The sequence below is a fragment of the Bacillus sp. FSL K6-6540 genome (assembly GCF_038007545.1).
Window position 1 is genome coordinate 6,371,539 of record NZ_JBBOXH010000001.1, and the last position, 57,671, is coordinate 6,429,209.

Sequence of the window (57,671 nt, forward strand, 5' to 3'; positions counted from 1 at the left end):
CCGGGGACTTTAAATTTGATTTTACGCCGGAGGACAAGCCTGCCAATCTGCACAAAATTCTGCATATCGGCGGACGGGGCGTCCTGGCCCTGATGGCCGACAGCACCAATAGCGAACGCGACGGCTTTACCCCTTCGGAGCGCACCGTCGGCGATTCCATTCTGCGCCTGTTCCAGGAGTGTCCCGGGCGGATCCTGTTTGCGACCTTTGCATCCAACGTTCATCGTCTGCAGCAGGTGGTCGAAGCCGCCATTCGAACCGGCCGCAAAATCGCCATCGTCGGCCGCAGCATGGAAAAGGTGTTTGTGATCGGCCAGGAGCTTGGTTATATTCGCGTGCCGGACGGCATGATGATTGACGTCAAAGCCGTTAACCGCTATCGCGACGACCAGGTGCTGATTATTTGCACGGGCAGTCAGGGCGAACCTAATGCGGCGCTGACGCGCATCGCTTCGGGTGCCCATCGTTCGATCCAGATTCATCCGGAGGACACCGTCATTTTCTCGTCATCGCCGATTCCCGGAAACACCCAGAACGTTAACCGCAGCATCGATCTCTTAATGCGGGCCGGGGCCGAAGTTAAATACGGCTCCATTCTCGATATCCACACCTCGGGCCACGGCTGCCGCGAAGATTTGAAGCTCATGATCAGCAGCTTGCGTCCCAAATACTTTGTGCCGATTCACGGAGAATACCGGATGATGCTCAATCACCGTCATCTTGCCGTGCAGGTCGGGGTTCCCGACAGCAACGTCTACTTGATGAACATCGGCAACACGCTGTCCCTTTTCCGCAATTATGCGCGCAAAGGCCGGAACATCCCTTCGGGTGACGTCTATATTAACAATGGTGAACTGCGCACCCATGAGAAGGAGCTGCTTGAGGAACGCGTTCAGCTCGCTCACGATGGCGTGGTGATCGTCGCGATTACCATCAACCGGGAAACGCGCAAGCTGCTCTCCGGACCGGAGCTGATTACCCGCGGGTTCGTGTATATGCAGGACTCCAAGCCGCTTCTGCGCCGGGCCGAAGCGATGCTCCGCAAACAGCTGAACAAAGCCGGCGAACAGCGGGAATACAATCGTGCTGCCTGGGAGCAGATGACCAACAACACGCTCAACCGCTATTTCAAGCGGGAGCTTGGCAGAAGCCCGTACATTATGCCTTCCATCATGGAGGTATAATGCTTCGATCTCGCTGACGCTTGACGCTGTACACTAAAATAAGGGTGGATCCAAAGTCATTGAACCTTGGGATCCACCCTTTTTTGTCATATTAGAAAGCATGAATTTCGAAGCCTATCACCCTTCCTGTAAATCAACATAAAGCACGGGCCTGCTTTAGTCTGCAAGCTCCAGGCCTTTCGTTTCCTTGCCAAGCACCAGTACCCCCAGCGCCCCGATCAGGATGGTTACGAAAAACATCACGAAAATGATTTCGATGCGGGTCCCATTCTGCTTCAGCACCCCGACGAGCAGCGGCGCGATCACGCCGCCGATCCGACCGAACGATGTGGCAAGCCCGACCCCCGTTGAACGAACCTTCGTCGGATAAAGCTCCGGACTGTACGCATACAAGCCTCCCCATGCTCCCAGATTGAAGAAGGACAAGGATATGCCTGCGGCGAGCAGCGAGCCTTCCGTATTGGCGTAGCCAAACCAAATTGCGCTCAGCGCCGTAAGCACCAAATAAGTAACCAACACGAACTTACGTCCGAACTTCTCGATAAAATACGCCGCCGTGAAATACCCCGGCAATTGGGCAAGCGTCATAATCAGCACGTACTGGAAGCTTCGAACCAAGCTGAATCCTTTATCGACCATGACGGTGGGAAGCCACAGGAACATCCCGTAATATGAAAATACGACCGTAAACCACAATATCCACAGCATAATGCTCGTACGCCGATGTTCGACCGACCAGACCGAGGCCACACGCTGCCCGAAGGTCAGCTTCCGGACGGCCTTGGCCTTCTGCTCGATATACCTTGGCGAATCCTCGATGGCTCGCCGCAGGTAGAGAGCATAGAACGCGGGCAAAGCCCCGATGACAAAGGCTGTCCGCCAGCCGTAATCCGGAATGACGAAGTAAGCAATAAGCGCGGATAGTATCCAGCCTGCCGCCCAAAAGCTTTCCAGCAGCACCACCGCTCTTCCCCGTTCATGAACGGGCATGCTTTCGGATACCAGCGTTGAAGCTACCGGAAGCTCTCCGCCAAGTCCGAATCCGGCGATAAAGCGCATCAAGCACAGCATGACAAAACCGGTAGCCAGAGCGGAAAGCCCGCTCGCTATCGAGAATATGAGCAGTGTCCACAGCAGAATATTTTTCCGTCCATATTTATCCGCCAGAAATCCGGCCATGGCCGCGCCGAATACCATTCCGATCGATGTGGTGCTTGTCAGAATGCCGACCTGCTGCGAGCTTAGCGACCATTCCGCTGCCAATGCCGCAACAACAAACGAAATCATGCCGACATCCATCGCATCAAACATCCAGCTGGCACCCGCGCTGAACAGCAGCTTGCGCCGTTTGGGCTCTTTTAACAATTCCATGTTGCCCATATTAACCGCCCCCTCTCCTATATCTTTCTATAATGTAGAGCGAACCATACGTCCGGTCAAGCTAGATTATGCTTAGCGGCAACATGACCGTTATGGTCGTTCCCTCCTGAAGCTTGCTGGTCACATACACCTGCCCCCTGTGATCCTCGATCATTTTTTTGCTGATCATGAACCCTAAGCCGTTGCCCTTCTCCTTCGTTGTGAAGAACGGTTCCCCGAGACGGGAAAGGATCGATTCCGGGATTCCGCATCCGTTATCCGTGAAATGAATGGCCACGGTATGGTCGTCGCCTCTCTCCAGCCGTATGGTCAACTTGCCGCCGTCCGGCATCGATTCCACCGCATTTTTTATAAAGTTGATGAAGACCTGCTTCAGATGGTTCACGTCACCGTCCACATTGGCCTCTTGCTCTCCAAAGTCGGTTATGATCTCTACGTTATGTATAATCGCCTGCGTATTTAATAACGTAATCACTTGTTCCAGCAGCTGCCGGATATCGGCACGCTCGAATTTCACGCTTTGCGGCTTCGCCAAGAACAGAAGCTCACTGACGATCAGTTCGATCCTTTCAATCTCCGAAGAGATAATATCGAAATATTCATCCTTCCGTCCGGCGCCGGAGCGAATCAGCTGCACGAACCCTTTGATGGACGTCATCGGGTTTCGGATTTCATGGGCGATTCCTGCGGCAAGCTGCCCGGCCATGGACAGCTTGTCGGACTGGATCAGCCGCTTCTCTTCCTGATCGGCCGCTCTCTTCATGTCGGTGATATCCGTCAAATGCGCTACATAGCCCAGCGCCCTTCCCTCTCTGCTGCGGGCTGTGCTAAGCCTGCACGATACCCACCTGATATCTCCCTGTTTATGTATCAATCTCTTTTCCATTTGCAAGGAAGAGATCCGGCCCGTTTTAAATTTTTCCATCATTTCCCTGTCCTTATTTACGTCCTCCGGATAAACCCAATCGTTATAGGGATGATGCAGACATTCGTCCTCCTCATATCCGAGCATCGTGCAAGCGGCCGGATTGATTCGGATAATGCTCCCCTCTGAATCGATGAATACCGTTCCTATCGGCGCAACTTCTATCGCCTGAACCATAAAATCATAGCTGAGACATTCACTATTCATCATCGTTTGGAGATCCTCCTGTCTTTCATTGTTCAAATCGGTTTTACCTAATTTCTAGATATGGGATTGCTTCTCCTTTAGCCTATATGGAATATAAATAAAACAATCCAAAGGATAATTCGGACATGAAGCGAATATATTGGATATGAGGTTTCTAATATTTGGTGTCTATCCCAGCGCTATTCTAGTGAAATTGAGAGAAAATGGTTTTTTTTGACTTGAACGCCATGGCTTTTTCGTTTATTGTGAAAGAAAGCAAGTCATTTACAATTGCTAGTCGTTAGGATCGTTAACAAAGGAGTTTGCGAGTATGTACACGGAACAAGATATTTGGATTGTGCTTACAGGCACGGGCACCTGGTTCAGCAGAATGATCCAATATTTCACGAAGGCCCCACTTAACCATGCATCCATAGCGTTTGATTCCGAGTTACGCGAAGTGTACAGCTTTGGGCGAAAGAAGGCGAACAATCCGTTTGACGGCGGTTTGGTTCGCGAGAACCTGCGTGACCCTTTCTTCTACACTTCGGAGTGCGCGGTATATCGCTTCCGCGTCAGTAATGAAGACTATCAGCGCATGCACAATCTTGTCAAAGAGATGATGCGTGATCAGGACCGCTACAAATATAATCTGCTAGGGCTGCTGGGTATATTGTTTCGGATTCATATCGATCGTGATGATGCTTTTTTCTGCTCCCACTTTGTCGCGACGGTGCTGGAGCAAGCAGGCCTGCGGCCTGTGAACAAGCCTTGTCATCTTGTAACGCCGGAAGATTTCTCCCACTCCCCCCAGTTGAATGAAGTCTATCGCGGGCCTCTCCACGGTTATCTTGCTCAAGATATGCCAGCCCCGTTGTCCCCGTCGCCGACGTTTGTTCCTGTGACCACGAAAGGCCGAGGCAAGTTCTTCAGAATCGGAAAAACGGGTTAATACCGAAAATATTTAGCTATGATATAAATATGTTTCTCTGATACCTTGGAAAAAAGCAGCCGGGCTCGCACCCGGCTGCTTTTTTTAAATAAGTTTTTTGGGGTCCCCGCAAAGTATTTGGAATAAGCATCGAAGCATAGGCTCCACTTTGTGGGGTTATTTTATATGTTCCTCGCGGGGGTTAACCCCCGGCGTCATTCTCTAGCGTTAGGCCGATGGAGTCTGATCCGACGCCTGCTCCAGAACCGCCTTCTCCACCACGACAGGACCGGATTCAGCCAGCTTTTGCTGCTCCATTTTCTTGCGCTTGCGTTTGCGGTTGAAGTACACGCCGATCAACAGAAGCGGAACGGCGATCAGCGCAATATATAACGATACATCCTTAACCATGCCCTCCGCGGCGTTACCGTACAGATAGAACAGGGTACCCACCACATAAAACTTGGTAGCCCGGCCAAGCGCGGCATATGCCAACAGTCTCCATAGCGGGAATTTCAAACATCCCGACAGAATCGTAAACACTTTAAAGGGAACCGGCGTAAAGGAGCCGATCAGTATGGCGGCTTCGCCGTTTTTTTGAAACATGTTCGTTGCAGCGTCAATCCACTCTTTTTTCAGTATCTTGTATAATACCGACTTCCCAAGCAGCTTTCCGATCAAATAGCCCAGCGGCGTCCCCAGCAAGCATCCGATAAAACCATACGTTGCAAGCCACAGTGCATTCTGCGGATGCATGATGCTAAGCGAAACCTGCAGAAAAAAGGCGGGAACCGGAAAAATGACAGCATCCGCAAACGAATGAATAAACAATCCCCATGGACCAAACTTCATCAAAAAATCCAAAATGTCCTGAAACATGTCTCAACCCCTAAACATTTTCTTCCTGTTTCTATCAGACCCTTTATAAAGTATAGCACATAATTATACTGGAAAGGACCTAAGCCGCTTGATCCCTGCCGAAAAAACGCGCAGAACGAAGCATGCCTTTGCACCTATATACTATATGCAGCAGGTTCGACTAACAACAAAAAAACCTTTCTTCCAGGAAGAAAGGTTTTCGGTCGCTCCTCGCAAGCCGAATTTCAAACATGAATAAGCTTGCAAAGAAATGCATCTTGTTTAATTTGCAGATAAACTGCGGTGTGCGGAATGCCTTGTCGGACCTACGAATTCATTCAGCGGGAAGCCGTTCGAAATCGCCTGGGTAATGAAGGCTTTCGCTTGCTGTACCGACTCGCGAACGCTCAAGCCCTTGGCAAGATTGGCCGTGATGGAAGCGGATGACGTGCAGCCCGCACCGTGGGTGTACTTGGTAACGATGGCGTCGGCCTCGAACCATTCGAAGCTGTTTCCGTCATAGAGCAGATCCATGGCTTTACCTTCGCGGATTTTGCCTCTGTCTTTAATCAGCACGTTCTTTGCGCCGCGCTCGTGAATGATGGCGGCAGCCTCCTGCATTTGATCCAGGGACGTGATCGGACCGGATTTGGCCAGCTGAGACGCCTCGAACAGATTTGGCGTTACCAAATCGGCGCGCGGGAGAAGGAATTCCAGCATCGCTTCCGTATTCTCGGGCTGCAGCACTTCATCCGTGCCTTTGCAGACCATCACCGGATCGATGACGATCCGTTTCAGATCATAGCGGTCGATATACTGGGAAACGAGCTCGATGATCTCTACGGATCCAAGCATGCCGGTCTTCATGGCATCGATGCCGATGCCCTCGAGCACGGTTTTCAGCTGCGTTTCAACGATATCCAATGCTACCGGGAAAACCTGGTGATCCCATGTTTTTGGTTCCATGCAGACAATCGTGGTCAATGCGGTCATTCCGTATACGTCAAATTCCTGAAAGGTTTTCAGATCGGCCTGGATGCCAGCGCCGCCGCTTGTATCCGAGCCGGCTACGGTTAGTGCTTTTCGTATTGTCATGTTCCATGTTCCCTTCGCTTGTAAAATGATTACTCTATTATAAGAAAAACTGGGATTGACGTCTATTCGCAGATGTCGAATCCTTCTTTAGCGGTTGTTTTTCTTGCGAGATCAAGGCGATTGAGCTTCGGCGCTTTTTCTTCCTGATCTCTAAAGAAAAACTGGGATTGACGTCTATTCACAGATGTCGAATCCTTCTTTAGCGGTTGTTTTTCTTGCGAGATCAAGTCGATTGAGCTTCGATGCCTTCTCTTCCTGATCTCTAAAGAAAAACTGGGATTGACGTCTATTCGTAGATGTCGAAATTTGCTTGATCACGCATCACTCCGCCTGCGGATTGTTCTTCCGATCGCTGTTGCCCCCAAATTTCCTTTGAACCACGATATCTATCGTTGGAATTCGGGGGCAAAGGCGACCACTACCGTTTCTACAGAACAATTCCGCCTGCTTCGTTGGAGTTTATCTTTATAATCCTTAAAGACAAATTCAATTTAACGTGATTCGCTGATGTTGAACTCTGCTTGATAACGCATCACTCCGCCTGCGGATTGTTACTATGATCGCTGTTGCCCCCAGATTCCTTTGAACCACGATATCTATCGTTGGAATTCGGGGCAAAGGCGAACGCTTCTCTTCTACAGAACAATTTCGCCTGCTTCGTTGGAGTTTATCTTTTATATACCTTAAAGACAAATTCAGTTTAGCGTGATTCGCTGATGTTGAATTTTGCTTGATATAGCATCACTCCGCCTGCGGATTATTCTTCCGATCGCTGTTGCCCCCAGATTCCTTTGAACCACGATATCAATCGTTGGAATCCGGGGGCAAAGGCGACCACTTCCGTTTCTACTGAACAATTCCGCCTGCTTCGTTGGAGTTTATCTTTATAACCCTTAAAGACAAATTCAATTTAGCGTGATTCGTTGATGTTGAATTTTGCATGGTCACGCATCACTTCGCCTGCGGATTGTTCTTCCGATCGCTGTTGCCCCCAGATTCCTTTGAACGACAATATCAATCATTGGAATCCGGGGGCAAAGGCGAACGCTTCGCTTCTACAGAATAATTCCGCCTGCTTCGTCGGAGTCCTTTGTCTAGGCTCACACTATGGAGTCACCACTTATTGTTCCGTCAGGATCACCGGGCCATCCTTCGTGATGGCGAGCGTGTGCTCATACTGCGCGGACCATTTCCCGTCCACGGTTCTGGCGGTCCATCCGTCCGAATCGATCTTGCATTGATATGTTCCCAGGTTCAGCATCGGTTCGATGGTGATGACCATGCCCTCTTTAAGCCGAGTCCCGCGGTTGGGTGGCCCGTAATGCGGAACCTGCGGCTCCTCATGCATATTTTCGCCGATGGCGTGCCCCACGAAGTGACGGACAACCGATAAATTCTGCGCTTCCGCATAGGATTGAATCGCATGGGAAATATCGCCGATCCGGTTGCCGATCACCGCTTGCTCAATTCCGAGGTACAGAGCTTTCTTCGTCACGTCCAGCAGATGCTGCGCTTCCTCGGAGACGTTTCCGACCGGATAGGACCAAGCCGAGTCGGCGAGCCAGCCATCATACTTCACCACCATATCAATGGTAACGATATCCCCGTCCTTCAGCGGCTCATGGCTCGGGAAACCATGGCAGATCACGTCGTTGACCGACGCGCAGGTCGCAAAAGGATAACCATGATATCCCTTCTGCTCCGGCGTCGCGCCGCGCTCCGCCAGGAACCGTTCGACAAACTGATCAATCTCCAGCGTCGTTACGCCCGGCTTGATCATGTTGGCGATCTGACGATGGCATTCGGCGAGAATATCGCCGGCTTTATTCATCTTGGCGATTTGTTCTTGTGTTTTGAGGATTATCAATCCTGCTCACTCCTTTTCATGGCTGTTATCTCCTACTCAAATCAAAAAGCCTTAGCTGACCGAAGGAGCTTCAGGACAGGCATCTGCGCCCTCCTCACTCCCCGGCCAATAAGGCTGATTCACAATCACAAGGTGTATCTGTTTTCTTGTCTTGGTTCCAAAAAAAGAAAAGCTGATAGCGCCCCACATGATCTTATTCTACTCTTAAGCCAAGGTAACCTCAATGATTTCCGTTAGGAATTTCTGCCTTTTGGTCAAATGCGGACAGGTACGGATGCCGCGGCATAACCGTTTTGCATTCTCGGAGGCATCTTTAACTCGGCGGTAACCCAGAAAGTCATATGACTCTCAATGACCATGAACAAAATCAGGGCGGGCAGCATTTTATCCAATTTTAAGCTTCATTTATTCAATGACAATCGTTTCTCCTCATATCTATATATTAAAGGTTGCGCAGAAACGATAATTTTACACGCGAGATCACGATTCCTTTCTTTTTCTATGTTCATTATATCAAAAGGGGCCGTTGCTTTAGCTTTCCACTTGTTTCCGTTCCTTCTGGGTCATATCGCTCTTCTCCTTGGATAAGAACCAGCCGAGGACCGCGATCAGGATCAATACGCCCCAGAATATGAGCTTCCAGCCGGCGCTCTTGGGAAACGTCTTCTCTAATACCGCGATATCCGGGTGCGCGAGCGTATAGACGGCCAGCTTGATTCCTACCCATCCCACGATCAGGAATGCAGCCGTTTCCAAGCCGGGCCTTCTTACGAGCAGCCTGCCGAAATACGATGCCGCGAACCGCATGATCACCAAGCCGATAATTCCGCCTGCCAGGATAACCAGGAATTGTCCGCCGTCCATGCCTCCGATATTCGGAAGGCCGGTTTCGGGCAGCGTCAAGGCGAGGGCTACGGCAGCCAAAATCGCATCGACCGCAAACGCAATATCCGCAAGCTCTACCTTTAACACGGTAACCCAGAATTTTTCTTGCTTCATTTCCGCTTCCTTCAGATGTTTCTTCTTCTTCACAAAGAACTGCTTCACCATATGATTGATACTGATATACAGCAGGTAGAAGGCTCCAATCGCCTGTACGTACCAGACATCCGCCAGAAAAGAGATAATGAAGAGGGATGCGAAACGGAACACAAACGCACCGGCCAATCCGTAAAATAACGCCTTCTTCCTCTTGTCCTCCGGCAAATGCTTAACCATGATGGACATCACCAGGGCATTATCGGCTGCGAGAATCCCCTCGAGTCCAATCAACACCAGCAGCACCCACCCATATTCGAGCAACAGTCCCATTTCCAAACGCAATCTCTCCTTCATGTATAGGATGATCCGATTTACGTTTCAAAGGCGTATAAAACAAAAAACCTTTATCCCGAAAATCGGCGATAAAGGTATCTACCCAGAAATAGGCTGTAGGAATAAGCACCTTTACCGAATCGGCAAAGGTCTCGCAAACAACTTTCGTTGCCAACAAAGCCGGAGACACGTTCGTGTCACGAATTGACGACTTTGCTGCGACTGCTACTCCCCTTTACTTGAATACATGAATTATAGCATGGCCGTTTACCACCGCCAATAGACTTTCAAAAATTTTACATTCACTTTACACTTCTTTTTTTCTTCCTCCAAAAATAGAGCCATAGTCCAGCTGCCATCAGCACTGCGACAACCCCCCACAGGAAAGGCCACTGCATAAATGTCTGATCTGCAGCCTCACCTTCACTTGGAAGCATTCCCTCAGCAAGCGTATCAGACCCCGTTTCGCCCGGTGGAGGCGCAGCTTTCGGAGGATATCCGGCCCCTAGCTCGGATAGCTCCTTGCCGGCGGCGGTGAGCGGCTTCGTTCCGTCACAAAGCCCTGTTGTCAGCCGGCCCGACTCTGCGGACGCGAACACCAGATATTCGCTGCCTACGGCAAACTGGTCATAACCGCAGCTGGCCGATGACATGGCCGTGGTAAGCTCCGTTACGGGGTTCAGCTCGCCTTTCCATATTTCCGTTACCTCTAACGTAACATGAACCGGATCAGCCGAGGACATGACCTGCTTCCGCGGCGGGCCCGCGATCTGAGTCACCTTGCCTGCGAATATCGCTGCGCTCCGTTCCAGGCTTTCCGCAACCTCAGGCGGTCCGGCACATGAGCAAGCAAATACGTCGGATGGTTGTATCGTATACAGGCTGACGAGCAAGAGCAAACAGCTAAGCATGATCATAACCTTGGATTTTCTCATCATGGGTCACCTCAATCCTTAGACGGCCCTTCCCTCTAAAATGTTCCAGCTCTATCCATAAATGCGCCGATCCACTCCAAAAATGAGGGAGGGATAACGGCGCATTTCGGCTGCCGATCTAAGGAAGCACCCCCGCAAGAAGCTGCCAACGTCATGAACTACTTGCTGGCGATGATCAGGTAGTGACGATCCGTGGGATACCGGATTCCGTCAACCTGCAGCCCTGCTTGCTCCAACATAGCCTTTAGCACCTGCGGGTCAACCCGGTTCGGCCTCGGAACCCGCTTCTCGGACGGGTCTTCCTGCCATTCCAGACACAAGCAGCGCCCGCCTGGCCGTAACACTCTTGCGATTTGGGAGATCGACTCCTCCAGCTGGTCGGTGATGTGAAGGATCAAGGAGGCGATGACTCGATCCACGGTTTCATCCTGGAAGGGAAGCTGTTCCAACACGCCTTCCAGCACCTTCACATTCGTGATTCCTTGTTCCTGTGCACGCCCGCGCATCATGTCGAGCATGGCTGGCTCGGTATCCAGCGCGTAAACGGTGCCTGTCGTTAATGAGGCTGCCGGTATGGAAAAATAGCCGGTGCCCGCCCCGATATCCAGCACATTCACCTCGCCATTCACCTGAAGCATCTTAAGCAGCGAAGAAGCCGGCAGCTCTTTTTTCCTTTCCGGACTTTCCAATCGCTCGATGAGTGACGGATCAAAACTCTCTTTCATGTTATCGCTCTCCTCCTCGATGAATCGCATTTCATGGCATGTTGCAATATGTATTTGTATCAAATGTGAAAAGGAATTCTCCCTGTGGGTCTACCATACCTTTGATTGGGAACGATGTAAACCGGTTCGTTGGTCTATAACGATTACCGCCGATCCCCTTCCGCTTGGCATGCCTTAGACAGCCTCTTGATTCTACGCGAACTGTACGAAAGAACCATGCAAGAGATTGGAATAGGATCTGCGGCCATAATAAGGAGTTGAACCAGAAAAGGGCATTTCCCTGATCATGATGACCATGAAATGCCCCGATTGTTCGTTACTCGCCCTTATCCTCAATCCATACCTGCCCTGCCAGAAAATCGGCAAGATGAACGGCCTCGATGCCGCGTTGTTTCCCGGCACGCTCGATGCCCCACTTCATCTGCAGCAGGCAGCCCGGATTCGAGGTCACGATTACCTCGGCCTCTGTTGCCTCCACATGCTCCATCTTATGATCGAGCAGCGTTGTCGACATTTCCGTCTGGGTCAGATTGTAAATGCCTGCAGACCCGCAGCATACCTCTGCCCCCTGAAGCTCGCACATGTCTACGCCCGGAAGCTGCTGCATCAGCTGGCGAGGCTCTCCTTGCACCCGCATGACGTTGCGCAGATGGCAAGAATCCTGGTAGGTGACTTTGACGGTCTTATTCGCGCTTTCCGCTTGAATCGGCGTAAGCGGCCGTCCCGGGCTGCTCAGCAGCTCCGAGATGTCCTTTACCTGTTCTGCGAAACGAACGGCCGCTTGCTGAAGCCGCTCATCCTGTTCGGCATGCATCAGATGATCGTATTCCTTCAGCAGGGCGCCGCAGCCCCCCGCATTGCTTGCAATGTAATCCACGTTCGCTTCCCCAAAAGCCCATATATTCTGGCCGGCCAGCTGTTTGGCATCGTCCATTTCACCGGCATGGGCATGCAGCGCACCGCAGCATACCTGCTCCTCCGGAATGACAATCTCGAACCCGGCCTGGCGCAGCAGCCGCACGGTGTTCACGTTCGTAGAAGCAAACATGACATCCATAATGCAGCCCCGGAACATGCCGACCCGGCCGACCTTGGCCCCGGACGCGGGGATCACCATAAGCTTGGAACCGCTCCCTGTCGTCTCGCGGCGGTAGGGTAAGCCGGCCTTGCCCCACAGTTCTTCCAGACCATCGCCCGTTACGTCAGGCAGCGCCTTTTCCAGCTGCTGAAGATGGTCGGGAAGCAGCTTCATGGCCCCGGAGTTGCGCGCAAACTTCTGCAGCCCGGATTTCTGATAGAACGAGAGCGTCTTGCCGATCAGCTTCAGTCTTCCGCGATGCGGGAAAATCCCTTGCAGGAACGTCTTGCGGACGACTCGTACCGGCAGCGAATAAGGCTTCTCCGCCGCAATGGCCGCCCGGGTCTGCTCGATCAATTGGCCGTATTTCACGTCGGACGGACATGCCGGCTCGCATGCCCTGCACCCCAGACAGAGATCCATTTGGCTCCGAAAGCTCTCATCCGGTTCCATCAAACCATCGACAACCGCTTTCATGAGGGCGATCCGCCCGCGTGGGGAGGCAGCCTCGAGCCCAGTTTCGATGAATGTCGGACATGCGGTCTGACAGAACCCGCAGCGCATACAGTTCGTCAATTGATCCTCGTCCAGCGTCAGCTTCAGCGATTGTGCAAGCTTCTCATGGGTTGAATTCATGCGCGATCGCCTCCTCTCACGATGTTTCGATCTTCCGATCCTGATCCTGATCCTGATCCGAAGCTGAGTCCCGCCCAGCTTGCTCCGTCCGCTCCTGGAATACGATGCGCTTTCGGGTTTCCGCAAACAGCTTTCCCGGATTCATGATCTGGTGCGGGTCGATTGCATCCTTGATGGATTTCATCATCCGGATGCCGGCTTCCCCCACCTTCCATTCCAGGTAAGGCGCCTTCACGATACCGACGCCATGCTCGCCGGTAATCGTGCCGCCCATGGCAATCGCCGCCTCAAAGATTTCGGCGAATGCCTCTTCCACGCGATGAATCTCTTCCGGGTCGCGGGCATCCGTCATCGCGGTCGGATGCAGATTGCCGTCCCCGGCATGGCCAAACGTGCAGATCTGCACATCGTATTTCTGGGCAATGCGCTGAACTTCAAGCACCATGTCCGCAATCTTCGAACGCGGAACCGTTGCGTCCTCCAAGATCGTGGTCGGCCGCAGACGGGACAGCGCAGCGAGCGCGCTCCGTCTCGCCTCCATCACCTTCGCCCCTTCTTCCGGGGTCTTGGCGATATTCAACTGCACCGCGCCGGAAGCAAGACATATCTCCTCCAGCTTCTTCAGATCCCGCTCCACATCCTCCACGCTGCCGTCCTGCTCGATCGCCAGCATCGCTTTGGCGTGAACCGGGAGCCCGATTTTGGCAAAATCCTCAACCACCTGAAGAGTCGGCTGATCCATGAACTCCAAGGTGCACGGGAATATATGATTGGCTATAATGTTGGATACCGTTCGAGCCGCCGCTTGAAGGTCATCATATACAGCGACCATGGCCTTTCTGTATGAAGGCTTCGGAATTAACTTCACCGTGGCTTCCGTCAGTATGGCTAACGTTCCGCCCGATCCCACCAATAATCGGGTCAAATCATACCCGGCGGCATCCTTCACCAGCTTGCCGCCCGTGCGCAGGATACTGCCGTCCGGCAATACGGCCTCCAGGCCGAGTACGTAATCCTTGGTCGTTCCATACTTCAATCCGCGCAGCCCGCCGGCTCCCAAGGCAATATTGCCGCCCATCGTGCAGATGATCATGCTGCTCGGATCCGGAGGATAGAACAGCCCCGTCCGCTCGACCGCCAGATGAAACTGCTTTGTATTCAGACCCGTCTGGAAGGTCGCGGTTAGATTATCCGCATCGATCTCCAGCAGCTTGTTCATACGGGTCATAACCACGATCAGACCGCCCTGAAGCGGGATGGTGCCGCCGCACAGATTGCTGCCCGCTCCCCGCGTAATAACGGGTATCCGGTGCTTCGAGCAAATTTTGACGATGTCGGAGACCTCCTGCGTGCTTCCAGGAAAGATAACTCCGTCCGGCATCGCTTGATACAGCGGCGTAGCATCATAACTGTATGAGACGAGACTTTCCGGATCATCCTTGAACCACTTCCCGCCAACCACGGCGGCCAGCTGCTCGCGAATGACAGATTCCAGCATGTTGTTTCTCCCCCTCCCCTTTACGGGTTTTACTACTAAGATAATCCCTTTACTTACCGCCAAATCGCTGCCTAACATTATCTATGTGCCATCGCCTGTTACTTCCGTTTGCTGCCTTTAATGAATGGTTTATGGCAGTGCCAGCTTCCCCATAACGGTCGGCTTGCGCGCACCGGTTGCCACTGGCAAATGGTTAGGAACGCCGAGCATGAAATCATTGCCCAGCAGCGCAAAAATCACGGCTTCCTTGGCATCGTCATCGAAGCCCAGCGCCTTGGAGGTCATGACCTTCTGCTCCGGCAGCAGCTCCCCTAACATCGAGAGCAGCGTCTTGTTATGGGCCCCTCCACCGGTTACGATCACCTCATCCATTCTGTGGTGAGGAAACACATAGTTCGCGTAGCTATCGGCAATGGAATGCGCCGTAAACGCCGTGGCGGTGGCCATCACGTCCTCATCCGAGAGGCGCCTGAGCCTGGCTTGCTCCAGAAAAGAAACCGCATAGTTGTGACCGAACAGCTCCCTGCCCGTTGATTTCGGCGGCTCTGCTTGAAAATAGGGATGCGCCATCATCTCCCTTAATAAGACCTGATCCGGGTTCCCCCGAGCAGCCCATGTGCCGCCCTCATCATAGGATAATCGCCCTTCGGTCAGCATATGGGCCACCGCATCCATGATCATATTGCCGGGTCCGGTATCAAAGGCCAGCACATCCGAAGGATCCGCCCCTGCGGGCAGCGCCGTACAATTGCCGATCCCGCCGATGTTCTGCAACAGCCTCCCCCGCTCCGGATGCCGAAACAGGATCAAGTCTCCGTAAGGCGCAAACGGCGCCCCTTGGCCCCCAACCGCCATATCCGCAGGCCGGAAGTCTCCTACCGTAAGTTTGCCGGTGCGCTTGGCGATAACGGAAATATCGCCGATCTGCAAAGTCGAAGCGACGGAATACGGATCCCCTTGCTCCGGTACGGGCTGATGCCAAATCGTTTGTCCATGGGAGCTTACCAAATCCACTTCATCTATGCGCATGCCGGCATCGGCAACCGCTTCCAGGACTGCGGCTCCGAACTGATACCCCAAGTATGCATTCATGCTGCAGACAGCAGCGCTGTTCGAATTCTCCTCACTGCACAAATCGCGCAGCCGCTGACGGAGCTCCGGTTCGTAAGGCTTGCTATAGTAATGCAGCAGCTCAACCGATGCCTCGAAGCCGCTTCCCTGTATGCGGACGATGGCCGCATCAATGCCGTCCAGCGAAGTACCGGACATCAGGCCGACCACAATGGCCGGCCTGCCCTCCTTCCATGGCGAGAACATCATATTTTACGCCTCCCCGTACAGCAGATACGGAGCCCGCATCGTTCTCCACTGCTCCGCGTCCTTGCCCCACTCCGCAACCAGACGCTGGAGTCCGGCTTCTTCGTGGATGTGCCGGCGGACATCCTCGCTTCCCGTCAGCAAATCAATGAAGTACCGGCTTCGTCCTTCCGGCGGGCTAAGCCACTGGAACTGATCCGGGTACATCCGGCTGACAAGATGCAGCAGCACAAGCCCTGTGCGCACAGCCTCTACTTCTGCCGGATGGGTCACAAACAGCATGACCCCGCCGCAGCCTTCGCCCTGATGCTTCGAGAAGGTAGGGGTCATATACATGGAATGGGCATGGACGCCGGGCAGTCCGTATGCGTTGAACGCCTGGGCCAGCTCCTCCCCGTTGACCCATGGAGCGCCGATCCATTCAAACGGCCGGGTCGTCCCCCGACCTTCCGAAAGATTGGTCCCTTCGAAGAAACAGGTCCCGCTGTACAGCCGCACCGTATCCATCGTGGGAATGTTCGGCGAAGGCAGCACCCACGGCAAGCCCGTGTCGGTATATTCCATGCCGCGCGTCCAGCCTTCCAGCCCAATGACATCCAGATCGCAGCCGGTTCCCCGCATGTCATTGGCCATGCGCGCGAATTCGCCGATGGTCATCCCGGTGTTAATCGGAATGTGCCATCCGCCCACCATGGATTCATATCCCGGCTTAAGGAAACCTCCTTCGCAGCGCTCGCCGCCCAGCGGATTCGGTCGATCCAGGACAAGCAGGCTCTTGCCATGTTCGGCGCATGCCTCCATAACATACAGCAGCGTCGTCATATACGTATAAAAGCGCACGCCAAGATCTTGAATGTCGAAGATGACCGTGTCCACGTTCTTCAGCATGTCAGCATCCGGCTTGCGCCGCGAACCGTACAGACTGTACACCGGCACGCCGAATACCGGATCCACTTCGTCATCCACGTGCTTGCCTGCCTGCAGCTGGCCGCGCAGCCCGTGCTCACAGGCGAACAAAGCCGTCAGTCCCGACTCTGGCAAGCCTGCAACCACCTCGATAGATGAACGAAAATCCGACGTGAGCCCCGTCGGATTCGTAATGACGCCAAGGCGACGACCCGTGATTTTCTCGTGCTTGATACCCGGCAGCACATCAATGCCGCTTCGCACATTGACTTTTATCATATGCTCACACCTCTCGCTTCGGAGGCTACCACACCGTCTTCCGCCGGCTTGGCCTCTTCCGGATTCAGTACATTATACGTAACCTTATGCTGGTATATGGCCCACATGCCGTTAAATAAGAATCCAAAGCCAACAACCGTGACGAGCAGCGGAATGGCGACGCAGAAGGCTTGGAAGCACGCGCCCAGCGTATAGGCCGGAAACTTCAAGAACAGCTTGACGCTGTGCGCCATGGCCTTGAAGATCCCCATCCCTTCCTGAAGGACAAGCTGAAAGGTGTAGAATTGGGAGATGAGCGCCATGATGACAAAATAGGTTTGGAACACGCCGATCGCAAGATAGCCGATCCCTTCTTTTCCCCCGTAATACCACCAGGTGGACCATAGGATCAATGTCATCACGACGAAGAAGAAACCCATCACGACGGCGGGGCCAAGCCCTTTCAGCGCACCTTGAAACACGTCCTTCAGTCTGGACCTGCCCCGCTCCGTCTTGCGGTGATAGGCATAACAAACACCATAGAAGAGCGGCATATACAGAACCGGCAGCAGCACCAGCGCTGCCCACAGCGGAACGAACATGACCACCGTCACGAGCACCAGTGAGGTAATCATGCTGTACAAGGCCACCGCCGTAATCTCACGGTAAATCTCAACCCCGGTCTTCTTTAACACATCATTCAGCTTGCGCATAGCTTTCCTCTCCTCTTCGTCGTTGTTTACCAATCGATACGCTGCTCCGTCTCAGGATCGAAGAAATGCACTTTATCGAAATTGAAAATGAAGGTTTTGTCCATGCCCGGATAACCCGTCGTTTCCGGATGAACCTTCGCGGTCACGGTCCGGTTGCCTACGCGGAAGTACACCAGATTCTCCGAGCCGAGATGTTCAACGACCTGAACCTTGGTGGAATATTTGTAATCCAGATTGGTTGTGCCTGGCATATCCTCGCCGGTAATATGCTCGGGGCGAATCCCCAGAATCAGATGCCTGTTGTCGTATTTGCTTAGGGCACCTGCCATCGAATCCGGAATGGTGAATGTCCCGCCTTCCATCCGGAGAACATTTCCTTCCTTCTGCACGTCGATGAAGTTCATTGGCGGGGATCCGATAAAGCCGGCTACGAACATATTCTGCGGATTCGCATACAGCTCGGTCGGTGAGGCGATCTGCTGGATAATGCCGTTATTCATTACAACGATACGCTCACCGAGGGTCATCGCTTCAACCTGATCATGCGTGACGTATACGATGGTAGCTTCCAGGCGCTTGTGCAGCTCGGACAGCTCTACCCGCATTTGCACGCGAAGTTTCGCATCCAGGTTCGACAGCGGCTCGTCAAACAGGAACACCTGCGGGTCGCGCACGATCGCCCGCCCTACCGCAACACGCTGACGCTGTCCGCCGGACAGCTCGCGCGGCTTCCGGTCGATCATCGACTCCAGGCCGAGTATGGAGGCTGCCTGCGATACCTTTTGCTCGATGTAAGCCTTGGGCTTCTTCAGGTTCTTCAAACCGAAGGAGAGGTTCTCGCGGATCGTCATATGCGGATACAGCGCATAATCCTGGAACACCATGGCGATGTCGCGGTCTTTCGGATGCAGATTGTTGACCACCCGGTCGCCGATGATGATGTCGCCGGACGTTTGACGTTCAAGCCCCGCAATCATGCGCAGCGAGGTGGTTTTGCCGCAGCCGGACGGACCGACGAATACCACGAACTCTTTATCATTGATCACAAAGTCCGACCCCGCTACAGCGGTAAACGTCCCTTTGTTGTCGTCTACAAATTCTTTTCGTATATTTCGGAATTCTACGCGTGCCATAACTTTGCCTCCTTCTAGCCTTTAACGGCTCCAATGGTGATGCCTTGCAGGAAATAGCGCTGAAGCGAGAAGAACAGGATCATCATCGGCAGTGCCGCGACGGTTGCTCCAGCCATAAGTGCGCCGAAATCGGTCGTGTCCGCATAGACAAAGGAAGCAAGACCGACCTGAATCGTCCTCATTTCCGTCGAGTTGGTCACGAGGAAGGGCCAGAAGAAATCATTCCATGATGCAACGAACGTGAATATCGCAAGCACGGCAAGACCCGGCTTCGCCATCGGAAGAATGACCTTCCAGAAGATGCCGAATTCGCCGCAAGCGTCGATGCGCGCCGCATGTATCAAAGAGGTAGGCAGCGATGACATGTACTGCTTCATCAAGAAAATGTTGCCCACGCTTACGATTCCGGGAAGAAGAATCGCCGTGTATGTATTCCCGAGATCAAATACGTCGATCATCAAAATGTAAAGCGGAATCAGCGTCACCTGCGCCGGGATCATCATCGTGCTGAGCAAAATCCAGAATACCGCTTTGTTCCCCGGAAACTTCAGCTTCGCAAAAGCATACCCTGCGAGCGAAGCCAGGAATACGTTGGTCACCGTTAGGATGGATGAGATCAATAAGGAGTTAAAGAGCCACCTCATGACGTCGGTTTTGCCAAAAAAACGCTCGTACGGGGCTACGGAGAATACCTCCGGTATCATTTTCGGGATAAACGATGCCGCTGACTTGGTGTCCTGTACAGAGCCGATCAGCATCCAGTACATCGGAATGATCGTCAGAACGCTCCATACCACCAGGATGACCGAGGCCACAATCAGCATGATCACTTTTGATCTTGATTTCATAGGTGCACCCCCTTAGCTTCAAAAATAGGCCTTAGTACTCCACGTCGGACGAGAAGTATTTGAATTGAATGATGGAAATGACAATAATCAAGGCAGCCAGGACAAAAGATTGCGCCGCCGCAAGTCCGAATTCATAGAAATTGAACGCCGTGCTGTAAATCAGATAGGCGATGGTTGTCGTCGCGAAGTTCGGTCCGCCCTGCGTCATCAGGTACACCGAGATAAACACCTGGAAAGACGTAATGACGCCCGTCACCAGCAGGTACAGGGTGGTTGGTTTCATCAGCGGCCACGTAATGCGCCAGAATTTGGACCAACCGCTGGCATGGTCGATGTCCGCGGCTTCATAGAGCGATTTCGGAATCCCGCCCATGGCGGCCAAATAGAGAATAATGCCCGCGCCATGCGAACCGAGCCAGTTCATCAGAATGAGCGAAAAGAGCGCCGTGTTCGATTTGCCGAGCCATATGACCGGATCGAATCCGAACAAACCGATGAAACGGTTCAGCAGCCCGGCTTGGGTCGGATCGTAGATCGCGAGCCATACCACCGAAATGGTGACCCCGGAGGCAACGGCCGGCAAATACATCGTAGCCTTGAAGAAGGTCTGCCATTTATTTTTCATCTGAAAAATAAAAAAGGATAATGCATACGTAATGACAATGTTGACCGGAACGGTACCGATCGTGAAGATGACCGTATTCCTCATGGATTTCCAGAACACTTCATCCTGTACCATCCGTGTGTAGTTGTCTGCTCCAATCCATTCGGAGCCCATCACGCTGTATTCCTGAAAACTCATCAGAAAAGCGGAGGCGACAGGGTAGAGCGTGAATATCAAAAACAACAGTACGGGAGCCAGAATGAATAAATACGCCCATCCATATTCTCGTATGTACCCCTTCATGGGGGGACGTGATGGCCGGGCTTGCGCCGGGGCAGTCTGCATTTGATTTCCTCCTTTGCGCACAGGTGAAGTATTTTCATGAAGCCTTATTGAGCCTGGAGCAATTGGTTTAAAAAGGGAGTGCCCCGATCGTTCCTGCTAAGGACAACGGGACACCCCCTTATAACTTCAATTACTGTCCTAAAATTTGTTTGCCTTTGTCCTTGAAGTCTTGTGCGATCTGCTCCGGCGTCTTCTCGCCCGAGAACAGCGCTTGAATGTTCGGCTTCACCACTTGCTCCTTGAATTTCTTCTGGTTGCCTGAAGCATCCGCATCGAGATTCAAAGTCACCGGAATTTCCTTGAAGTTCGCGAAAATTTCCGCTGCTTTAATAGTAGATTCCGTACCGAGCCCTTTGCCTTCATAAAACTCCGCTTGGGATTTACGAACGAAAGGCAGCACCAGTTCATTCGCGGAATTACCGGCTTTCGCGCCGCTCAGTCCTTCCATGATCAGGAACGTGTTCTTTGCATGCTCTTCGCCTTTATCCTTCTTCTGTTTGAATGCTACGTAGCCTTCGCCAAACATGGAGGTCTTGCGCTCAGCCCCGTCATTATGCGGAACCGGCAGCAGGACGAAGTCGATTTTCGCGCCTTGGACCGTACCGCTGTCAATATCCTTCGCGCGGTTCTGCAGCATCACGTCATAGTAAGGGATCGCCTTGGACACGATCGCGGCTTCCTCGGCATAGAACAGGTCCATCCGTTTCGCCGGCGTAATCGCGGCAGTCTCGGCAGGCAGATGTCCGGCTTTCATAAGATCGGACACGAACGTCATCGTATCCAGGATCCGCTCGTCATTCCATTGGAATTCGCCTTTGTCGTTCAGAACGTCAGGCATGCCGTTGCTGCGCGTCAGCATTTCCATGAAGTCCAGGGAAGTACCGTCCGTCACCAGCGCATACTGCGTATTGCCGTTCGGAAGTTTCTTGGTCAGCTTCTCGGCAGCAGCCTTGAACTCGGTCCAAGTCCAGCCGTTCTCTTGAATAGCCTTCCAGTCGATGCCTGCTTCTTCGAGAATCTTCTTGTTGCCGCCCCAAGCCCAGAGGGATTGGTACAGCGGGAGACCATACTGCTTGCCCTGGATTTGGCCCAGCTCAAGCGTTCCCGGCAGGTAGTCGTTCTTGATTTCATCCGTAATATAAGGGGTCAGTTCCAGTGCCAGGCCCGTATCCACATAAGCTCCATCCACCGCGTGGAAGTATAGGTCAGGCGGGTTGCCGGCATTCAAGGCGACGTCGAACTTCTTCGGGCCTTCCGCCCAGGAGAGCACTTCGGTTTGTACGGTAATATGCGGATATTTCTCCTTCAAATCCGCCACATGCTCTTTCAATTCATCTTCGTATTTACCATGTACCGGATAAGTCCAGACAACGACCGTGTCCTGCTTCGGCGCAGCTTCGCCGTTTCCTTCCGAAGCCGTCCCGCTTCCGCCTTCCGGTGCCTTCGCTCCGCCGGAACCGCCGCAGGCCGCGGTAAACACGAGCATCAAAGAAGCCAACAATGTAAGCCAACCTTTTTTCTTCATGTACTACTCCCCTTATCATTTATATATTTGTGGTTTCGCTATGAACTACAACCGCTTGATCGCTCGCCGGCTTTCATCCAGGTATTTCACTGAATTCTCGTAATTCCGGCTGGCGACGCCAAGATATAAAATATCGATAAGATTAAGCTGCGTAATACGAGAGGACATCGCGCCACTGCGAATCTCGTTCTCCGTCGAGGAGGTGTACAAAGGGATGTCGACCGATCGGCTCAAGGTAGAATCGCCATACTTGGTAATGCCAATCGTCTTGCATCCCTTCTCCTTGGCAATGGCTGCTGCGCGGATCACCTCGTCCGTTTCACCGGAATAGGAAATGCATACGGCCGCATCATCCGGAGTCAGCAGCACCGCCGAGGTGAGCTGAACATGAGGGTCCGGAAAAGATATGCATACCTTATTGATCCGCAAAAATTTCTGTTGGGCATCCATCCCGATCAGATTGGAAGCCCCTACCCCAAACATGAAAATGCGCTTCGACTGATCGAGGGCCAGAACGGCCTCTTCCACCATCCCTTCCTCCATAATCTTCATCGTATCCCGAATCGATTGAATGTTATTGTTCGAGACGTTCTGTATAATTGCAGAAATACTGTCATTGGGCCGGATATCCTGATATCCGGTGGCTAATGGCTCCTGCAAGTCTCCGGCTACCTTCAGCTTCAGATCCTGATAGCCTTTGAATCCCATCGTTTTGCACAGGCGCACAATGGCTGCCTGACTGGAGCCGCTTCGGACAGCAAGATCCGCCACCGACATTTGTATCATCTCTGCCGGCTCCTGCAAAATGAAGGCTGCAACCTTGCGCTCGGACGGATTTAATGAATCATACACCTCGCGCAATCGAACCAATCCGCCGTTCATTTCTTGCCCCCCTTTTCAAATCATCCTCTGATGGTCACTACTATGTAATATTACTTTACACATCTTGAATGAAAGCATGACTGGTATCGCTTTCACTATCAGTGGATTGAGTTTATTATAAATTGTATGAAATTATATTTCAATACATAATTCATTATTTAAAATTTTATTTTACAACACCTGGTTTTTCTCCTATACTGGATATAGAAAGCGAAGTGGTTCAATATGGAAATTTTTATCGGTGTCGATGGCGGCGGCACGAAGACCGAAGCAACCGCTATCAATAGCGCTGGAGCAGTGTTGTCCCGTTTTACCGGAGGTTCCACCAATCCTTACATTGTAACATTCGATAAAGCGATGGAGGAACTCCGAACCGTGTTGGATGAGCTCCTGTCCCCCCTTTTTAATAAGTCGTTTTTATTAACATCAATATGTCTTGGTATGTCAGGTATAAGTTCGGTTGAGGAGCGGCAACGCGTACAATCTCACCTGCGTTCCTACTTCCGGCAGCGGCAGCTCTCGTTGCGTATTTACATGCGTTCGGAAGCCGAAATTTCATTGATGGCGGTACTGGGGCGTCAGCATGGAATACTCGCAATCTCAGGAACAGGCTCCAATACCTACGGCATCACCCAATCGGGAGACATCCACCGCGTCGGTGGTTGGGGACATCTTCTCGGAGATGAAGGCAGCGGTTATCAGATCGGACTTCAGACTCTGAAATCCGTGATCAAGAGCCATGAAGGCATAACGCCCACCACCCTCATGAGCAGCCTGATCGTTGCAGCCTACCCGATCCGGCATATTACCGACCTCAAATCTTACATTTACCAGCCCGCTATAACGAAACAGGATATCGCCTCCTTCGCCCGCTGCTGCATCGAGGCAGCCGACGCCGGCGATGAAACGGCACTACGCATTATCAGGCAGCAGGCCGAAGAGCTGGCCGATACCACTTGCGCGCTCATTCGACAGAACGCCGAATTCGCCGAGAGCGAGCTTGTGGGAATCGGCTCGATTTTCAAGCATTCACGATGGTTCCGGGAGACGTACACCAGCCTTATGCTTACACGTTACCCCCTGCTCCGTTTCCCTGAAGGAAACCGTGAGCGAACGCCCGCGCAGGGCGGGGCCCTGTTGGCCTGCAAGCTATTTACTGACGGCGTCTCTGACTTGCTGTAGCTTCCACACATCAGTGCCCGTCCATATTCCAAGGCAAAAAAGGAGACCTGTCTCATGACGAATATTCTAAGTCAATTGACAACCGAACAGCCTCATGAAAATACCCAGAACATTGATCAGTTGAGCTCGGAACAAATCATGATCCTCATCAACAATGAGGATAGCCTGATCACCGATGCGATTCGCGAACTCATTCCTCTGATAGCCAGGGCAGCCGATCACGTCGTCGAAGCTTTCCAGAAGGGCGGCAGATTGTTTTACATCGGTGCGGGGACCAGCGGTCGCATCGGGATTCTGGACGCATCCGAGTGCCCGCCTACCTATGGAACGGACCCGTCCATGGTGCAGGGGTTGATTGCCGGCGGCTTCAAGGCCGTCAAAGAGGCCATCGAAGGCGCTGAGGATAGCGAAGAGCTTGGCGAGCAGGATATCAATGAAAACGGTATCAACGAGAAGGACGTCGTTCTTGGCATCGCTGCAAGCGGACGCACGCCGTATGTCCTTGGCGCCATGAGACGCGCCAAGGAAAGAGGGGCCGTTGTTATCGGTCTGTGCAACAATTACGAATCGCCGATGCATCAGTATGCCGAATTCGTGATCGAGGCCGTCGTGGGTCCCGAGGTCATCATGGGCTCCACGCGCATGAAGGCCGGCACCTCTCAGAAGCTGATTCTGAACATGCTGACGACAACCGCCATGATTCGGATCGGCAAGGTGTACAAAAACCTGATGGTTGACCTCAACCCGTCGAACAATAAGCTGGTCCATCGCGCCAAGCGCATCATCACCCTGGCAACGGGAGCATCGGAGGAGGCCGTGGAGAAGGCCTACCATGAAGCCGGCGCCCATGTCAAAACCGCGATCGTAATGCTGCTTGCCAACGTCAGTGCAGCGGAAGCCTCCAAGCTTCTTGACGGTACCAGCGGGTTTGTGCGCAGCGCAATCGATATGAAAACAACGAAATAACATAACGTGTGTTTATGTACGAACTATGGCACCCGTCGTGAAATGTTAAACGGGATATCCCAGGTCCGGTCGATCTGGAGGATATCCCGTTTATTTGTTTGCCAGCCTTGGACCCTTATGTTTGGACAGACGTCATCTTATTGATGGGCCGACGGGCTTCATCGTTCATGGATGCCCGATCTGCCCCATCGGATCGTTCGGCTTCAGCCCCTCGTAAAACCTGGACTTCTTGTAAAAAACCGTGGATTCATCACTCCTTGCCCGATGCCCAGCCGACCTGTTGTTCGCTCCATTCCCACAGGCGCGCAGCCAGCTTCGGATCCCTTGCCTTCTCGGTCGTTTTGGCCGGTTTGCATTTGACGTAATATTCCCCTGTTACATGCTCCACTTCAGGGCTTGATGCCAAATAAATCGCTGTCCGGGCTCCTTCGAGCGGGGTTAAGAAGAACGGACGAAGCAGCTTGTGGACGGCTTTGCCGAAGCCTGTATCCCGGTTTACGCCGATGCTGGTGCTAACGGCGCCGGGATGAAGCGCATTAACCGTTATCCTTGTCGGCTGCAGCCTGCGTGCCAGCTCTTTGGTGAATAAGATGTTAGCCAGTTTGGACTGCGCGTAACCCTTGGCCACATTGAATCCCTTCCCAAGATTCGGATCATCGAAGTGGATGCTGCCCACCTTGTGCGCTCCGGAGGAAACGTTTACGACCCTCCCCTGCCTGGCACGCTGAAGGGGCTCCAGCAACTCGTTCGTTAGCAAAAAATGCCCCAGATGGTTGACTCCGATCATCGCTTCGAATCCGTCCTTCGTCAGTTCCCGCTGAATGGAGACCACGCCGGCGTTATTCACCAGAACGTCAAGCTGCTCGTATTTGGCCTTATATTCGGAAGCAAATGCCCTAATGCTGTCAAAAGACCCCAAATCCAGCGACATCAGCTCGATGTTCGAGCTGCCGCTCTCCTGCTGCGCCTGCCGAAGAGCCGCTTCGCCCCTGGCTTGACTACGGCATGCCATAATCACATGCGCTCCGCCTTTTGCCAGCTCCGACGTCGTTGCCAGGCCCATGCCGGAGTTGGCTCCTGTTACGATGACGATCTTTCCTGTCATGTCATTCATCCCGCTGACCTCCTGTTCGTATCCTTCTACCATTGTAATAAAAAAAACGTCTATCGACGTACTTTCTCAGAAGACAGACCGCATTTAGCGGGAGTTTTTCTTGCGAGATAAGGATGGTAAGCCTCTGAAGTTTATACTTTCTTATCTCTAAAAAAAAGTCCCGCCACCAACATCGATCTGGAGACGAGACTTCAATTACGTACTGAAGAAAGCTTATGCCAGGCTTATACGCCTCAAGCACCGCCGTTCATGGCGAGTATGATCGCAGCCAGTCCGAAGCACAGGTTCAGCAGGCACAGGAATACCAGCGTCTGCTTCTGGTTGAGCCCTGTAGCCAGCAAACGATAATGGGCCTGGGAAGCATCGGCCTGATAGATCGGCTTGGATTGAAGCATTCTGCGGATGACCACGATGATATTATCGAAGATCGGCACGCCCAGCGCAAAGATGGGAACGAACAAGGACGCCAGGGTTGCACCCTTAAACGCGCCGTCCAGAGCAATGATCCCAAGGATGAACCCGAGGAAGGTAGCGCCGGCATCCCCCATGAACACTCTGGCCGGCGGCTTGTTGTACCTTAAATATCCCAGCGCGGCTCCTACGAGTATGACGGCGAGCAAGGCGGATTCGCCTCGGCCCATCGTAATCGCGACAACAAACAGCGTACCTCCGGATATGGCGGATAGCCCTCCTGCCAGACCATCGATGCCGTCCGAGAAGTTAATAACCGTCGTAACGCCGAAGATCCACAGAATCGTTAAGATCAGCTGCAGCCATTCCGGCAAGTTAATATAGTGACCCGTAAACGGATTGTTGAATCCTTCGAACGCGATGCCGTAGCTGTATACAACGACGGCTGCGCTGACCTGTACAATGAGCTTCGGCAGCGAAGCCAGCTCCTTGCCCTGGGACTTATACCAATCGTCCACGAGGCCGATCCCAAGAATCAACGCGCTACCGATAAAGATACCTACCACTTCCCTTGAGATGGTACCTGTAAGCGCAAAATAAGTGATGAAAAATCCGATGAATATGGCGACTCCCGCCGTCAGCGGTATCGGCTCGCGGTGTATTTTCCGCTCGCTGTCCGGCCTTGGCTTGTCCACAAAATCAATCTTGATCGCAAGTTTGCGAAATGGCGGAATCAATACCAACACCAGCACCATGGATATGACAAACGCTGCAAAATAGAGCATGGTTTCCTCCCAATGAATGATGAATAATGGAGAACATTGCAATCTAAGTATATGACTTATAGCGAATCCTATCAACCTATCAAAAAGAAAAAGACCGCCGCATCCGTAGAATTTCTACTTAGCAGCAGCCCTTTTCGGACTCATCGGTTAAGACTCCTTCTTCACCGCAAGCCCAATGATCATAACGATAAGTGCCAGCAAAGCAATCAACTGATCGATGGTCATGGCCAAAAGCCTCCTTGAATGGCAGGATGGCTCTTGCCGGACTACGCATCTCCCTCTCCCGTTAAATGCCTTACGTTTTCCCCATTACCATCCTATGAGGGTTCATCCCCCGTTTATGACGATGACCGCCAAAAAACCTGCCCCGTTCAGATAACTTTCGAGGGCAGGTTTGCATATCGCGCAGGCACGGGGGAAGAGGCAGCGCACGAAGTACGAGGCACTCAATCCAAACAGCGTGCGAGGCACTCATGCCAAACAGCGTCAGGTTATGGCTCGCTTCGGATCGGCATTCACCTTATTCCGTCACGATGTCATAGATCAATACAGGCGCATCCGCATGATCAGCGATTCGAATGCTTTCATACAGCTTCTGCTTCACGTCGTCCACGTTCTCGCGGTTGGCATGGATCGTGACAAGGGAATCGCCCTTCTTCACGGTATCGCCGACCTTCTTGTTCAGCATCAGGCCTACCGCCAAATCAATTTCGGATTCCTTCGTCACGCGGCCGGCCCCGAGCAGCATCGCCGCCGTACCGATCTCATCCGCTACCAACTCGGAGACAACGCCGTCCTGCTGTGCGGGAAGCTCAATGAGATACTGTGCCTTCGGCAGACGGTCCGGATGATCCACCACGGACGGATCTCCGCCCTGGTTCTGGATGAATTCCTTGAACTTCTCCAGTGCCTTGCCGTTGCGGATAACCTCTCTGAGCTTTTCTTCGGCATCTTCAAGCGAATCTGCCTTCTGAGCGAGGTAAACCATCTGTCTGCCCAGCGCCAGGCACAGCTCTTCCAGATCCTTCGGACCCTCGCCGCGAAGCGCATCGATCGCTTCCTGCACTTCCAGCGAGTTGCCGATCGCGGCCCCAAGCGGTTGGCTCATATCGGAAATGACCGCCATCGTTTTTCGGCCGACGTTGTTGCCGATGCTGACCATGGCGTGTGCCAGTTCCTTGGCATCCTCCACCGTTTTCATGAACGCGCCTGCGCCGGTTTTAACGTCCAGCACAATCGCATCCGAGCCGGCGGCAATCTTCTTGCTCATGATCGAGCTTGCAATCAGCGGAATGGAATTGACGGTGGCCGTCACATCCCGGAGCGCGTACAGTTTTTTGTCCGCCGGCGTGAGGTTCCCGGTTTGGCCGATGACGGCGATTTTATGTTGATTCACAAGGTTCACAAATTCGTCTTTGCTGATCTCCACATGGAAGCCTTCGATGGATTCCAGCTTGTCGATCGTTCCTCCGGTATGGCCGAGGCCGCGTCCTGACATCTTCGCTACCGGAATATCCAGAGCCGCTACGAGCGGAGCCAGCACCAGCGTCGTCGTGTCGCCTACGCCCCCGGTGGAATGCTTATCGACCTTGATTCCCTCAATTGCGGACAGATCAATCGTTTCGCCGGAGTTTACCATCGCCATCGTCAAGTCCGCCCGCTCCCGGTCGGACATGTCCTGGAAATAAATCGCCATGTTCATGGCGCTCACCTGATAGTCGGGAATATCTCCCTTGGTATATCCGTCGATAAAGAAATTGATCTCTTCTGTTGTCAGTTCCTTGCCGTCGCGTTTCTTCGCAATTAAATCAACCATTCTCATCGTACATTCTCCTCACTGTTTGCGATGATTGTATTCCTTCCACGGGAATCACTACAAATACGGACTGTTCTTCCGATCGCCGCTGCCCCCAGATTCCTTGATTATTGGAATCCACGGGCAAAGGTGACGGGGTCGCTTCTCCAAAACAATTCCGCCTTCTGCGCTCAGGGCAGTTTCCTTACAATGAAATCGCCGTATCCAGCGCGACTTCCACCATCTCGTTAAACGTCGTTTGGCGCTCCTCGGAAGAAGTCTCTTCCCCTGTCAGCAAGTGGTCGCTTACGGTCAGGATCGTCAGGGCATTTACGCCGAATCGTGCGGCAATCGTGTAGAGGGCCGTTGTCTCCATCTCCACGCCCAGCACGCCGTGCTGCATCAGCTTCTCAACCACCGACTTGTCTTCACGGTAGAATACATCGGACGTGAACACGTTACCGACATGCATCTGTAGCCCCTTCTCCTTGCCTCGCTCATACGCGCCGAGCAGCAGCGGGAAGCTGGCAATCGGGGAGAAATCATAACCGTTAAAGTGGTGACGGTTCATGCCTGAATCCGAGCAAGCCGCCTGGGCCAGAATGACGTCGCGCACCCGGACGTGCTCCTGCATCGCGCCGCAGGTTCCGACGCGGAACAGGTTTTTGACGCCATATTCCCGAATGAGTTCATTGACATAGATCCCGATGGAAGGCACGCCCATGCCCGATCCCTGAACGGAAATGCGTTTTCCTTTATAGGTTCCCGTAAATCCAAGCATCCCCCGCACTTCGTTGTAGCAGGTCACGTCCTCCAAATACGTCTCGGCAATGAATTTAGCCCGCAGCGGGTCGCCTGGCAGAAGAATCGACTCCGCGATATCTCCCGGTTTCGCTCCAATATGTGTACTCATGTCCCATTCCTCCACTTGTTCGATTATTTCAAGTCATTCAAAAAGCTGGTTCCGTGCTCCGGCAGCTTCACGCCGAAGTTGTCGGCAACCGTGGCGCCGATGTCGGCAAAGGTCTTGCGAAGCGGCAGTTCCTTGCCTTCCGCAAAGCGAGGGGAATATACAAGCAGCGGCACGTATTCTCGCGTATGGTCCGTGCCCTTGTAAGTAGGATCATTCCCGTGGTCTGCCGTGATGATCAGGAGATCGTTCTCCGTCATTCTTTCGAACACCTCGGGGAGGCGCCGATCGTAATCCTCCAACGCTTGGCCGTATCCTTTCGGATCGCGACGGTGTCCGTACACGGCATCGAAATCCACGAGGTTAAGGAAGCTCAGACCCTTGAAGGATTCACCCAGGGTTTGCACCATTTTATCCATGCCGTCCATATTCGATACGGTTCTGACAGCCTTCGTAATGCCTTCGCCATCATAAATATCGGAGATTTTCCCGAGGGCGATGACGTCAAGACCAGCATCTTTCATCTCGTTCATCGTCGTACGTCCGAAAGGCTTCAAGGCATAGTCATGCCGATTCGCCGTACGCTTGAAGCTCCCTGCCTCGCCAATAAAAGGACGGGCAATGATCCGGCCGAGCATATAAGGATCTTCCAGCGTAATTTCGCGGCAGAACTCGCAGATTTCGTACAGCTCCTTGAGAGGAACCACATCTTCATGAGCAGCGATTTGAAGCACGGAATCGGCAGAGGTATAGATGATCAAGGCCCCAGTTTTTACATGCTCTTCGCCAAGCTCTTCGATAATCTCCGTTCCGCTGGCCGGCTTGTTGCCGATGACCTTCCGTCCGGTTTTCTCTTCGATGCGCTGAATCAGCTCGTCCGGGAACCCGTCCGGGAATACGCGAAATGGCGTATCGATATACAAGCCCATGATTTCCCAATGGCCTGTCATGGTGTCTTTGCCATTCGAAGCTTCCTGCATTTTCGTATAGTAAGCCCGAGGTTGATCCGTTGCAGGGACGCCCTCGATCTCCCGGATGTTGGACAGCCCGAGCGCTGCCATGTTCGGCATGTTCAGCCCGCCGCATTCGCGGGCGATATGCCCCAGCGTGTCGGAGCCAATATCGTCGAAGTCAGCTGCATCCGGTGCTTCCCCGATGCCAACGGAGTCCAATACGATCAAGTGAATTCGGTCAAAACGTTCCATATTCATTGCTCCCCCTCATATATGAGTTTTTAAATCAAACTATCCATAAGGCTCGCTTGTAGTAGCTCGTTTCCAGCCAGGCTTACAGGAACAGTCCAGTAATCGTAGCCGACAGCACGCTCACCAGCGTCGCCCCGTACAGCAGCTTTAGGCCGAAGCGGGCAACCACGTTCCCCTGCTTCTCGTTCAGGCCTTTGACCGCGCCGGCAATGATGCCGATCGAGGAGAAGTTGGCGAAGGACACCAGGAATACCGATACGATACCTACGGTTCGTTCGGACATATTCGTGAAGTTGGCCAGATCAAGCATCGCGACGAACTCATTCGATACCAGCTTGGTAGCCATGATGCTGCCTGCATCCACCGCCTCTTTCCAAGGCACGCCCATCACAAAAGCGAATGGAGCAAAGATGTAACCTAACAGCTCCTGGAAGGTGATTCCGAAAATCATATCAAAAATGCCGTTGATCATTGCGATCAAAGCAACGAAGCCGAGGAGCATCGCCGCAACGGTAATCGCGACCTTGAAACCATCCATGATGTATTCGCCCAGCATTTCGAAGAAGGATTGCTTCTCTTCCTCCTGCACCTCCAGAATATCCTCTTCCTTCTCCACCTTGTAGGGATTGACGATGGAAGCAATGATAAATCCGCCAAACAGGTTCAATACAAGCGCGGTCACCACATACCGCGGCTCGATCATGGTCATGTATGCGCCGACGATCGACATCGATACCGTGGACATCGCGGAAGCGCAGAGCGTATACATGCGGTGCTTCGGAATTAAGGCGATCTGTTTTTTGACCGAGATAAACACCTCGGATTGCCCCAGGATCGCGGAAGCTACCGCATTGTAAGACTCCAGCTTACCCATGCCGTTGACTTTACTCAAGACGAGGCCGATATATCTTACGATAAACGGCAGTACCTTAATATATTGAAGTATACCAATCAACGCGGAAATAAACACGATTGGCAGCAGGACATTCAAGAAGAACGGACCTGCACCTTCATTGGCAATGCCGCCAAATACAAACTCGATTCCGGCTCCGGCATAGCCAAGCAGCGCTTCAAACGTGCTGGCTATCCCTTTAACAAGATACTCGCCGATGCTTGTGTTCAGCAGAACGAATCCAAGGATCAGCTGCAGCACAATCATGACGGCCAGCGGGCGATAACGAATGTTGCGTTTATCATTGCTGATAAGGAACGCAAGACCGAATACGACCAGCAAACCTAGTATGGCGATTAGAAATTTCATCGTCGATGTTCCCCCATAGGTGAATTTTTTTGATAGATGGCATGGCTACCGAATCATTGAAAACCTTATACTCCAATAAACGATTTAGTAGGAAGAGCTGGATTGGCCGCCCTCCATAATTTTCACGCCGGAGCTGGCTCCGATACGCGTTGCGCCCGCTTCAATCATGCGATCCATGTCTTCCTTGCTGCGCACGCCGCCGGAAGCCTTAACGCCCGTGTTCTCACCGACCGTCTTGCGCATCAAGGCGACATCCTCCGGAGTAGCTCCGCCCGTGGAGAATCCTGTGGAGGTTTTGACAAAATCGGCTCCGGCTTTCACGGACAGCTGGCACGCACGCACCTTTTCTTCTTCTGTCAGAAGGCTTGTCTCAATGATGACCTTGACCAGGGCTTTGCCCTTGGCTGCATCCACGACAGCCTGAATATCTTGCTGCACCAGCTCATCGTTCCGGTCTTTCAGCGCCCCGATGTTGATGACCATATCAACCTCCGTAGCCCCGTTAGCGATGGCATCCTTCGCTTCAAAAGCTTTTACGGCCGTCGTGTTAGCTCCCAGCGGGAAGCCGATAACGGTGCATACTTTGACGCTCGTGCCCGCAAGCTGCTCAGCACAGTAGGTTACCCAAGTCGGGTTCACGCAAACCGAAGCAAATCCGTACTTTTTGGCCTCATCCGTAATTTTCGTGATCTCGGCCTGGGTTGCATCCGCCTTCAACAGCGTGTGGTCGATCATTCCTGCTATATTCATCTGGTTAAAACACTCCTTATATTGTTTTTATGCAATCTTGTAAAAGCGCTATCATAACGCTCAATCCTTTAGACGGGACCATCATATCACAGCCTTGAACATATGTAAAACACATATTGAAAATATGTTCATTCCGATTTATGGCAATGATATTTATCATTGTTCGCTGAAGGACTATTCATCATTCAGGAATAATCTAACAATTCAGACCGTTTACTATGCTCTATACCCTGTCAGCGTAAACATAAACAGAGAATCGGCCTCCCATGCGGCTTGGGGAAGCCGATTTCCAATACGCAAAAAAACACCCCGTCCAGACAGAGGAAGCTGATTGCCGCTTCGACCTTCCGGAACGAGGTGCCGTAAAACTGCACAATATGTTGGACATTTCATGGAAGCAAGGCTTGCGCCGTAAACTGGTCCGTTACCAGGATGTTTGCATACTTGCCGATCAGCGCAGCTCGGATGGCCTCCACCTTGCGCTGCCCGCCTGCCACGAGAATCGATTTCTCCTTGTGGCGCAAATCGTCCAAATCGATGCCCACCGTACGATTGTTGATATCCTCGCTGCACACCCTGCCCTCCGCATCGAAAAACCGGGAGCAAATATCTCCCGCGCCGATCCGCTGGAGCAGCTTCTGTTCTTCCTTGCTCAGATAACCGAGCCGGAACAGCAGCGCGTCTTCATGAACGGTACCTACCGTAAACATGGCGATATTGGCTTGTTTGCCTAATTGGATGATCCGCTGGATATGCCGGTCCCTCTCCACCATTTCCTTCAGCTCCGTGGTGTCGAAGATGACCGGCAGCGGCAAATATCTCGCCATCGTGTGGTAAGCCTCGGCGAACAGATTGACGATCTCGGCGGCATACGTGTTCACATGCGAATGGCTGACGCCGCCCTTCAACTGCACGACCTCGACGCCCCGAACGGGCTTCTGCTGCAGCTGAAGCGCCACGGCATGCATGGTCGTTCCCCAGGTAACGCCGATGATATCCGCATCCTGGACCGTTTCCTGCAGGTAATCGGCTGCCTTTTTGCTGATATGCTTCTGGATTTCGCGGTATTCGTTGACGGGAGAATAACTCACCAGCACGTGTTCCAAACCGTAAGCCTTCTTCACCCTTTCGGCCAAAGCGCCCAGGTCCTCGAGAGGGTCCACGATGCTGATCTGCACATACCCCTGCTCCTTGGCGTGCTGAAGAAGCCTGGAGACCGTAGGGCGGGAAACGCCGAGTCTCGTGGCGATATCCTGCTGGCTGTAATCCGACATATAGTACAATCTTGCCGCCTCAATGCTGAGGCGCTGTTTATCCTGATCCATGATCCAACCCACTTTTATTATGTCGTAATCGAATTGGGTCCATTATACATCGTTATGCTGCGGATTTCGATAGCCGCATTAATTCCATGAATGTCAGCGTGCTTATGGACAGAACCATTAAACATCGGTTGATTTTGCGGGATGCCGCTCCTCTTGATCGATGGGTTTCTTTTTTTCAAGGAGAACGAGCAATGCTGGCAGCAAAAAGCCGCGAATGATAAACGTATCCATAAGAATGCCCACCGCCACGATAAATCCGAATACGAACAGCACCTCGACCGGCTGCGTCATTAAAACCGCAAAGGTAGCAGCAAGAATAATACCGGCGGATGAAATGACTCCGCCTGTGCTCGCAACCGAAATTTCTACCGCTTTGGCAAGCGGGTATTTCCTGCGCTCTTCCAGAAATCTGGAGATCAGAATGATGTTATAATCGATGCCTAGTGCGACCAGGAATACAAAGGAATAGATCGGAACCCGGTTGCTGATGGAGTCGATACCGAACAGCATCTGCGTAAGAAACATCCCTAGACCAAGTGCTGCCAGAAAGGACACCAGAATCGTCCCGACCATGTAAAGGGGGATACGGACCGATTGGGTCATCACGATAAGGAGAATCAGAATCATGATCGTCTCAAGGATCACAATGACCACCAGATCCCGGTTATTGACCAAGCGATCATCCACTTGGGATGCCGTTTCCCCGGCAAAGTACAGCTTGCCCTCCATCCCGCTTTGCTTAACCAACTCCTCCGCGCGGTCACGAATATCGCTCAACGCATCCATCGAGCGGGTATCGTAAGGACTCTCGTCGAACGTAAGGCTGTACCGCACAGCGTCACCAGAATCCGTCATTCCGTTCATCCGAATGTTTGCGACAAGCGGTTGCCCCTCCAGAATAGCCATCAGTTCCCGGATGTCGTCCTCTTTCATTGGACCTGCAGATTCGAACAATACCGTGGTAGGAGCTAAATCGCCTTTATCGAACCCACTCTCCAACGCCTCATAGCCTACTCTCGATGACATGTCCTCTGGAAAGGATTTGATGTTGTCAAAGGAGTAGTTCAAATTGAATAGATTGCTAATCGATAATAGTAAAATGATGCCCACAAGAATAACGGATTGTAAAGGTCTCTTGACTACCAAGCGACCGATACTACCCCAGGCGGAGCTTTGCGCTACTGTCGGATCGCCAACTTTCGGAATTTTTGGCCAGAATGATCTTCTTCCGAACAAGGTAAACAACGCAGGAATCAGTGTCACGGACGCCAGCATGATAACAACCATAGCCGTCCCGAAAATCGGAGCGAAATTCCGATATTCTCCGTAGTTCGCGAAAAAGAGGATCAGCATGGCAGCCAGCACGGTACCGCCCGAGAAAAATACGGGCATGCCGGCTTCTCTCATCGCTGACTTCATCGCTTCATATTTGTTGTCGCACCGTTTCAGTTCCTCCCTGAACCGGGAAAACACAAACAGCGAATAATCGATGACGGCCGCGAACAACAGTATCATCATAATGGACAAAGATTGATTGTTTAGGAGAAGCCCCGCTTTCCCCAATAGCCCAAGCGATTGGTTGACCACTTCATAAACAAAAGCGACGGCCAGCAGCGGAATGAAGGCCAGCAAGGGCGAGCGGTAAATCACGATCAGGAGGACCAGCACCAGTCCCACCGTTGAAAGAAGGAGAACCACATCCGCTCTTGAGAACAGATCCAGCGAATCAGCCGAGATTCCGGCAGGTCCCGTAACGTACACAGCCAGCCCCGAGCTGTGCTCAACCTCATCCTTGATCTGGTTAAGGATATCCCTAAGCTCCTTGGATTCCAAAGAAGAGACAAACTGCATAGGGATAGCTACTGTCTTCCTATCCTTCGAGTAAAGGCTTTCCCATGCCTGCGGCGGCAGTTTATCCAGCGGAACAGACTCTTGTATGGCCTCTTGATGGTTATGCTCGATCCCTTCCATCATCTTTTGGATTTCTGCTTGATCAATCTCTCCTTGTTTAGATTGAAAGACGAATACGGCCGGCATGCTGTCTTCGTCCGGGAAATATTCACCAAGTTTATCTTTGGCAATTACAGACGGCATGTCTTTAGGAAGCGAGTCTATTCGAGTGACCTCGTATTCTTTGGCGCCTGGAGCAAGGGCACCCAGCAGCATTGCGGCAGCAAACCAAATGATCAGGGTAACCCACATCCCTTGTCTTGTCGCCACGCGGTCGGTTAGCCAGTTTAACCATGACTTCACGGGTAATCTTCCTCCTTCACATCAATCTGAGGGCCGTAATCAGAACGACCCCGAGGGCGAGTACAGCCGAACTGATAATCGTTGTCCGATAATACCCAAGTAACGAAGACTTTTTGTCAACATTAACGGCTTTAGATATTTTGCGGCTCAACACGCTGAGGACGATAATGCTGAGCAGCACAATCATCGAACCTGCCATCTCCATCAAAGACAAGTAGAACGGAAGATTGCCCCTTTCAAATTGACTGATCATGTAAGATCCGCTGAGTACAATCATAATGGAGCTGGGAAGAATGACCCGGTTAACGATTTTGCGGATTTGATCGCCCGTTCGAAGTGCGTCCCCCTTCTTGATCATGCCTGTCAACAGTAAACCAAAGCTAAAAAAAGCCCCTATCCACAAAATAATTCCTGCAATGTGGATAAAATAAGAAAGCTCATACATTAGGAAACCCTCACTTTCATCGAGTAGTGGTATTTAGCTGCAAGTGACACATGTGTCACTTTGGAGATAGAATTGCTTCTATTCCCGCGTTGAAGACAATGACTCCAATATGACATAAGTGTCACTTTTATGAGCGTCATGGAAATCATGCTTCCTTGTGTCACATGGACAGTATCCCGCAAAGTGACACAAGTGTCAATTAATTATTTTTGTAGATTCCGTGACAAATCATCAGCTGAATAGCATCCAACCACTCTGTTTTGGGGAGGCCCTCATGATTGGGGATATTGATCGTTTGGAATATCATCCCCAGGACCAACTGATCCGGAAGCCCGGGATTCAGCAGATCTTCGTCCCGCCCCTGCTTAATAAAACCCTGAAATCGTCCATACATCTCCATATGGAGTTTCTCCAGCAGTTCTTTATTCGATCTGACCTTATCGCCCGCTTCGGCCGGTATCTGTTGATTCATACCAAGTATCTGGTGGATGTTGCTATGTTTATGGATGATGTTCAGCAGTTCCCTTAGTTGCTTCTCAAAGCCCTCAGATTTCTCAAAATCCCCCAGATCCTTCAAAAATCGACGCATTTCATATACCATATAGTCCATAATAAATTCTTCTTTATTCTCGTAGTATTTATAAATCGTTCCCCTGGCTACCTTCAACCGGTCCGCCAGCATGCCGAACGTGAACCCTTCATATCCATGCCGCAGCAGCAGGTCCTTCCCCGTTTGAAACAATAACTGCGTTGAAAATTTCCGTTCCCGTGCCATCTGCTCACCTCTTACGAATAAACGACTCTTTAGCTAAGGATAGCTAAAGAGCCCGTAAGGTGCAACCACCATCTGTTGCGACAGGTCCTAACACGTCAAATCGCGAAGAAAGCACGATTCCTTCCGGCAACTTGATGTTAACTCAGGTATCGGGCTCGATCGCCAAATAAGCGCTGACCAAATTTGCACGCAAATAAAAAACGAAGCAGCCGTCAGGACACGCTGCTTCGTTATGAAGGTAAACTTCCCACGAATTCATCAAAAGCTTAGAGCCTATACCGGCTGTACGTATTCGAGCGGAGATACCCGGCCATAGGACGCCTTCGCACCTTGAATCGGTGCCGCCCAAGCCACGGCATTGGCAATCACCTGCTGAATTTCAGGCTGGTGATAGGTAGGGAACGCTTCATGACCCGGTCTGAAATAGAAGAGCTTGCCGCGTCCGCGCTTGTAGCAGCAGCCGCTGCGGAACACCTCGCCGCCTTCGAACCAGGAGACAAACACCAGCTCATCCGGCGCCGGAATCTCAAAACGCTCCCCGTACATTTCCTCCTGCGGAATCTCGATATACTCACCGAGCCCGCTGACGATCGGATGGCCGGGATCGATGACCCACAACCGTTCCTTCTCGCCGTCGTCGCGCCATTTCAGCGCGCCGGTATTCGTGCCGAGAAGGCGCTGGAAAATCTTCGAGCCGTGGCCGGAATGCAGCACGATGATCCCCATGCCGTCCAATACGCGCTGGCGCACTTTTTCCACGATATCATCCCGTACTTCACTATGCGCCACATGCCCCCACCAGATCAGAACGTCCGTTGAAGCGAGCACGTCGTCCGTCAACCCGTGTTCCGGATCATCCAGCACGGCGGTGCGTACGACGAACTGTGCATCCTTTCCCAGAAAATCGGCAATCGTCCGGTGAATGCCTTCAGGGTAAATCTTAGCGATCTGTTCATTATGTCTTTCGTGCCGGTATTCGTTCCATACCGTTACATTGATATTAGCCAAGGATGGCGGCCTCCTTTAAATTGAAATCCAAAGACCTCTTATACATTCATCCCAAGTATAGGCTGTGTTACAATGAACGGGAATGTGTGAAAGTTACTCTTTTTGTACAAAAACGACTTCGCGTTTTTTAAGGAGAGAGGGTGGAACTCGTGCTATCGATGAACGCTGACTATGTGCCTAGAATCAAACTGATGGGCTTCGTCTCCTATAAGAACCCCTGGATTCATTTCAAACGGAACACCCACGAGCATATTCTGTATTTCGTGAAGAGCGGCGAGCTTCATATGCGGGAGAACGGCGAATCCCATGTGCTCCGAAAAGGCGACATGCTGGTGCTTGAGCCGCATCTGGACCATGAGGGAACCCAGAAGCATCCCTGCGACTACTACTATATTCATTTTGAGCATCCCGATATTCGGCAGGCGCCCGAACGTCCCTTGTCCCTGCTGGCCAAGCAGTGGATCATGAGCGAGAATCAGCCGGCAGGCAAGGATGACGGCAGGCCGCTGTACTTTCCGAAGACCTGCACGTTAACCCAGAGAAAAAGTCTTCATCACATGTACCATGCCCTCAGTGAAATGCTGCAGCTTTACAGAAGAAAGCACTTTAACCGCAGTTTGACCGCGCTCAAATTCATGGAAATGCTGATCGAGCTGTCCCGCGAAAGCCTGTTCGATGAACTGGAGAAGAACAGCCCGCAAACCAAGTCCTATATGAAAGTGCATGCGCTGCTCGACTACATCCACGAACATTATGCCGAGAAAATCATCAGCTCGGATATCGAACAGCGCTTCGAATGCAACTATGACTATATCAATCGGGTGTTTGCCAAGCTCACGGGCCATACGATCATGCGATACGTGAATCAGGTCCGGATCAATCATGCCAAAGAGTTAATCGAGGCCACCCATCTCAGCTTCGGGGAGATCGGATATCTGACAGGCCTGGATGATCCCTTTTATTTCAGCAAGGTATTCAAAAAATACGTCGGCATGTCGCCGAACCAATACTATAAGCAGGTTCGCGACAAGGAATAAGGCGGGGGACCGGGGGCCAGCGTCCGGCAGCATGGTTGGCGTATCGTGGATAAGTCATAGCGAACGTTCCGGCGCCCCTCCTTCCTTGGGGATAACCCGCCGCCTCCCGCGATTTAACGGCGAGTTATCCTTGCACTTCTCCACATTTGTTCACAAACGCTGGATAACTCCCCTGGAATCAGGGAGCAAAATGCAGCTTGCGCTGAATGAATGGGGATGATGTTCATAACTCTGTGTATAAACGAAATTATGACTAGGTTATGCACAGTTATGCTGACTCCATCCGCTTTTATAGAATGCAATTATCCACATCCGGGGATTTGGATTTTTTCGCATATTTCATGACAGGATGATTCTTTATTTGCGCCCGTAGTCTGCCTTAATCTCTCCCCAGCTCTTCGTTTGCCATTTCAGCACCTTGTTCTCGTATGTATTGGTTCGAAGCCAGTGCTCGGCCCGGTCCACCAGATCCCATATCTCTTTGGTTGACGCGTCGCGCGGCAGCGTGGAGACCACCTTCTTCTGCTTCAGCCATTTGAGCGCATTCATGGAATCGCTGTACACCGTTTTGGTGCTGCCGATTTTCTTCAAATAAGCCAGCGCATGGACGATCGCCAGGAACTCGCCGAGATTGTTCGTTCCCTTCTGGATCGGCCCGCACGAGAACAGAATATCCCCCGTCTGCGTATCCACGCCTTTATATTCCACCGGTCCCGGGTTTCCCCGCGTTCCCACATCCACGGAGATGCTGTCATAATCAATCTCCCCCGGATCCTCGGCCGCGGAGCTGCTGCGCTTAAAGCTCTTGCTCTTGGAGCCCGAGCTGCTAGATCCGCTTCCGGACTGCCCCCAGTAATTTTTATACCCTGCCGCATAGGCCTGTTCCGCTTCGCTTCGGGATTCGAACGCCTTGAATTTCGCACCTGTAAATTGGTTCACCTGCTGCTGGCATTCGCCCCAGCTTGTATAAATTCCGGGTACTTTGCCTACCCAGACTACGTAATATTTTTGCTTTGCCATCATAAACCTCCATCCTGAACTAACCTCTCTAGCGTACTATATCACATCCTCCGAAACCAACAAAAAAAGCGCCATCGTCTCCGATCCGCTTTCGATGTTTGACCTTATTCAATTGTTCCTGTTTCGTCGGCTTCACTCTCACATGCTGTGACAGCGCGCCATAATCCTCGTTGGTCTTTCTCATCGAGACGGCTGACCATATGCCGGCGCGTTCCGCTTTGCGGAGCGCTTTTTGCGTTTTGGTACGGGCCATGAGGCTCACACTCCTTCTATTATAGAACTCGCTTATATTGTACGGCAAAATCGAACGGAATGGAACCGGAGCCGCCGGGACTCCGCCACCCATTTGATCCCCGTTTATTCCCATCCCTCAAACGTGAGGATTTTATCCCGGTATTGTACGTCCACTCCCTCATGCGTCCGGTATTTCAGTGCATCCAGCTTCGCTTCGGCGTCCATCTCCGTCTCATCGCTGCCGATTGTGACCTTATCCTGTTCTACGGCGGTGATGACCCAGGAACCCTCCGTTTTATCCAGGGAATACCTGCGGTTCATTTGAGTCAGCGTTTTTCCTTTCAGTTCCCTGGATTCCGATGCATATACAAACACCTCCCCACTTTGATCACTCTCATAAGGGCCCGAAATGCGAATCGAGGCCTTCTCTTCGTTCATTCCCAAAGACTTGACCAGCCCCCGCATATGCTCCTTATGCTTCTCGTACTCTTCGGCGGACATCTCCATCATGTCGCTTGCACGATATTCCTTCTCGTTATATCCGAAAATAATCCGGTCGCTCATAGCCTGCATGTAAGACTCACTGACAATCCCGCCCACCTCGGCCAAATATTCCGGATAATCCATTTGAAAATGCAGCAGCTTATATTCCGCCGTCTCCAGCTTCTCGACCTGGTTCACGATCTGCTCCCGTTCGTTCTCCGAAAAGCCCGAGCCGCCGCAAGCGGACATTCCCGCAACCGATAATACGATCAACCCTAATAATAGTAGCCTTTTCATGTTCCGGCCCATCCGTAAATCCTCTCCCTCCTGTAAACCTATGATATAATACGGAATCATTGGAGAATAGATCCAATTATGATAGGAGAGTGTACCGATGAAACTGGAGCGGCTCATATCCATGATTTACATGCTGCTGAACAATGAGATTCTGTCCGCGTCAGCCTTGGCAGAGAAATATAACGTGTCCCAGCGAACCATCTACCGCGACATCGATGCCATCTGCGCCGCCGGCATTCCGGTCGTATCCTATCAAGGGGTCAACGGCGGATACGGCATTATGGAGCAATACAAGATGGATAAAAGCCTGCTCGGTTCCTACGATGTCAGCGCCCTGATCACCATCCTGCACAGCATGTCTACGGTGTTCGAGGATGAACGGGCCCTGGATACGATTCAGCGCCTGCAGACCATTGACCGTTCCGCCAACTCCGCTTCGCAGGGATTGTCCATGGATATCGGGAGCTGGCGGTCGTATAACGAAATCCTTCGTCTTCTTCGCCGGGCCATTACGGACAGGCATGTGATCTCCTTTCAATACATAAGCGCCAAGAATGAACGCATTTATCGAAAAGTCGAGCCCCTGCGACTTATGTATAAATTCGGATCCTGGTACTTGTACGGCTTCTGCAGAACGAGGAACGATTACCGCGAATTCCGGATCTCGAGAATGTCGGAGCTGTCCCCCTCCGCCGAGCCCTTTATGCGCCAGCATTCCGAGGAGCACACGCACGGACCTCAGCTTCAAGAGCAACATCCATATGGGCGGAGCGAACGGCATAACTGGGAATCATCGCCCGATGCCGTAGAAGTCGTGCTGCACGTGTCCCCCGGGGCCCTGGCCAAAGCGATGGATCAATTCTATGACGTACAGCGGGAATTTCATGAAGACGGCTCGCTCCGTCTCACGTTCAAGGTCAATGATCCGGATTCCTGGTGGTTCTGGTCTACCCTGCTGAGCTTTGGCGAGGAGATCGAGATTGTGGAGCCGGCCGACTTAAGGATCCGCATGCAAGCCAAATTAGAAAAAATGCTGCAAGTGTACGCAAAAGTATGACAGTCCGCTGTCATACTTTTTTATTTACAATGTTCCCAAGAAGGAAGATAACACGAAGCCAAAGGGGACGATCTTAATGAACTATCCTGTAAAAATGTATGAATACCATGTATGGGCCAACCAGGCCATATTCAACCGTCTGCTGGAACTTCCGGGCGAATTGTACAATCGGACCATCACGAGTATCTTTCCGACCGTATCGGAAGCGTTGATTCATATCTACACGGTGGATCTCGGCTGGATGAACATTTTATCCGGGAAGGACATGAGCTCTGCATTGGCTGAGGCCTACCAGCTTCGGGAAGAGCTTGAAGCGATTTCGCTGGAAGACCTGAACCTGCGGTTTATCGAATTGTCGGATCGATACGCTGCGTTTCTCCGCCAGCAGCCTGACCTGGAGCGGATGATCCGATTGGATAATCCTTATGCCGGCATCCGTGATACCCGCCTGTCCGAGATCATGCTGCATGTCGTGAACCACGGCACTTACCATCGTGGAAATATTGCCGCCATGCTGCGCCAGCTCGGAAGCTCCTCCGCGATGACCGATTACGCTTTTTTTTGGTACCAGAATGAACCGGAGCCCGTCTTCGCCTAATGGCGCTCAGAACAGCCGCGGAAGTCCAGGATCTCTGAAATTCCATGCCGGTATCTGCCCGACAAAAACCAAAAAGCCTGCTTCAGGAACCCGGTTCCGAAGCAGGCTTTCTATCCTACATTCCGTATATACGCTTGTTACAATTTGCGACCTTCCGTCAATCGTACCCAGAAGCCGCCTTTGAAGCTTTTCGGTTCATGGGAGATAATGAACGCTTGCGGCGACATTTTGGAAAGTGACTCCATCAGCCGCCGCTCATTCTTCCGTTTCACGAGCACTTGAAGCACCAGCCGCTTGCCATCCTTGCCGTCCGCTTCCCAAGCGGTCACGCCGTATCCCTTCTCCCGCAGGTTCATGGCCAGGTTCGTCTCAACGGAATTGACGATCACCTGCACCACGATGTATCCGAGTGCCAGATACTCCTCAATTCGGCTGCCGGCATACACGCCCAGGCCAAAGCCCAGGCAGTAGGCCGCCATATTAAAGGGATTGTCCAGATTTTGCAGGACGAGATTGAGGCCGAGCAAGTACACGAATACCTCCAGCATGGCCAGAAGGGAAGCTATCCCTCTCCTCCCTTTGATCATCAGGATCAGCCGCAGCGAAAAAATCGAGACATAGACCACATTGATGCCGATGATGGAGCCGATCAGCGACAGCGAGATCATAGAGAATCACGGGTGGCGATATACTCCGGTCTTGGCTTCTGGCCCGAATACGGCTGCTTGACCTTGTTCTCCACGCTGTTATAGACCATGAATATATTGCTGCGCGGCATCGGGGTGATGTTGCTGTTCGAGCCGTGCATAATGTTGCAGTCAAAAATCACGATCGAACCCGCCTTGCCGACCGGCGTGTCGATCCCGCCCTCCTTCACCATCCGCGTCAGGCTGTCATGATCCGGAACGCCGTACTCCTGCTTGCGCAGGGAATCCTTGAAATGATCCTCCGGCGTTTGGCCGATGCAGGCGACGAATTCCTTATGCGATCCGGGCACCACCATAAGCGGCCCGTTATAAGGATAGTTATCCTCCAGGGCAATGGAACAGCTTAGCGCTCTCATGCGCGGCATGCCGTCCTCGACATGCCACGTTTCGAAATCGGAGTGCCAGTAGAACTCCTTGCCCGTAAAGCCCGGCTTGTAATTAATCCGGGATTGATGGATATACGTCTCGCTTCCCAAGAGGTATTCCATGATCGCCAGGAGTCTAGGATGCCGGGAGAGCTGCTTGAATACTTCATGGCTCTCATGCACCGCAAATACCGACCGCACTTCGTCTCCGCCGGGCTCCCGGATCACTTCATCTTTCTCCGATTCCCGTGCCGTTATTTGCAGCCTGCGAGCTTCTTCCTGATATCGCGAAAGCTCCTCCCGATCAAAGAAGCCTTCCAGAAATAAATATCCGTTGCGCTCGTAAAAATCGGACTGCTCCTGTGTTAGCGGCGCATCCGGCGTCCACTCCGAATGTACGACCGGATCCTGCCTTTTTAAGATCCGGGGTTCCGCATGCACTCTGGAAGGGTAAACGTCCATTTCTTTTTCCTGAAGGGCCGACGCATGATTTTTACTCATCGCATATCATCTCCTTAATCCGTAATGGGGGCAAGCAGCGGGTAGGTTCCTTCCTCATCGTGAACTTCCGCGCCGGTTAGCGGCGGATTGAATACGCAGACCATCCGCATCTGCGAACGGGCTCTCAAATAATGCTTCTCGTGTCCGTCCAGCGCATACATCATGCCAGGGGTGATGGGATAGGTCTCGCCGCCGACAACCTCGATTTCTCCCTCCCCCTCAATGCAGTACACGGCCTCGACGTGGTTTTTGTACCAGATCAGCGTTTCTGTTCCGGCCTTGATCAGGGTATCATTAAGAGAGAAGCCCATGCCGTCTTTGGTCAACAGAAGCCTTCTCGAATTCCATGTCGTTGTATCGATGTCGTCTTTCGTATCCACGATTTCTTCCAAATGTTTAACGATCATGACAACCTCTCCTCTGCAGCTAATTGTTTCATGCTGTTCTCAAAAATCCCCAATCCCTCTGCCAGCGTGTTCATTTCAATGGTCAGGGGCGGCATCAGCTTGGCAACTTCGCTATGCGGTCCTGACGTTTCCATAATCAGTCCTTGTTCAAAGGCGATTTCGGATAGCCTTCCTGCGTGCTCCGGCTTAACAAAGGCTACCCCCTGGATCATGCCCCTGCCGCGGATTTCGCCCTTAAGCCGGGGATAATCCCTCACGACGTCTTCGAGCGATTGGCGAATCCGATGTTCGCGAATGCCGATATCGAGCTGAAAATCCTCCGTCTTCCAATAACTCAGCGCTTCGGCAGCGGCAACGAATCCGAGATTGTTGCCCCGGAAGGTGCCGTTATGCTCTCCCGGCTCCCAGATGTCGATCTCCGGCTTGATCAGCGTGATGGCCATCGGCAAGCCGAAGCCGCCGATCGATTTCGAGAGACACACGATGTCCGGCTCGATGCCCGCATCATCGAAGCTGAAGAACGAACCGGTTCTGCCGCAGCCCATCTGGATATCGTCCAGAATGAGCAGCATCCCCTTATCCTTGCAGATGCGCGCCAGCTTCTGCAGCCATTGGCGGCTGGCGGCGTTCAATCCGCCTTCCCCCTGAACCGCCTCGACGATGACCGCTGCCGGCAGCGGAATGCCGCTTCCCGGATCATCCAGAAGCTTCTCCATATATGCCATCGTATCCACGTCGCTGCCAAAGTAACCGTCATACGGCATAAATACCGAGTGGCTCAGATCCACGCCGGCGCCCTGGCGCTTGAAGGCATTGCCGGTCACCGCCAGCGATCCCAGCGACATGCCGTGAAAGGCATTCGTAAAGCACAGAACGGTGCTGCGCCCCGTCACTTTTCTGGCGATTTTGAGCGCGGCCTCCACGGCATTGGTGCCGGTCGGTCCGGGAAACATCACCTTGTGATCCCACCCGCGAGGCTTCAGGATAATCTCCTGAAAGCGGGTCAGAAACGTTTCCTTCGCTCCCGTAGCCATGTCCAGGCTGTGCGTAACGCCGTCCTGCAGGATGTAGTCGACCAGCTTTTCGCGAATCCTCTCATTGTTGTGCCCGTAATTCAAGGCGCCGGCGCCGGCAAAAAAATCAATGTATTCATTGCCCTGCGTATCCCACAGCTTGGCATTCCGGGCTTTGTCAAAGACCGTCTGAAAGCTCCGGCAATAACTTCTCACTTCCGATTCCAGCTTGTTAAACACGGTAAGCTTCGGTTTCTCCATGACTTGGTTGTCCATAGTTCCCTCCATTTGTTTAAATGTCATTGAAAAAGGGGCCAATCACGAATAACGGCTCATCTTCATGTGTCGTACCATCCGGAAACATCTCTGCTCCATAACCCACCGTTACGGTGCTCGGAATGGATTTCTCCTCGGCATAACCGAGAAACAGTCGGCGTGATGCCATATTGCTGGGCGATACCGTCGTTTCGATGAAACGGACGCCATGACAGGCCTTCTGGTTCATGAGGCCGGTAAGCATCGCCTTCGCGATCCCCTGCCTCCGGTGCGAGCTTGCAACCGCCACCTGCCATACAAAGAGCGTCTCCGGATTGCGCGGAGAACGGAAAGCGGAGATAAAACCGACGATGTCTCCTTCATGCTCCGCGATCATGCAGGTATCGTTGAAGTAATCCCCTAACAGCATGTAGCAATAAGGCGAGTTCAGATCAAGCGATCCGGTATCGCGTATGAGCGCCCATACCCGGGTTCCGTCCCGCGCCTCCGGTCTTCGGTAAACCACTTCGGTTCCGGTATCCACAGCCATCTACATAAACACCTCTTTCCAGCACTAATTTCCGTTCGAGCGGAACCGCTGCAGAAAGCTCTGCAGCCGCTCGCTCTTCGGATGATCGAATATTTCCTCGGGTGTTCCTTGCTCAACGATCTTGCCGTCGGCTCCGAAGATGACCCGGTCCGCGATTTCCTTCGCAAAATCCATCTCGTGCGTAATCAGCATCATGGCCATTTCGCCTTCTTCGGCGATTTCCCGGATCACCTCCAGCACCTCGCCGACCAGCTCAGGATCCAGCGCCGAGGTTACCTCGTCAAACACCATCACCTTCGGCCGCATGACCAGCGCTCTGGCGATGGCGACGCGCTGCTTCTGGCCTCCCGACAGATTGGACGGGTGCATCTTCAGCTTATCGGCCAAACCGACCTTGCCCAGCATCGAGACGGCCCGCTCCTCCGCTTCCTCCTTGGACAACCCCAGCACCTTGCGCGGGGCTTCCGTCACGTTGCGAAGCACATTCATGTGCGGGAACAGATTGAAGTGCTGGAAGACCATGCCGACGTTGCACCGCATCCGATGCAGATGCTTCTCGTTTGCCCGGACCAGCCTGCCCTTCTCCTCCATATGCCAGAGCAGCTCGCCATCGACCTCGATGGTCCCCTCGGTCGGCTCCTCCAGCGTCATCAGCATCCGGCCCATCGTCGTTTTGCCAGATCCGCTCGGTCCGATCACGGCCACCTTTTCTCCCGGCTTCATCTCCAGATCGATGCCCTTCAGCACCTGCAGGTCGCCATACGACTTGGTCACGCCCGCATATTTCACGATCGGCTGTGAGCCCGTAACGGGATTTCTTTCCCGCCCCGGCTTCTTCGCCTCTTCAGCCTGCTCATCGATTACAACGGCATTCAATAGACTCCCTCCTTATTTTCCACGCTGCAGATTCAAACGCTTCTCCAGCCTTTGCACCAGCAACGACGCGATATAACTGATGATCAGGAACAGAATCCCGACCAGCGTGTACGGTTCGAAAGCGCGAAATGATTGCGACACGATATTTTTGGCCGTCAGCATCATCTCGACCAGCGTAATGGCGCATAGAATCGGCGTTTCCTTAAACATGACAATCAAATAATTGCCCAGCACCGGGATGATCGGCGGCACCGCTTGCGGCAGTATAATGCTCCGCCAGGTCTGGGATTTCGTGTAGTTCAGTGCGGTTGCGGCTTCCCACTGTCCTTTCGGCACCCCTTCAATCCCCGAACGGTACACCTCCGACAGATACGTGCTGTAATGCAGCCCCAGGCCGATGACCCCCGCATAGAAGGCCGGAATCGAAATGCCCGTCAGCAGCGGCAAGCTGTAATACAGGAAGAACACCTGTACCAGCAAAGGGGTATTGCGAATAAATTCTATGATTCCTTTGGTAATGAGCGACAAGGGCTTAAATTTGCTCCGCGCGGCAAAGGCAAGCAGCAGTCCGATAATCAATGCCACCACAAAAGCACAGAGCGTGACCCATACCGTCATTTTTAATGCGCTCAGAAGCTGCGGCAGTATTTCAAACACATATTTCCAATCCCACATCCGCTACAGCCTCCCCGCGGTCAGTTTGCGCTCCAGCAGACGAACCGCCATCGAGACGAGCGTGGCGATGACAAAATACATGAAGAGCAGCAGCACCAGAATCTCGGTCGTCCAGGAGATGTAATTGTTGCGGAGCACCATCGCCTGATACGTCAAATCCGCCATCGTGATGAAATAAACGAGCGAAGTGGATTTGATGAGTTCCACAAGTTGATTCCCGAACGGGGGAAGCATTCGCAGGGACGCTTGGGGTAGTATAACGTTCCACAGCCTCTGCCAAGGCTTCATATTAAGCGCCACGGCAGCCTCCCACTGTCCTTTCGGAACGGCCAGCACCGCGCTGCGAACAATCTCGGAGCCGTATGCGCCGAAGTTAAGTCCGATCGCGAGAATCGCCGCCAGCATTTTCGGAAGCTCGATGCCGATGAACGGAAGGGCAAAATACAACCAGAAGAGCTGCACCAGCAAGGAGGTTCCCCGAAAGATTTCGACGTACACGGCCGTCGCCGTGCGGACGATCCAGAGCTTCGACAGCCGGCACAATCCGGCTGCAAAGGACATCGCGATAGCCAGGATGGCTGAAAAGAACGCGACGATAATCGTGATCTCTGCTCCTTTGAGCAGCGTCGGAAGAAAATCGATCCAAGAATTCGGCATACTATTCCCCGCAGAGCGCAGCCGCTGTCATCTCACCCGGGAGCTCTTCTTCCGTGAACCCGAACTCTTGCAAAATTTCCAGCAGCTCGCCCGACTCCTTCATCTTTTCAAGCTCGGCATTATAAGCCTCCTGGAACTCGGTATCCGCTTGGCGGAAAGCCGTAGCCCCGTAACCGCGAACGCTTTCGCCGTCGATGACCGGCTGCTCGAAATCAGCCACGCGTTCGATGCTGTCGTCGCTGGCTGAATCCAGCATCGCCTGCAGGGACGGCCCCGTCATGGTAATCGCCTGCACCCGATCGGCCTGGAGGGCGCTAATCGCCGAAGCCTGGTCAGGGACCTGTACGATCCGGTCCGCAGGAATGCCCGACTTCTCCATGTAGCCGATTTCGACCGCACCGGTCATGACGGCCACCTTGGCCTGCTCATTCTTGGCAATGTCCTCATAGCTTCCAAGTTCCATCGGATTCCCTTGCTTTACCGCAAGGGCTTCCCCGATGCTGTACTCCGGGTTCGCGAACAGGACGGCAGAGCATCGGTCCGGATTAATGAACATGCCTGCCGTGATCAGATCAAACCGATCGGCCTGCAATCCGGCGACCAGCGAACCGAATTCCGTTAGCTCCCCTCTCATCTCCTTGATGCCAAGACGCTCCAGAATAACGCGGGCAATCTCAACCGCTTCGCCCGTGAGCTCCCCATTGGCTTCTTTGTAGGCATACGGCTTCTCGTTCGCAAACCCTACGGTGATATATCCCTGCTCAATGGCTCGATCCAGCGTACTTCCTTTGTCGCCGCAAGCCGCGAGCAATACCACCATCATCACGGACAACACCAGCACAACCACTTTCTTCAAAACCTTCCACAACCTTTCGTAATAGCTTTTCACTTTCTTAAAAAAACGGCATGACGAAATTATCCGTGTTAGCACATGTGTTAACTTGGATATATAGACGTTCAGATACCCGTGCATGGGACGAGGCTTCAGGGAAGATGATTCATCCGCTTCCTTGCACGCTTTGACCCAATGCCGTCTGATCGATTCAATTCGTTCCACATTTGCAGACGTTACCCCTCCTCTGTAATTGAATGCAAAAAGACCACCAAACAGGGGATCTAGACATAGCTCCGCCAGCAGGGGGTCAAAAAATAGAGAAAAGGCCCCTATAGAGAATAAAGGGCCTTTTGTATGAACATCCATTATGTATGCAAGACCCATCCACTGCTGACGAGGTTAGCTGACGGACTCGGGTAAGATGGTACCCTACACTCGTGAATTCCAAGTGACTCGCCCCTGGTGAAACTGGTTCCCCCGCTTTCCGGAATATGTATGCCGGAAACTAAGCGTGTGTTCATGATAAAGGGAAGCTCAGGAAAAGTCAAACCCCTTTAACCGCTTTTTCTGGAAATTCAGAAGTAAAAACACCGTTTTTGCAACGAGGATATCGAGCCTTTTGAACACCTTATTTAAGGCTGTCCATACACCGGATTGGTCATGGAATCCATGCTCCATTTTCCGCTATATAGCAGGCATTTGACGGGTCTTGCGGAAATCGTTCATGCCATATATGTTTTATGCCATGAATGAGCCCCGGATCAGGAAGTCTGCCCGTATGAAATACGGGACCGAAAAAAAATTTTTGAAACACTCCATAATAAGTCTGATAACAACGCCTGGAATGACTTGAAAAAAAGCCCCGATGCTTAGCATCAGGGCTTTTCTCATCATACCGCGGTATAGCCGCCATCCACCAGCAGGCTCGTGCCCGTAATGAAGGAGGCATCTTCACTGGCGAGGAACAACACGGCTTTGGCCACTTCTTCCGGCTGTCCCAAACGGCCCATCGGATGAAGGCCGACCAGGTGCTGCGTGATCGCTTCCGTTCTTCCCTTGATCAGCGGCGTATCGATATATCCCGGACACACGGCATTGATTCGGATTCCTTTGGAGGCATAGTCTGCGCTGAGCGACTGGGTTAACAGCTTGACGCCTCCCTTGGCCGAAGCATAGGCGGTTACCCCTGCTTTTCCGACATGGCTATGGATCGAGCCGCAGTTTACGATTGCCCCTCCGGTTCCTTGGGACAGCATTTGCTGAATAACATATTTATCGCACAGGAAGACCCCTGTCAGATTAATATCAATCGTTCTCTGCCAGTTATCCATCGTTAACTGATCGGCAGGAGCATCATGGGCAATGCCTGCGTTGGCAAACAATACATCGACACGGCCAAAATGCTGCACCGTCTGATTCACCATATTCGTGACTTCCTGCTCTTGGGTTACATCCGTTTTGACGAACAGCGCTTCAAAGCCGGCTCCTCTCAATTCGTCGGAAACCGCTTGGCCCTGGTCGGAATAATCCGCGATAACGACCTTGGCTCCCTCTTTTGCAAAAAGTCTGACTGCCGCTTCGCCAATCCCGCTGGCGCCCCCCGTCACGATGACAACCTTGGAATCAAATTTCATGCGTTGATCACTCCTATGTTGTAAATTCATCAACCGGCTATCCATTCATGTAGAATAGGCAAATACCGACCATGATATTCCAATACCCCGTTTCCTAATGAATGACCAGCAACCTATCGAAGAAAAAGAATGTTCGCTAAAAATAGTCGCAAAGCAATAACCCTATTCAAGCTCAAGCCCTGTCAGACCGGACGCTCAATCGTAAACATCTCTCCCAGGGTCGAATAGATATTTCCTGCCATGCGGCTCACAGGTTTCAACTTCGATGCGTCAATCCGGCCATGCTCGTAGAGCTCCTCGGACACGTGAAATCGGACGACGCGGGCAATCAATAGATCAGCGGCAGGCAGCTGATCCGCGCCATCCAACGTGACGACCTGCTCCAGCACGCATTCCATGCGGATCTTGGATTCCAGAACGCCGGGAACCTTTACAACGTCACTAACGACCGGGGTTAAACGGGTTCGGTCAAGCTCACTTTCGTCCGGAGGCAGATTCGCCGCCGTTTCGTTCACGGCTGCAACGGTATCTTCATCCACGATGTGGATGACAAGCTCGCCGCTCTGCATGGCATTTCTCGCCGTGTCCTTAGGTGCACTGTTCTTTCGCTGAACGGAAACCGACAGCAAAGGGGGATTGCTCGACACAATGGAAAAGTAACTGAACGGCGCCGCATTCAGCACGCCATCCGCCGATAATGTCGTAACGAAAGCGACCGGACGCGGAACGACGCTTCCAATCAGCAGCTTGTATGTGTCCCGTTCGCTTTGGGTATTCGGGTCAATGGATATCACTTGAGTTGCCCCTCTCCAGTATTTTTGATTTGTATAGGCTCCAACCCCTGCTCGATTCGGGCACGCTCCGGTTCGAACCAGGCAGGAAGCTTTAATTGTTCCCCCAGCGAGTACAGGTCTTCGTCCACCGTAAATCCGGGCGGATCGGTTGCGATCTCAAACAGGATCCCCCCACGTTCCCTGAAATATAACGCTTTGAAATAGTTACGGTTCCTGATATCCGTAGGGCGAAATCCCTGCTCCTTCACCCATTCATGCCATTTGCCGTGCTCCTCATCATCTTGAGCCCGCCATGCGATATGATGGGTCGTTCCGGCACCTCCGGCTCCCAAAGGAATATCCCGCATCGGCAGATCAATCACGTTGCCGAAGGGGCCCGCAGCTTGAAACCGGGCATAATTGACGTCCTCTCCAATGTAGGTCAGTCCCATGACGTTCTCCAGCGCCTTCTTCGTTTCCTCCCATTTGCTGCTGAACAGAACCGCGCCGCCGAATCCCTTAATGGCTGTATCCGGAGTTATATCGTCCACGGACCAGCTGTTATTCGGACCGCCTTCCCGCTCCACCAACTCTAGCGAAAGCCCGTCCCGATCGGAGAATTGAAGATATTGTTCGTTAAACCGGAAAGCCTTCATGACGGGAACGCCAAAGCTCCGCAGCCGCTGTTCCCAATAAGGCAGGGCCCCTACAGGAACGGCAAAGGTCGTATATCCTGCCTGTCCTCCTCCACGCAGCCCTCTTCGCGAAGCGGAGGAAGGGAAGAAAGTGATGATCGTTCCGGGTTGTCCTCCCTCATCCCCGAAATACAGATGATATACCTCGGGCGCATCGTAATTCACGGTCTTCTTTACCATTCTGAGTCCTAGCACGCCTGTATAAAAATCAACGTTCTTCTGCGGATCCTGCGCATAAGCGGTAATATGATGAATGCCTGCCGTATGTAATGTCATATCCCATCTCTCCCTCACCGTTTCGTGTCGAAACCCTTTATTTCCGTTCATGATCCGTTTTGCATGATGGATGAGCCATAAACCATAAATAATTAAATAATCTTTAAATTTAATATCTTTAATTTAAGATTATATAATTTTCTTATCGTTGTCAAGATCCTGTGCACCCCAAATATATAAAAAGCCGCCAAGAACGATTCCTCGCTCTTGGGCGGCTTTAATATGCGGCTAAAAGCCGCCTCCCTATCCCACGGCTTAAGCCTTTTGCCATTTCTCCTTAAAGAACAGCTGGTACACTCTGGTTACGATAATTTTAATGATCATATAGATCGGTACGATCAGCAGAATTCCGATAATCCCGCCAAGATCCTGTCCTACCAGCACCAGGATAATGATGGTAATGGGATGGATCGCCAGCTGTTTGCCGAAGATATACGGACCAATCAGGTTATCCTGAATCTGCTGGGCCGCCAGAATGACGACAAGGGACCAGATCGCGGTTCCCGGGGACTGAATAAAGCCGATAATCACGATCGGGATCGCGGATAGAATGGCGCCGATAAACGGTATGAAATTCGCGATGACCGCCACGACCGTCAACAACAGCGCATAAGGCAGGCCGATAATCAGGAATCCGATATACATCAAAACCCCCAGCGCCAAATTGACGAGAACCCGGCCTACGATAAAGCCTTTGAGTGCATTGTTGATTTCATCCAGCACCGAGGCTCCCTCGCCCTTGAATCGGTCAGGCAAAAAGCTGACCACCATCTTCCCGAATTTCCCGCCTTCCTTCAGCATGTAATACAGGAGAATCGGGAACGTAAACAATACGATGGCAAAATTCGACACGAACGAGAACAGATTCATAATATAATTCGTCAGGAACGTGAAGCCTTGATTCAAATAATCGGTGAGCTGCGTAAGCGGGTTGGCGTTCTCCGGAAAAATATCCTGGAAAAAGCCGTTATTCTCCAATTCCTGAAGCTGCTCGCCAAGCTTGGCAAACAAGGCTGGAGCGTTCTGTACGAGAGCCACGATCTGATCGCGCAGCGATGGCCATACCCCCAGGATAAAGCCGGTAAGGATGCCCGCGAACACTACATACAGGAGCAGGATGGCCAGCGAGCGATTCAGCTTGCGTTTTTCGAGGAGATCAACCAGCGGTCTGAGCAGGTAATAGAAGAATCCCGACAGCATCAACGGCACGAGGATGATGGAGAAGAACGAAAGTACGGGTCTGAATATAAAATCCACCAGCGATCCCAAATAAATGATGGTCAGCACCAGGATCACGGCAAGACACAATTTGAAAAACTTGTTCATTTTCAGCAAAAAGCATGCCCCTTCTCCTATTTTTTCACCATCGTATCATGACAACGAGTACGGATTCAAATGGCTCCTTCTATATTCGTTACAAGAGGCCTTATCCTAGCCGCCAACGTTTTAGGACCTTTCGGTTTCACTCCATGCCGCCGATATATACTTCTTCTAACGCCTCACGTATAATATGAAGGATTGCTAGGGCAAGGCTATAGTGTAGGAGGATATCATAAACATGCATGTTACATCCATCATTCTTGGTCTGATCATCGTTCTGAATATCGTGTTCTCCATGTTCGTGGTTTTCAGGGAACGGCGGGATGCCGGCTCCACCTGGGCATGGCTGCTGGTGCTGTCCTTTATCCCGATTCTGGGCTTTGTGCTGTACTTGCTGTTCGCCCAGAATTTAAGAAGAATCCGTCTCTTTCATTGGGACGATCTGCAAAAAACCGGCATCGAGAAAGTATTGCTGTCCCAAATGGAAGGGATGAACAACGGCGAATACCCGTTTACCAATCAAGCGGCGGCGGACAGCAGCGATTTGATCCATATGCATATCAATGAGAACCAGGCGATCCTTACGGACGACAACCATGTTGAAATTTTTACGGATGGACGCAGGAAGTTTGAACGGTTGTTTCAGGATATCGAGGAAGCCAAAGACTATATACATATTCAGTACTACATTATCCGCCGCGACGAGCTTGGCAAGAAGCTAATCTCCCTGTTGACCCAAAAGGCTAATGAAGGCGTGAAGGTCCGTGTTCTATACGATGAGCTGGGATCGCGTCAACTAACCAAAGGCTTCTTCAAGGCATTCCGCGAAGCCGGCGGAGAAGCCGAGGCCTTCTTCCCGTCCAAGCTGCGCTTCATTAACCTGCGGCTGAATTACCGGAATCACCGAAAGCTGGCGATCATCGACGGCAATATCGGGTATGTCGGCGGTTTCAACGTCGGGGACGAGTACCTGGGCCTCAACTCCAGGTTCGGGTATTGGCGGGATACGCATCTGCGCATCCAAGGCGAGGCCGTTTATGCGATGCAGGTTCGCTTCATTCTGGACTGGAATCAGGCTTCGCATCATAACGATATCACTTACGAATCGAATCTGTTTCCCAAGATCAATTCGCCCGGCAATGTCGGGATTCAGATTGTTACCAGCGGTCCGGATTCCCGATATGAACACATCAAGAACGGTTATATCAAAATGATTTCGTCCGCCAAGAAATCGATTCATATTCAGACGCCTTATTTTATCCCGGACGCCAGCCTCCTGGATGCACTGCGCATTGCGGCGCTTTCCGGCGTAGAGGTGCATCTGATGATTCCGGATAAACCGGATCATCCCTTCGTGTATTGGGCTACCTTATCTTATATCGGGGAAATGCTGGGTACCGGGGCTAATGTGTATCTCTACAATAATGGCTTTATTCATGCCAAGACGATCATCATCGATGAGAAGATTTCATCCGTGGGCACGGCGAATATCGACGTTCGAAGCTTCAAGCTAAATTTCGAAGTGAACGCATTCCTGTACGATGAGCATATATCGAAACAGTTGACCCACATCTTCCACCAGGATCTGCGGGTATCCAGCCAGCTTACGATGAAGCAGTATCTGGAGCGTTCACGGTGGATCAAGTTCAAGGAGTCCATCTCCCGCCTGTTGTCGCCTATTCTATAGGACAACCCCGAGACGCTGCCGTATCATTTAGCAATCCAGAAGAAATGTGAGGGCCAGAGACCATTTATACTAAAACCAAGGAAAACGAATCCATCATATTAAAACCTGGGAAGGATGTTGAACGTGGCTAAACTGACACCGTATATTTTCTCTGAGGATGCAAAAGCGCAGGCTGAATTTTATACCCAAGCACTGGGAGGGGAAATCTTATCCGTGCAAACCCATGGCGAGGTTCCCGGAACCAAGGAAGAATTGAAAGACAAGGTCATGCATCTGAGTCTGGTAGCCGGAGGAATCCCGATCTTTATGTCGGACTCGATCTTCCAAACCCTGGAGCGTGGGAACGGAATTCATCTGAGCCTGTCGTTTGAGAGCGATGCCGAAGCCCATG

Annotated in this window: 55 protein-coding genes and 1 riboswitch (2 of these 56 only partly in view); of the genes, 9 read left to right on the forward strand and 46 right to left on the reverse strand. The window is 52.2% G+C overall.

Annotated features, from left to right (window positions below):
- Positions 1 to 1,184, forward strand: the 3' portion of a protein-coding gene (gene rnjA / locus MHH82_RS28715; RefSeq protein ID WP_015737537.1) for a ribonuclease J1. It extends 535 nt beyond the left edge of the window; 1,184 of the gene's 1,719 nt are visible here — the last part of the coding sequence; its start codon lies beyond the left edge, outside the window; its stop codon occupies positions 1,182 to 1,184.
- Positions 1,185 to 1,340: 156 nt separating this feature from the next.
- Here the strand turns inward: rnjA and MHH82_RS28720 are convergent, their stop codons facing one another.
- Positions 1,341 to 2,564 (reverse strand): MFS transporter, encoded by a 1,224-nt coding sequence (locus MHH82_RS28720; RefSeq protein ID WP_145041014.1) that lies wholly within the window; start codon positions 2,562 to 2,564, stop codon positions 1,341 to 1,343.
- Between the two features lie 61 nt (positions 2,565 to 2,625).
- A complete protein-coding gene (locus tag MHH82_RS28725; protein ID WP_145041016.1) occupies positions 2,626 to 3,699 on the reverse strand; it encodes an ATP-binding protein in 1,074 nt (357 codons plus the stop codon).
- A 307-nt stretch (positions 3,700 to 4,006) separates the two neighbouring features.
- Here MHH82_RS28725 and MHH82_RS28730 point away from each other — a divergent pair, with 307 nt between their 5' ends.
- On the forward strand, positions 4,007 to 4,627 hold the full coding sequence (locus tag MHH82_RS28730) for a hypothetical protein (protein ID WP_009590113.1): 621 nt from the start codon (positions 4,007 to 4,009) through the stop codon (positions 4,625 to 4,627).
- A 207-nt stretch (positions 4,628 to 4,834) separates the two neighbouring features.
- Here MHH82_RS28730 and MHH82_RS28735 read toward each other — a convergent pair whose 3' ends face one another.
- The 16 genes from MHH82_RS28735 to MHH82_RS28810 form a co-directional block, all read right to left on the reverse strand.
- Entirely contained in the window at positions 4,835 to 5,485 is a 651-nt protein-coding gene (locus tag MHH82_RS28735; RefSeq protein WP_015737540.1) for a YqaA family protein, read from the reverse strand.
- Between the two features lie 261 nt (positions 5,486 to 5,746).
- Positions 5,747 to 6,559, reverse strand: a complete 813-nt coding sequence (pdxK, locus tag MHH82_RS28740) for a pyridoxine/pyridoxal/pyridoxamine kinase (RefSeq protein ID WP_009590124.1) — start codon at positions 6,557 to 6,559, stop codon at positions 5,747 to 5,749.
- 1,120 nt (positions 6,560 to 7,679) lie between these two features.
- On the reverse strand, positions 7,680 to 8,426 hold the full coding sequence (gene map, locus MHH82_RS28745) for a type I methionyl aminopeptidase (RefSeq protein ID WP_015737542.1): 747 nt from the start codon (positions 8,424 to 8,426) through the stop codon (positions 7,680 to 7,682).
- Between the two features lie 531 nt (positions 8,427 to 8,957).
- Positions 8,958 to 9,743 (reverse strand): TerC family protein, encoded by a 786-nt coding sequence (locus MHH82_RS28750; protein ID WP_015737544.1) that lies wholly within the window; start codon positions 9,741 to 9,743, stop codon positions 8,958 to 8,960.
- A gap of 299 nt (positions 9,744 to 10,042) precedes the next feature.
- Entirely contained in the window at positions 10,043 to 10,678 is a 636-nt protein-coding gene (locus MHH82_RS28755) for a hypothetical protein (RefSeq protein ID WP_340969000.1), read from the reverse strand.
- 155 nt (positions 10,679 to 10,833) lie between these two features.
- Entirely contained in the window at positions 10,834 to 11,400 is a 567-nt protein-coding gene (locus MHH82_RS28760) for a class I SAM-dependent methyltransferase (RefSeq protein WP_340969001.1), read from the reverse strand.
- A 316-nt stretch (positions 11,401 to 11,716) separates the two neighbouring features.
- The gene (locus MHH82_RS28765; protein WP_340969003.1) at positions 11,717 to 13,114 is read right to left on the reverse strand and encodes a (Fe-S)-binding protein; all 1,398 of its coding nucleotides are present in this window, start codon (positions 13,112 to 13,114) and stop codon (positions 11,717 to 11,719) included.
- A gap of 16 nt (positions 13,115 to 13,130) precedes the next feature.
- Entirely contained in the window at positions 13,131 to 14,612 is a 1,482-nt protein-coding gene (locus MHH82_RS28770; protein ID WP_015737548.1) for an FAD-linked oxidase C-terminal domain-containing protein, read from the reverse strand.
- A 129-nt stretch (positions 14,613 to 14,741) separates the two neighbouring features.
- Complete coding sequence (locus MHH82_RS28775; RefSeq protein ID WP_340969004.1) at positions 14,742 to 15,932, reverse strand: anhydro-N-acetylmuramic acid kinase; 1,191 nt, start codon at positions 15,930 to 15,932, stop codon at positions 14,742 to 14,744.
- Positions 15,933 to 15,935: 3 nt separating this feature from the next.
- Positions 15,936 to 17,114 carry a DUF1343 domain-containing protein gene (locus MHH82_RS28780; RefSeq protein ID WP_340969005.1) on the reverse strand — a complete coding sequence of 393 codons (1,179 nt, stop codon included), beginning with the start codon at positions 17,112 to 17,114 and terminating at the stop codon, positions 15,936 to 15,938.
- Positions 17,111 to 17,806 (reverse strand): hypothetical protein, encoded by a 696-nt coding sequence (locus tag MHH82_RS28785; RefSeq protein WP_015737551.1) that lies wholly within the window; start codon positions 17,804 to 17,806, stop codon positions 17,111 to 17,113. The genes MHH82_RS28780 and MHH82_RS28785 overlap by 4 nt, the downstream gene beginning before the upstream one ends.
- Before the next feature lie 26 nt (positions 17,807 to 17,832).
- On the reverse strand, positions 17,833 to 18,939 hold the full coding sequence (locus tag MHH82_RS28790; protein WP_015737552.1) for an ABC transporter ATP-binding protein: 1,107 nt from the start codon (positions 18,937 to 18,939) through the stop codon (positions 17,833 to 17,835).
- A 14-nt stretch (positions 18,940 to 18,953) separates the two neighbouring features.
- Positions 18,954 to 19,787, reverse strand: a complete 834-nt coding sequence (locus tag MHH82_RS28795; protein ID WP_009590118.1) for a carbohydrate ABC transporter permease — start codon at positions 19,785 to 19,787, stop codon at positions 18,954 to 18,956.
- Positions 19,788 to 19,818: 31 nt separating this feature from the next.
- Positions 19,819 to 20,736 carry a carbohydrate ABC transporter permease gene (locus MHH82_RS28800; protein WP_009590108.1) on the reverse strand — a complete coding sequence of 306 codons (918 nt, stop codon included), beginning with the start codon at positions 20,734 to 20,736 and terminating at the stop codon, positions 19,819 to 19,821.
- A gap of 130 nt (positions 20,737 to 20,866) precedes the next feature.
- Positions 20,867 to 22,261: an ABC transporter substrate-binding protein gene (locus MHH82_RS28805; protein ID WP_009590111.1), complete on the reverse strand. Its 1,395-nt coding sequence runs from the start codon at positions 22,259 to 22,261 to the stop codon at positions 20,867 to 20,869.
- Between the two features lie 45 nt (positions 22,262 to 22,306).
- Complete coding sequence (locus MHH82_RS28810; RefSeq protein WP_009590115.1) at positions 22,307 to 23,143, reverse strand: MurR/RpiR family transcriptional regulator; 837 nt, start codon at positions 23,141 to 23,143, stop codon at positions 22,307 to 22,309.
- A gap of 225 nt (positions 23,144 to 23,368) precedes the next feature.
- Between MHH82_RS28810 and MHH82_RS28815 the strand changes: the two genes are divergently transcribed.
- Positions 23,369 to 24,325, forward strand: coding sequence for a BadF/BadG/BcrA/BcrD ATPase family protein (locus tag MHH82_RS28815; protein WP_340969008.1), 957 nt, complete (start codon positions 23,369 to 23,371; stop codon positions 24,323 to 24,325).
- Positions 24,326 to 24,379: 54 nt separating this feature from the next.
- Positions 24,380 to 25,291, forward strand: coding sequence for an N-acetylmuramic acid 6-phosphate etherase (gene murQ, locus MHH82_RS28820; RefSeq protein WP_015737554.1), 912 nt, complete (start codon positions 24,380 to 24,382; stop codon positions 25,289 to 25,291).
- A 250-nt stretch (positions 25,292 to 25,541) separates the two neighbouring features.
- Here murQ and MHH82_RS28825 read toward each other — a convergent pair whose 3' ends face one another.
- From MHH82_RS28825 to MHH82_RS28880, 12 genes are all read right to left on the reverse strand, one after another.
- Complete coding sequence (locus tag MHH82_RS28825; protein WP_251501902.1) at positions 25,542 to 26,405, reverse strand: SDR family oxidoreductase; 864 nt, start codon at positions 26,403 to 26,405, stop codon at positions 25,542 to 25,544.
- 233 nt (positions 26,406 to 26,638) lie between these two features.
- Positions 26,639 to 27,601 carry an MraY family glycosyltransferase gene (locus tag MHH82_RS28830; protein WP_036663778.1) on the reverse strand — a complete coding sequence of 321 codons (963 nt, stop codon included), beginning with the start codon at positions 27,599 to 27,601 and terminating at the stop codon, positions 26,639 to 26,641.
- A 520-nt stretch (positions 27,602 to 28,121) separates the two neighbouring features.
- Positions 28,122 to 29,423, reverse strand: coding sequence for a pyrimidine-nucleoside phosphorylase (locus tag MHH82_RS28835; RefSeq protein WP_340969011.1), 1,302 nt, complete (start codon positions 29,421 to 29,423; stop codon positions 28,122 to 28,124).
- A gap of 178 nt (positions 29,424 to 29,601) precedes the next feature.
- Positions 29,602 to 30,309: a purine-nucleoside phosphorylase gene (deoD, locus tag MHH82_RS28840; protein ID WP_340969013.1), complete on the reverse strand. Its 708-nt coding sequence runs from the start codon at positions 30,307 to 30,309 to the stop codon at positions 29,602 to 29,604.
- 23 nt (positions 30,310 to 30,332) lie between these two features.
- Positions 30,333 to 31,511 carry a phosphopentomutase gene (gene deoB / locus MHH82_RS28845; RefSeq protein ID WP_015737559.1) on the reverse strand — a complete coding sequence of 393 codons (1,179 nt, stop codon included), beginning with the start codon at positions 31,509 to 31,511 and terminating at the stop codon, positions 30,333 to 30,335.
- A gap of 82 nt (positions 31,512 to 31,593) precedes the next feature.
- On the reverse strand, positions 31,594 to 32,772 hold the full coding sequence (locus MHH82_RS28850; protein ID WP_340969015.1) for a NupC/NupG family nucleoside CNT transporter: 1,179 nt from the start codon (positions 32,770 to 32,772) through the stop codon (positions 31,594 to 31,596).
- Between the two features lie 84 nt (positions 32,773 to 32,856).
- Positions 32,857 to 33,522, reverse strand: coding sequence for a deoxyribose-phosphate aldolase (gene deoC, locus MHH82_RS28855; RefSeq protein ID WP_340969018.1), 666 nt, complete (start codon positions 33,520 to 33,522; stop codon positions 32,857 to 32,859).
- A gap of 389 nt (positions 33,523 to 33,911) precedes the next feature.
- A complete protein-coding gene (locus tag MHH82_RS28860; protein WP_192570513.1) occupies positions 33,912 to 34,847 on the reverse strand; it encodes a sugar-binding transcriptional regulator in 936 nt (311 codons plus the stop codon).
- 117 nt (positions 34,848 to 34,964) lie between these two features.
- Positions 34,965 to 37,100: an MMPL family transporter gene (locus MHH82_RS28865; RefSeq protein WP_340969020.1), complete on the reverse strand. Its 2,136-nt coding sequence runs from the start codon at positions 37,098 to 37,100 to the stop codon at positions 34,965 to 34,967.
- A 16-nt stretch (positions 37,101 to 37,116) separates the two neighbouring features.
- The gene (locus MHH82_RS28870) at positions 37,117 to 37,545 is read right to left on the reverse strand and encodes a hypothetical protein (protein ID WP_015737563.1); all 429 of its coding nucleotides are present in this window, start codon (positions 37,543 to 37,545) and stop codon (positions 37,117 to 37,119) included.
- Between the two features lie 199 nt (positions 37,546 to 37,744).
- Positions 37,745 to 38,320 carry a TetR/AcrR family transcriptional regulator gene (locus MHH82_RS28875; protein WP_015737564.1) on the reverse strand — a complete coding sequence of 192 codons (576 nt, stop codon included), beginning with the start codon at positions 38,318 to 38,320 and terminating at the stop codon, positions 37,745 to 37,747.
- Positions 38,321 to 38,593: 273 nt separating this feature from the next.
- Positions 38,594 to 39,328 carry a ThuA domain-containing protein gene (locus MHH82_RS28880; RefSeq protein WP_015737565.1) on the reverse strand — a complete coding sequence of 245 codons (735 nt, stop codon included), beginning with the start codon at positions 39,326 to 39,328 and terminating at the stop codon, positions 38,594 to 38,596.
- 149 nt (positions 39,329 to 39,477) lie between these two features.
- On the opposite strand from MHH82_RS28880, the gene MHH82_RS28885 reads away from it, so the two are divergent.
- Positions 39,478 to 40,365: an AraC family transcriptional regulator gene (locus MHH82_RS28885; protein ID WP_340970184.1), complete on the forward strand. Its 888-nt coding sequence runs from the start codon at positions 39,478 to 39,480 to the stop codon at positions 40,363 to 40,365.
- Positions 40,366 to 40,722: 357 nt separating this feature from the next.
- Here MHH82_RS28885 and rnhA read toward each other — a convergent pair whose 3' ends face one another.
- The 3 genes from rnhA to MHH82_RS28900 all read right to left on the reverse strand — a co-directional run bounded on the left by rnhA (position 40,723) and on the right by MHH82_RS28900 (position 42,399).
- Complete coding sequence (gene rnhA, locus MHH82_RS28890) at positions 40,723 to 41,385, reverse strand: ribonuclease H (protein WP_340970186.1); 663 nt, start codon at positions 41,383 to 41,385, stop codon at positions 40,723 to 40,725.
- 28 nt (positions 41,386 to 41,413) lie between these two features.
- Positions 41,414 to 41,638, reverse strand: a complete 225-nt coding sequence (locus MHH82_RS28895) for a hypothetical protein (protein ID WP_036663762.1) — start codon at positions 41,636 to 41,638, stop codon at positions 41,414 to 41,416.
- 104 nt (positions 41,639 to 41,742) lie between these two features.
- Positions 41,743 to 42,399 carry a hypothetical protein gene (locus MHH82_RS28900; protein WP_340969022.1) on the reverse strand — a complete coding sequence of 219 codons (657 nt, stop codon included), beginning with the start codon at positions 42,397 to 42,399 and terminating at the stop codon, positions 41,743 to 41,745.
- A gap of 97 nt (positions 42,400 to 42,496) precedes the next feature.
- Between MHH82_RS28900 and MHH82_RS28905 the strand changes: the two genes are divergently transcribed.
- Both MHH82_RS28905 and MHH82_RS28910 read left to right on the forward strand, forming a co-directional pair.
- Positions 42,497 to 43,456 carry a helix-turn-helix transcriptional regulator gene (locus tag MHH82_RS28905; RefSeq protein WP_340969024.1) on the forward strand — a complete coding sequence of 320 codons (960 nt, stop codon included), beginning with the start codon at positions 42,497 to 42,499 and terminating at the stop codon, positions 43,454 to 43,456.
- Positions 43,457 to 43,532: 76 nt separating this feature from the next.
- Entirely contained in the window at positions 43,533 to 44,054 is a 522-nt protein-coding gene (locus MHH82_RS28910) for a DinB family protein (protein ID WP_036663754.1), read from the forward strand.
- A 137-nt stretch (positions 44,055 to 44,191) separates the two neighbouring features.
- Here MHH82_RS28910 and MHH82_RS28915 read toward each other — a convergent pair whose 3' ends face one another.
- The 13 genes from MHH82_RS28915 to MHH82_RS28975 all read right to left on the reverse strand — a co-directional run bounded on the left by MHH82_RS28915 (position 44,192) and on the right by MHH82_RS28975 (position 55,608).
- Positions 44,192 to 44,722 (reverse strand): DUF2179 domain-containing protein, encoded by a 531-nt coding sequence (locus tag MHH82_RS28915; protein ID WP_015737571.1) that lies wholly within the window; start codon positions 44,720 to 44,722, stop codon positions 44,192 to 44,194.
- Positions 44,719 to 45,627 carry an ectoine hydroxylase gene (gene thpD / locus MHH82_RS28920; RefSeq protein WP_340969025.1) on the reverse strand — a complete coding sequence of 303 codons (909 nt, stop codon included), beginning with the start codon at positions 45,625 to 45,627 and terminating at the stop codon, positions 44,719 to 44,721. The genes MHH82_RS28915 and thpD overlap by 4 nt, the downstream gene beginning before the upstream one ends.
- 14 nt (positions 45,628 to 45,641) lie before the next feature.
- Positions 45,642 to 46,034, reverse strand: a complete 393-nt coding sequence (locus tag MHH82_RS28925) for an ectoine synthase (RefSeq protein WP_009589551.1) — start codon at positions 46,032 to 46,034, stop codon at positions 45,642 to 45,644.
- Complete coding sequence (ectB, locus tag MHH82_RS28930; RefSeq protein ID WP_340969026.1) at positions 46,031 to 47,323, reverse strand: diaminobutyrate--2-oxoglutarate transaminase; 1,293 nt, start codon at positions 47,321 to 47,323, stop codon at positions 46,031 to 46,033. The genes MHH82_RS28925 and ectB overlap by 4 nt, the downstream gene beginning before the upstream one ends.
- 16 nt (positions 47,324 to 47,339) lie before the next feature.
- Positions 47,340 to 47,852, reverse strand: a complete 513-nt coding sequence (gene ectA / locus MHH82_RS28935; protein ID WP_145041046.1) for a diaminobutyrate acetyltransferase — start codon at positions 47,850 to 47,852, stop codon at positions 47,340 to 47,342.
- A 24-nt stretch (positions 47,853 to 47,876) separates the two neighbouring features.
- Entirely contained in the window at positions 47,877 to 48,728 is an 852-nt protein-coding gene (gene ehuA / locus MHH82_RS28940; protein WP_340969032.1) for an ectoine/hydroxyectoine ABC transporter ATP-binding protein EhuA, read from the reverse strand.
- A gap of 12 nt (positions 48,729 to 48,740) precedes the next feature.
- A complete protein-coding gene (ehuD, locus tag MHH82_RS28945) occupies positions 48,741 to 49,403 on the reverse strand; it encodes an ectoine/hydroxyectoine ABC transporter permease subunit EhuD (protein WP_009589563.1) in 663 nt (220 codons plus the stop codon).
- Between the two features lie 3 nt (positions 49,404 to 49,406).
- Entirely contained in the window at positions 49,407 to 50,060 is a 654-nt protein-coding gene (gene ehuC, locus MHH82_RS28950; protein WP_015737576.1) for an ectoine/hydroxyectoine ABC transporter permease subunit EhuC, read from the reverse strand.
- A 1-nt stretch (position 50,061) separates the two neighbouring features.
- A complete protein-coding gene (gene ehuB, locus MHH82_RS28955) occupies positions 50,062 to 50,916 on the reverse strand; it encodes an ectoine/hydroxyectoine ABC transporter substrate-binding protein EhuB (RefSeq protein WP_085981253.1) in 855 nt (284 codons plus the stop codon).
- A gap of 354 nt (positions 50,917 to 51,270) precedes the next feature.
- Positions 51,271 to 51,417, reverse strand: a riboswitch (cyclic di-AMP (ydaO/yuaA leader).
- A gap of 368 nt (positions 51,418 to 51,785) precedes the next feature.
- Entirely contained in the window at positions 51,786 to 52,529 is a 744-nt protein-coding gene (locus tag MHH82_RS28960) for an SDR family NAD(P)-dependent oxidoreductase (protein WP_340969035.1), read from the reverse strand.
- A 182-nt stretch (positions 52,530 to 52,711) separates the two neighbouring features.
- Positions 52,712 to 53,323 carry a flavin reductase family protein gene (locus MHH82_RS28965; protein WP_340969037.1) on the reverse strand — a complete coding sequence of 204 codons (612 nt, stop codon included), beginning with the start codon at positions 53,321 to 53,323 and terminating at the stop codon, positions 52,712 to 52,714.
- A complete protein-coding gene (locus MHH82_RS28970; RefSeq protein WP_340969038.1) occupies positions 53,320 to 54,273 on the reverse strand; it encodes a ring-cleaving dioxygenase in 954 nt (317 codons plus the stop codon). The genes MHH82_RS28965 and MHH82_RS28970 overlap by 4 nt, the downstream gene beginning before the upstream one ends.
- 255 nt (positions 54,274 to 54,528) lie before the next feature.
- Complete coding sequence (locus tag MHH82_RS28975) at positions 54,529 to 55,608, reverse strand: AI-2E family transporter (RefSeq protein WP_145041058.1); 1,080 nt, start codon at positions 55,606 to 55,608, stop codon at positions 54,529 to 54,531.
- Positions 55,609 to 55,831: 223 nt separating this feature from the next.
- On the opposite strand from MHH82_RS28975, the gene cls reads away from it, so the two are divergent.
- Together cls and MHH82_RS28985 are read left to right on the forward strand one after the other, a co-directional pair.
- Positions 55,832 to 57,280, forward strand: coding sequence for a cardiolipin synthase (cls, locus tag MHH82_RS28980; protein WP_340969039.1), 1,449 nt, complete (start codon positions 55,832 to 55,834; stop codon positions 57,278 to 57,280).
- A 123-nt stretch (positions 57,281 to 57,403) separates the two neighbouring features.
- Positions 57,404 to 57,671: the 5' portion of a VOC family protein gene (locus MHH82_RS28985; RefSeq protein WP_015737584.1), read on the forward strand. The gene runs 137 nt beyond the window's last position; only the first 268 of its 405 coding nucleotides appear in the window; it begins with the start codon at positions 57,404 to 57,406; the stop codon falls past the right edge of the window.

Bases quoted from the DNA above. Each gene is read 5' to 3' on its own strand.
- MHH82_RS28970 (WP_340969038.1), bottom strand. From the start codon at position 54,273: ATGACATTACATACGGCAGGCATTCATCATATTACCGCTTATGCGCAG.
- MHH82_RS28915 (WP_015737571.1), bottom strand. From the start codon at position 44,722: ATGATCTCGCTGTCGCTGATCGGCTCCATCATCGGCATCAATGTGGTC.
- MHH82_RS28860 (WP_192570513.1), bottom strand. From the start codon at position 34,847: ATGGATCAGGATAAACAGCGCCTCAGCATTGAGGCGGCAAGATTGTAC.
- MHH82_RS28810 (WP_009590115.1), bottom strand. From the start codon at position 23,143: ATGAACGGCGGATTGGTTCGATTGCGCGAGGTGTATGATTCATTAAAT.
- MHH82_RS28755 (WP_340969000.1), bottom strand. From the start codon at position 10,678: ATGATGAGAAAATCCAAGGTTATGATCATGCTTAGCTGTTTGCTCTTG.
- MHH82_RS28825 (WP_251501902.1), bottom strand. From the start codon at position 26,405: ATGAATGACATGACAGGAAAGATCGTCATCGTAACAGGAGCCAACTCC.
- MHH82_RS28800 (WP_009590108.1), bottom strand. From the start codon at position 20,736: ATGCAGACTGCCCCGGCGCAAGCCCGGCCATCACGTCCCCCCATGAAG.
- MHH82_RS28765 (WP_340969003.1), bottom strand. From the start codon at position 13,114: ATGAATTCAACCCATGAGAAGCTTGCACAATCGCTGAAGCTGACGCTG.
- MHH82_RS28770 (WP_015737548.1), bottom strand. From the start codon at position 14,612: ATGCTGGAATCTGTCATTCGCGAGCAGCTGGCCGCCGTGGTTGGCGGG.
- ehuD (WP_009589563.1), bottom strand. From the start codon at position 49,403: ATGTGGGATTGGAAATATGTGTTTGAAATACTGCCGCAGCTTCTGAGC.
- MHH82_RS28900 (WP_340969022.1), bottom strand. From the start codon at position 42,399: ATGAAAAGGCTACTATTATTAGGGTTGATCGTATTATCGGTTGCGGGA.
- MHH82_RS28760 (WP_340969001.1), bottom strand. From the start codon at position 11,400: ATGAAAGAGAGTTTTGATCCGTCACTCATCGAGCGATTGGAAAGTCCG.
- MHH82_RS28925 (WP_009589551.1), bottom strand. From the start codon at position 46,034: ATGATCGTTAAACATTTGGAAGAAATCGTGGATACGAAAGACGACATC.
- murQ (WP_015737554.1), top strand. From the start codon at position 24,380: ATGACGAATATTCTAAGTCAATTGACAACCGAACAGCCTCATGAAAAT.
- MHH82_RS28830 (WP_036663778.1), bottom strand. From the start codon at position 27,601: ATGCTCTATTTTGCAGCGTTTGTCATATCCATGGTGCTGGTGTTGGTA.
- MHH82_RS28735 (WP_015737540.1), bottom strand. From the start codon at position 5,485: ATGTTTCAGGACATTTTGGATTTTTTGATGAAGTTTGGTCCATGGGGA.
- rnhA (WP_340970186.1), bottom strand. From the start codon at position 41,385: ATGGCAAAGCAAAAATATTACGTAGTCTGGGTAGGCAAAGTACCCGGA.
- MHH82_RS28835 (WP_340969011.1), bottom strand. From the start codon at position 29,423: ATGAGAATGGTTGATTTAATTGCGAAGAAACGCGACGGCAAGGAACTG.
- MHH82_RS28805 (WP_009590111.1), bottom strand. From the start codon at position 22,261: ATGAAGAAAAAAGGTTGGCTTACATTGTTGGCTTCTTTGATGCTCGTG.
- deoB (WP_015737559.1), bottom strand. From the start codon at position 31,511: ATGGAACGTTTTGACCGAATTCACTTGATCGTATTGGACTCCGTTGGC.
- ectA (WP_145041046.1), bottom strand. From the start codon at position 47,852: ATGGCTGTGGATACCGGAACCGAAGTGGTTTACCGAAGACCGGAGGCG.
- thpD (WP_340969025.1), bottom strand. From the start codon at position 45,627: ATGAGTAAAAATCATGCGTCGGCCCTTCAGGAAAAAGAAATGGACGTT.
- MHH82_RS28960 (WP_340969035.1), bottom strand. From the start codon at position 52,529: ATGAAATTTGATTCCAAGGTTGTCATCGTGACGGGGGGCGCCAGCGGG.
- MHH82_RS28905 (WP_340969024.1), top strand. From the start codon at position 42,497: ATGAAACTGGAGCGGCTCATATCCATGATTTACATGCTGCTGAACAAT.
- cls (WP_340969039.1), top strand. From the start codon at position 55,832: ATGCATGTTACATCCATCATTCTTGGTCTGATCATCGTTCTGAATATC.
- deoC (WP_340969018.1), bottom strand. From the start codon at position 33,522: ATGAATATAGCAGGAATGATCGACCACACGCTGTTGAAGGCGGATGCA.
- deoD (WP_340969013.1), bottom strand. From the start codon at position 30,309: ATGAGTACACATATTGGAGCGAAACCGGGAGATATCGCGGAGTCGATT.
- MHH82_RS28790 (WP_015737552.1), bottom strand. From the start codon at position 18,939: ATGGCACGCGTAGAATTCCGAAATATACGAAAAGAATTTGTAGACGAC.
- MHH82_RS28780 (WP_340969005.1), bottom strand. From the start codon at position 17,114: ATGATAAAAGTCAATGTGCGAAGCGGCATTGATGTGCTGCCGGGTATC.
- ectB (WP_340969026.1), bottom strand. From the start codon at position 47,323: ATGGACAACCAAGTCATGGAGAAACCGAAGCTTACCGTGTTTAACAAG.
- MHH82_RS28795 (WP_009590118.1), bottom strand. From the start codon at position 19,787: ATGAAATCAAGATCAAAAGTGATCATGCTGATTGTGGCCTCGGTCATC.
- MHH82_RS28910 (WP_036663754.1), top strand. From the start codon at position 43,533: ATGAACTATCCTGTAAAAATGTATGAATACCATGTATGGGCCAACCAG.
- MHH82_RS28725 (WP_145041016.1), bottom strand. From the start codon at position 3,699: ATGATGAATAGTGAATGTCTCAGCTATGATTTTATGGTTCAGGCGATA.
- MHH82_RS28785 (WP_015737551.1), bottom strand. From the start codon at position 17,806: ATGCGCAAGCTGAATGATGTGTTAAAGAAGACCGGGGTTGAGATTTAC.
- MHH82_RS28775 (WP_340969004.1), bottom strand. From the start codon at position 15,932: ATGATGTTCTCGCCATGGAAGGAGGGCAGGCCGGCCATTGTGGTCGGC.
- MHH82_RS28850 (WP_340969015.1), bottom strand. From the start codon at position 32,772: ATGAAATTTCTAATCGCCATACTAGGTTTGCTGGTCGTATTCGGTCTT.
- MHH82_RS28720 (WP_145041014.1), bottom strand. From the start codon at position 2,564: ATGGGCAACATGGAATTGTTAAAAGAGCCCAAACGGCGCAAGCTGCTG.
- MHH82_RS28895 (WP_036663762.1), bottom strand. From the start codon at position 41,638: ATGGCCCGTACCAAAACGCAAAAAGCGCTCCGCAAAGCGGAACGCGCC.
- MHH82_RS28815 (WP_340969008.1), top strand. From the start codon at position 23,369: ATGGAAATTTTTATCGGTGTCGATGGCGGCGGCACGAAGACCGAAGCA.
- MHH82_RS28875 (WP_015737564.1), bottom strand. From the start codon at position 38,320: ATGGCACGGGAACGGAAATTTTCAACGCAGTTATTGTTTCAAACGGGG.
- MHH82_RS28870 (WP_015737563.1), bottom strand. From the start codon at position 37,545: ATGTATGAGCTTTCTTATTTTATCCACATTGCAGGAATTATTTTGTGG.
- MHH82_RS28730 (WP_009590113.1), top strand. From the start codon at position 4,007: ATGTACACGGAACAAGATATTTGGATTGTGCTTACAGGCACGGGCACC.
- ehuC (WP_015737576.1), bottom strand. From the start codon at position 50,060: ATGCCGAATTCTTGGATCGATTTTCTTCCGACGCTGCTCAAAGGAGCA.
- pdxK (WP_009590124.1), bottom strand. From the start codon at position 6,559: ATGACAATACGAAAAGCACTAACCGTAGCCGGCTCGGATACAAGCGGC.